Genomic DNA, 57,671 nt, shown 5'->3' with positions numbered 1-57,671 from the left:
GCTTGTATATTCTCTAAATTCCATTTAGCATTTTTACCACCCCTTAATAAATCACTTTGCATTCTTTTTAAGAATAAATCACTTGCATCATTTAAATCCGTACTTTGACTTCCCCATCCACCAAAACCACGCTCTATAGCTCCATTCCAAAAACCATGGGTTGTATCATATGTTTTACCTTGATTATTTGCTAAATCTAAAAACTGAGCGTCTGCTTTATATCTTGTATTGTTTTGTAAATTTGCATTGTTTTGACTATTGAAACCTTGACTATTACTAAGAACTCCATTTAATAAATCCTGCTCTTTTTGTTTTGCATTTATCTCATTTTGCAATTTTTGTAGTTCTAATAATCCTTTTTGATAATTTAAATCCTTGTAAGCCTTATTAGCATTTATTTCTTGCTGTCTTAAAGCATTTTGCATGGCATATTGTCTAGCTCTTTGATTGTAGTTCATTTGCCATTGCTGATCTGCTATATTTGCTCTTTCTTTTTGATAATCAAAGTTTCTCTCATTTTGCAAAAGCTGATTATTTTGCATAGCCTGATTAAATTCCATTTGTTGCTTTCTTAAATCTTGCTCTTGCTGAAACTCATTAGCTTTAACTTTATCATCAAAACTTTTGCTCATGATGTCATATAAGACACCACCGACTTTTCCTGCGTTTTGTATAACGCCTGTATCGGGGTTAAATACTACTCTTTGTGGGTTATAAAATGCCATTTTGTTTCCTTTATTCTTTCTTTTAAAATAAAGGATTTAAGGAAGTTTGTGTATAATTTTAAAAGGGTGCAACGCCAAAGGGTCGCCACCCTTTAGCGTTAATTTACCGCCCAGTTGGGAGGTGATTAAATTGCTAACCAAAATTATAGTTATAATTATACTACTTTGTATAATTATAGTCAAGGTTTATTAATACTTGATTTCCCCTTTTAAAGGGGAGCTATAATTTCCCTTTGGCTTCCTTAAATCCAAATTTATTTAATTACTCCAAACATTTTGAAGTTTATTTTCCATATTCTTTCTTCTATTTAATTCTTCATTAGCTAGATACTTATTGAAGTTATAAGCATCTTTTTGTAGCTCATAATTCTTTTGTGCCATCTTTTGCTGATTATAAGCACCATATAAAGCACCAGCACCGCCTAAAACATTTCCTAATCTATCAAAATTAGTTACTTTATTTGCATCAGAACTTTTAAATAACCAATCTCCAAAATTACTAAAAGAATTTTTTAATCCATTTAAAAAACCACTACTGCTACTTGCTAAATTTGGAGTGAAATTGCTTGTTTTCATCAAAGTATCTGCAAAGCTAGATCCTAATCCCGTACCACCTTTTAAAGCTGTTATAAAATCCATAATTTCTCCTTTATACTAAACTTAATAATTCTTTACCTAGATCTATCTCGCTAACTTCGCCTTTTTTTAACTTATCGTTAAAATCACTAGTTCTTACATTATTATTTGCACTTGATAAATCTTCAGCTTTTTTGGCATTATTTGATTTTCCGACCAAATTAAGCAAGGTTTTCCAGCTGTCAATATTCCCTTCGCCTAAACCATTTAATTTTGTTGCAAGTTCTGCCATAGCCTTTAAATCCGCATCAGGATAGGCTTTTCTTAACTCGCTTTCTACTTGTGCGTATTTAGCGATTAGTGCATCTTGCTCTTCTTTGTCTTTTTGCTTTTTATCAAGCTCTTCAAGCCTTTTTAATTTCTCATCAAGTCCATCAAGTCCTAATTCTTTTAAATACTGCTCTCTTTGTAATTCTTGTTCGCTTGGCTCTTTTTTTGGATTTTTTAAAGCTTCAAGCTCACTCATTAAAGCATTTAATTTGTTGTCATTTTCACTTTTATAAGCTTCAAACATCGCCTTATAATCAGGCTCGTTCTCATTAGCAACCTGCATAGGTTCATTATCTGCTACTTGCGTAGGTTCATCGCCATTATTAGCAACTTGTCCTTTATCATCATCTGTTATAACATTAATTAAATCTTTTAAAGTATCATTTTCCATCTTCTTCATCCTTTATTTTGTTAATTATTACATCTAAAAAAGCCATAGTATCTAAAGCTTTTAACCTTAACTCTTTCTCATCGTTATTTTTTGCTATATAAAAACATTCGCTATATTTTGCTTTGATAAAATCTATTAATTTCTTTCCTCCTTTGGTTTTAGATATATCACTTTTAATTTCAATATTAAGCATTAGTTTCTCCTTGCATTTGCGGATTAATATCTTCATTGTTTTCAAAAGCAAATAAACTATTTACATTCTTTACACCTAAAATTGGTAATAATTCTTTAATAAGTTCTTTGCTAGCATTTATAATCCCATAAGCAGAATTTGCATCGCCTATGCTCATATACATTTGATATAATTGTGAAAAAACTTGCATACTAGCTTGAATTCCTGCACGTCTAATTTCTTTATTCATGGCACCTGTGCCGGTTTGAATTTTAAATCTAAAACTAGGTATATCCTCTCTTTGAAAACCATTAAAAAAACTATCTTCTCCATACTTAAAAACAAGCATTGCAAATCTATCAAATAAAGGCTCTATAAAGGTTTCATTATACTGTCTTATATAATCAGCACTTCTTCTTCCACCTTCTTGTGCTTTTATGCTAATTTCTGTTGCTGTTTCATTTTGTGCAGTTTGAGCTCCATTGTTTTGTGGACTAACTCCTGTAACTTCTGTGAGTTCGCTTTCTAAAAGCTGTAAATTCATTCCCGCACTATTTACATTTGGTGGTGGTAATATTTGCACACCCTTTGGATCGTCTGTATATATTGGTTTTCCTAAGGTTTCTATATCTTCTCTGCTTACTCCCATTGATTTTGGCATCATTATTTTAGGCATGATATGAGTTCTTACTGCATCTATTAAAAGATTTCTAGTTATATTAATTTCATCTTGCAAAGGCATAGCAGAAGCCATTATAGGCTCGCCATAAGCACTTACATAGTTTTCGTTATCTATCTTTTTAAGTTGTGGTAGCATTGAACCCCAGACAAAAGGCTGTCCATCTTGCAAAGTAACTTCATTTCTAAGTAAATTATTTTCAAATAAGGTAGAAACCACCCACTCATCATCGTTTTTTCTTTCATAAATATCATAAAGCTTCACTTTTTTATACTCATCATCTTCGTCAAAAAGCTTTTGGATTTCTATGTTTTTATAAAATCCTAGCTTTTGTCTTTCATGGATTTGATTATAAGTTAGGTAAATTTCATTAACTATATAACCTACATCTTCACTATTTAATGCATTTGGATCAAAGAATATACTATCAATATCTACTCTTTCAATGCGTGGCATTCCTTTATGCCAAGTAACCTTAGCTATACTTGTTCCCACAAGTAAAACATCTAAGAAAAGCGGTTGAAAAATCTTAAACATATTGATTTTACCGCTATAAAAATCAATTGCATTCTGCCATAGCTCTATAATCGTATCATCGCTATTAATGTAAGTTTCAATATCTGCCATTCTCTCACTATTAAAATATACATCATTTAAGCTAGTGATTAAATACTTTACCTTAGCGTTTATTTTTGGTATGTAAATACTTGATTTATTTCTTTTTCTTAGTTTTTGCATTATATGAGGCTTGAAAAGTTTATAAAAATGTAAAAAAACAACACTAAACTTACAAAACACTCTTGCTTTTAAATTAAAAGCAGGAGTAATTATGCAAACTTTAACCCCAAAAACATTTTTTTAAATACAGAAGTTGCATATAACTACGCAGTGGATAACACTACAATAATGTCTTACAAAAATTTACACGCTGATGAACTCATAGAAAATATACACTATTTCTACGATTATGAGCAAACCAAAGGTAGAAGACAAAGAGTAATCAAATGGACTTTAGAAGGTGTTTATATGCTAGGCTTCTTTATTAAAAGCCCTAAAGCTAAAGAATACCGCAAAAAAGTAGCTAAGCTTTTAAGAGAACAAACACAAGCTAGAATTAAAACCCTAAGCGATGAAAATCTAAGGCTTAATTCTTTAAATCATCATTAAAAAATAGGCTACAAATCACAACTTAAACAACAAAAGGAGAAATATGAAAACAAAATTAAAGCCTTACAATACAACTTAGAACACAAGAATGAACTAAGTTTTAAAAGAAAACTTAGTCAAAAAGAATTACTAGAGCTTAGAAAATACTAGCCAAGGATTACAGAATTCTTTGTATAAAAGAATGGGAAATGAGTTTATTTGCCAAAAAAATAGGTAAAAATTTAGTGTTTGAAGCTGTTTTAAATAAATTAGAAAAAGAGCTTATTTATTGGCAAAATCATGAAGAATACGAAGAAAAATGGAAAAAAATATTAAGGAGATAAATTGGGAGTTTTAAAAAGATTAGATAAAACTATCATTATCGAAAATGATAGGAAAAGTGAAAAAGAATTAGTTGAGTATTGTATTTTAGAAGGGATTTCTTTAAATAATGCAAACTTGGAAAATATAAATTTAAGTGAATTAGATTTTAATAATGCATTTATAAATGGTGCTAGTTTTAAAAACGCTAATTTAAATGATATTTCAAGTAAGAATGCATCTTTTATAGATTGTGATTTCAGCGGAGCAAGTTTTCATTTTTGTAATTTTCTAAGAACAGAATTTGAAAATTGTATATTTGAAAATGTAGATCTTAGGGATTGTATAGGAGATATGAAAAATATCTTTAGTGTTGTTGTTGATACCTATGTTATGACTTTTACAAAAACCATGATGAATTTAGGGTGTGATACTAAAACAATAAAAGAATGGCGTAATTTAAGCGTTGATGATTTAGAAGATGAAGAACAGAAATGGCTTTGGAATTATTACAAGGATACTATTTTTGAAATTATAGATAAAAGATTAGGAGTTGAAAATGGTTAAAAAATATTTTAGAGAAAAAGAATTGAGCGAATATTTAGGAGTTAGTATAACATCATTATTTAAGTTAAGACAAGATGGCAAAATACCTTACATTCGCATAGGAAAATCCATAAGATATGAAATAAAAGAAATAGAAAAATGGCTTAAAGCTAAAAGACATTAAAAGCAAAACTCACAAAGAGAGTTTAAGTAATTTCCATACCATTGCATAAGTTTTACTCTTAAATCAATTGCCTTGGCTCTGTTGTAAGCCCTTTCTATTTCATTACCGCTTATATGATGTAATATCATTTCTGCTATATCTTTACTAATACCTTGCTGAATTAACTCATTGCTTTTATTAGTATAAACACTTCTAAAAGTAGAACGATATCCATGTATAGTGTGCTCTAAATTATAAAATTTAAAAAATCTTACAGCAAAATTCTCGCTAATAGTTCCATTATTATTAGCGAAAATATACTTTTTATCTCCATTTAAAATTCTTTGCATATCTAGTATCTTTAAAGCATATTTATTTAAAGGGATAATATTATCACCATTAGATCTTACTTTCATTTCATCTGCTTTTATAATCCAAAGATTGTTTTCAAAGTCAATATCACTCCATTTAGCAAATCGAATATTTTTACTTCTTTGTGCTGTTAAAAGCGTAAAATAAATTGCATTAATTATAGTTGTATTTGTCCGTGGATGATTTTTATATTCTTTCATACATTCTAACATATTTTTTATTTCTTGTTCTTCTACTATAGCTTTAAAATGTTTAACTTTATTGTGATTTGCTTCATTGTAAAATTTCTTTAAATCTTTCAATTGAAGTATTATATCTGTTTTTAAGTCACCTCTTTGTCTACTAATCTCAAATATCCTACATAGCAAAGATATATTTTTCTTTATTGTTTCGTATATTCCTTTTTTCTGCATTAAATCATAAATAGGTAGAAAATCATCTTTTTTCAATTCATTTATATCTTTTTGTCCCAAAGTGGGAATAATATATTTTTTAAAAATTGACTGTTCTTTTTTGATTGTAGCTGAATTTAATTTTTTAGATTTTATATCAACATAAAGAAAATTTGCTTTTTCAAGTGTCATAACCTTATCATTTTTGCCGATAAATTTTCCATCATACATTAATTTTAAAAGTTCTTTTGCCTTTTCTCTTGCATTTGTAACATTTAAAACACCTTTTTGGCATTCCCCTATTGTTATAAAATTTTTAAATTTTGAAGCTCTTAAATAAAAAACTTTTTTACCTGTTGGATTAACTCGGACATATAATTCTTTTGGTTCTCCTACGCTAATCATATACCTTTTATCTTTTATTTCTAAATTGTCTATATCTTTTTGAGTTAGCATTAAAAAAACCTTTTTTTAGTATTTTTGTAGCCAGAATTAGCTTTTTTACTTTGGCTACATAAATGGCTACAGAATTATAAGAAAAAATAGAAAAAATTTCAATCATAATGAAAAATTTTAATGTAGAAAAGTTGTTAAAATAGTGTATTTTGTATCTTAATATTACTTAATGAATTACTACTTGGTGTCCACGGCGAGATTCGAACTCACGGCCTCAAAATTAGGAATTTTGCGCTCTATCCTGCTGAGCTACGAGGACAGAAAGCGGGAAAAATCCCGCTAAAAATTTAACCGTTTCTTTTTTTGATGATTTCATCCGCAACATTTTTAGGAACTTCATCATAGTGATCAAATTCCATAGAATAAGTCGCACGACCTTGAGTTTGACTTCTAAGATCAGTTGAATAACCAAACATTTCAGCCAAAGGACAAAATGCTGTGATGATTTTATTTCCACCACGCTCATCCATGCTATTTACTTGACCACGACGTTTGTTAAGATCGCCAATAACATCACCCATGTAATCTTCAGGAGTTTCTACTTCGACTTTCATCATAGGCTCTAAGATCACAGCGCCTGCTTTTCTAGCACCTTCTTTAAAGCCCATAGAAGCAGCAAGTTTAAATGCCATTTCAGATGAATCCACTTCGTGATAACTTCCATCATAAACAGTTACTTTAACATCTTCTACAGGATAACCTGCTAAAACACCATTTTGTAATGCTTCTTGAACACCTTTATCAACCGCAGGAATGTATTCTTTTGGAATTACCCCACCTTTGATATCATTAACAAATTCATATCCACTACCTGGCTCAAGCGGTTCAAGGCGTAAGAATACATGTCCATACTGACCACGACCACCTGATTGTTTAGCATATTTGTATTCTTGTTCAACGGTTTTTCTAATAGTTTCGCGATAAGCAACTTGTGGTTGACCTACTTCAGCTTCAACTTTAAATTCACGTAGCATTCTATCAACGATAATTTCAAGGTGTAACTCACCCATACCCGAAATGATAGTTTGGCCACTTTCTTCATCTGTAGAAACTCTAAAACTTGGATCTTCTTGTGCTAATTTATTTAAAGCAATAGACATTTTCTCTTGATCAGCTTTAGTTTTTGGCTCAACTGCAACAGAAATAACTGGATCTGGAAAATCCATTCTTTCAAGGATTACCTTATCTTTTTCACTTGCAAGAGTATCCCCTGTTAAAGTATCTTTAAGTCCTACAACAGCACCAATTTCGCCTGCGTAAAGCACTTTAATCTCTTCTCTTTTGTTAGAGTGCATTTTTAACAAACGACCAATTCTTTCTTTTTTATCTTTAGTTGAGTTATAAGCATAAGAACCGCTTTCTAAACAACCGCGATAAACACGCACGAAAGTAAGTTGTCCTACAAATGGATCTGTCATGATTTTAAATGCAAGCCCTGCAAACTCGCCATCATCGGTTGATTTTACAGAAACTTCTGTGCCATCTTCATATTCACCCTTGATATTTGCCACTTCATCAGGAGCTGGTAAATAAGCCACAACAGCATCAAGTAAAGGTTGAACCCCTTTATTTTTAAACGCTGTACCGCAAAGCATAGGAACGATAGAAAGACTTAAACATCCTGCTTTAATCCCTGTTTTAATCTCTTCAAGGCTTAATTCTTCTCCGCCTAAATATTTTTCCATCAACTCATCTGAAGTTTCAGAAACTGCTTCTATCATTTTTGTACGATATTCTTCTGCCTTTTCTTTAAGTTCAGCTGGAATTTCTTTTTCTACATAATCAGTTGGCTTAGTATCATCTTCCCAAACTAAAGCTTTCATAGTTACAAGATCGATTACGCCTTTAAAATTATCCTCAGCACCAATTGGAATTTGAAGTGGAACTGGATTAGCTTTTAAACGGTTGCGAATTTGATCTTCTACATTGTAAAAATTTGCACCGATTCTATCCATTTTGTTTACAAATACTATTCTTGGAACACCGTATTTATTTGCTTGTCTCCAAACTGTTTCACTTTGAGGTTGCACCCCACCCACTGAACAAAATACCGCAACAGCACCATCAAGAACACGCATAGATCTTTCAACTTCAATTGTAAAATCAACGTGGCCTGGAGTGTCAATAAGGTTGATTTGATGGTCTTTCCAAAAACAAGTTGTAGCCGCAGAAGTGATAGTAATCCCACGCTCTTTCTCTTGTTCCATCCAGTCCATAGTTGCAGCACCATCATGAACTTCACCGATTTTATGACTCATGCCTGTAAAGAAAAGAATTCTTTCAGATGTAGTCGTTTTACCCGCATCGATGTGAGCAGCAATACCGATATTTCTAACTTTTTTTAAAGGAGTACTTCTTGACATACACACTCCTTCTTACCAACGATAGTGAGCAAATGCTTTATTTGCTTCAGCCATTTTATAAGTATCTTCTTTCTTCTTAAATGAAGCACCTTTGCTATTAGCAGCATCTAAAAGCTCAGCTGCAAGTTTATCAATCATAGTTCTTTCACTTCTTTTTCTTGCAAAAGAAATAATCCAACGAATCGCCAAAGCTTGTTGTCTAGCAGGGCGAACTTCTACTGGAACTTGATAGGTTGCACCACCTACACGACGAGATTTCACTTCTAATAAAGGCTTGATATTTTCAATCGCATCATTAAAAATATCAATACCTTTTTTCTCGCCACCTTTTTTATCAATAGCTTCTAAAGCACCATACATAATTGTTGTAGCTGTGCTTTTTTTACCATCATACATTAAAGAATTAATAAATTTTGTGATTACTTTATTACCATAAATCGGATCAGGCAAGACTTCTCTTACCGGAGCTTTTCTTCTTCTCATTATTTTTCCTTCAAATTTTAAATTTTACTCAAACAAAATCAAATCTAACGGATTTGTCTGTATGAATGATTATTTTGCAGCGCCTGCTTTAGGGCGTTTAGCACCATATTTAGAACGAGAAACTGTTCTTTTTGCAACACCTGCTGTATCAAGAGCACCACGAACGATGTGATATTTAACCCCTGGTAAGTCTTTTACCCTACCGCCACGCACTAAAACAATGCTGTGTTCTTGCAAGTTATGACCTTCACCGCCGATATAGCTGATCACTTCAAAGCCACTAGTAAGTCTTACTTTGGCAACTTTTCTTAACGCTGAGTTTGGTTTTTTAGGTGTTGTAGTATAAACCCTAGTGCAAACTCCCCTTCTTTGTGGACAATTTTTAAGCGCTGGAGATTTAGATTTTTCTAAAACTTTTTTGCGCTCTTTTCTAACCAATTGATTTATGGTAGGCACAATAATTCCTTTCTTTAAAAATGTAATAAACTTTGGATGATATCTAATTTTTGCTTATAATTTAGTTAAAAAATATTTAAATGAGGAAATATAGCCCTAAAAAAGGGCTATTGATAAAAAGTTATTCTTGTTCTTTAAGTTTTAAATTTTGTTCACCATAAAGCCCTGTTCCAACAGGTATCATTCTACCTAGAATAACATTTTCTTTTAAATCTTCTAAGTAGTCAAATTTACCCGCTATACTTGCTTCGGTTAGAACTTTAGTAGTTTCTTGGAATGAAGCTGCAGAAATCACACTATCACTTCCAATCGCTGCTCTTGTTACACCTAAAAGCACAGGCTCAGCAATAGCAGGTTCTCCACCCATTCTAATGATTCTTTCGTTTTCTTCACGGAATTTACGTCTTGAAATCAAATCACCCTCGATAAATTTCGTATGTCCACTATCTACAACTTTTACTTGTCTTAGCATTTGAGAAACGATAACTTCTATATGTTTATCAGAAATCACAACACCTTGTCCGCGATAAACTTGTTGAATTTCAGAAATCAAATAATAATGCAAGGCTTTTTCACCTAAAATTTTAAGCACATCATGACTTGAAACAACTCCATCTGTAAGTTTTTCACCTGCATGGATAAACTCGCCATCTCTTACTTGAATGTGTTTTGATTTATCTATTAAATACTCAGCACTTGTACCATCTTCTGCTTGGATAATAATTCTTTCTTTAGAACGCAAAGGTTTATCAAAACGAACAACACCATCAATTTCTGCAATCACAGCCGCATTTTTTGGTTTTCTTGCTTCAAAAAGTTCAGAAACTCTTGGAAGACCTCCTGTAATATCTTTTGATTTAGCTGCAGCTTTTGGAGTTTTTGCTAAAATATCTGCTTGAGCGATTTTATCACCATCATGAACAAAAATAACGGTTTTTGGTTCAAGCTGATAACGCACAGCCTTATCACCTTTTCCTGCAATTACCAAAGTTGGTCTAACTCCGCTTGGCAAATACTCATTAATCACTAAAGAACGCTTACCTGTAGCTTCATCAATTTGCTCATCAGCACTATAACCTGCTTCAATATCCTCAAAGCTTATAACACCATCAATTTCTGCAATGATAGTATTATTATAAGCATCCCATTCTGCAATCACTTTTCTTTCTTTTTTAGGAGCACTTGCAATGATGGTATTTGCATCATCGATTTTTTCACTATCATTAAATTCTATCTTAGATTCTCTTGGGATATAGTGTCTTTTTGCTTCTCTATCATTTTCATCAGCAATCACCACAAAGAATCCTTTTTCTTTAACAATATCGCCTTTTTTAACATTTTTTACTCTATCTAAACCATCGCCTTTAAGGATATAAAATTTAAGCGTTCCCTTTTCTCCTGCTTTGATATTTTGTACCACGGGCTCGCCATCTTCTACTAAAATTTCACTCGCAAAAGGAATACGATTAGGAACGTTCCAACCCTCTTTAATCACTTCCACGATACTTTCATTTTCTTCTACTTGCATACCACTTTGATATGGCAAATAAAGTTTTCCATCTATACTACCACTTACGCCTGCTAATTCATTTGGTTTAGCAAGATCGTATTTTCTTAGTATGTATTTTACTTCTTGTTTTTTATCTTTAATAGAAACAATCACATCTTCATGAATATTTTCTATATTAATCACACCTTTAAATGGAGTTTTGATTTTTGGCTCCACAAGTAAAATCGCCGCATTTCTACGATTTGCTACGATATTTTTACCTTCTTTATTTTTATAAGTTTTAAGATTATAAAATCTTATAAAACCTTCTTTTTGTGCGCTTACTTGTCTATCTTGTAAATCCGTACTTGCAGTCCCCCCGCTGTGGAAAGTTCTTAGAGTTAGCTGCGTCCCTGGCTCGCCGATAGATTGAGCGGAAATAATTCCTACTGCTTCACCTGGTTTTACTAATTTACCTTCGCCAAGATTGATACCATAACATTTTGCACAAATTCCTTTTTTAGCTTTGCAAGTAATAGGAGTGCGGATATTGACACTTTTTATACCGCTTTCTCCAAGAATTTTTGCTTTTTCCTCATCCATTAAAGTACCTTCTGCAAAAAGCACAGAATTTGTAATAGGATCGATCACATCTTCAGCTAAAACCCTGCCTAAAATTCTTTCTTCTAAAGTTTCTATAATAGAACTATCTGCGGTAATTTCATTGATTTCAACACCTTCATGCGTTCCACAATCTTCAATAGTAATTTTTACATTTTGTGCAACATCGATAAGTTTTCTTGTCAAATAACCCGCATTTGCTGTTTTAAGAGCGGTATCTGCAAGACCTTTTCTAGCACCGTGAGTTGAAATAAAGTATTCAAGAACATTTAGCCCTTCACGGAAATTCGAAATAATAGGAGTTTCGATAATAGAACCATCAGGTTTAGTCATAAGTCCTCTCATCGCAGCAAGCTGAGAAATTTGAGCCGCACTACCCCTAGCACCAGAATCTGCCATCATATAAATAGAGTTAAAACCTTCTTTATCTTTTTCTACAAGCTTCATCATCTCTTTTGAAAGGACATTATTTGTACTTTTCCAAATATCAATGATTTTATTGTATCTTTCCCCTGAAGTAATCAAACCAAGATTATAAGAATTTTGAATTTCTCTTACTTGTTTTTTTGCTTCATCGATAGCTTTTTGCTTGTCATTAGGAACAATAATATCTGCAATCGAAATTGAAATACCTGCTTTAGTTGCATACTCAAAACCTAAATTTTTAAGTCTATCCAAGAAACTTGCTGTAATCTCTAAACCGCCTTGTTTATAAACATAATCCACAAGTGCGGCAATGTCTTTTTTCTTTAAGACTTTATTCCAACTATTTTCAGGCACAAAATCAGGTAAAATGGATTTAATAATCAATCTTCCTGCTGTAGTGGTAATCTTTCTACCATCTACCATAGTTTGTATACTCGCATGAATATCCAAACACTTGCTTTCAAGCGCCATCATCACTTCATCAATACCTGTACAAATTTTATGCGAACCTTTAGCACCAGCTTTTTCTAGTGAAAGATAATAAATCCCTAAAACCATATCTTGAGATGGAACGGTTACAGACTTACCGCTTGCCGGCAAAAGAATATTCATTGATGAAAGCATAAGCACTTTGCATTCTGCAATGGCCTCTTGAGAAAGCGGTACATGCACTGCCATTTGATCCCCGTCAAAGTCCGCGTTAAATGCTGCACAAACCAAAGGATGAAGTTGTATAGCCTTACCTTCCACTAAAACAGGATGAAAAGCTTGGATAGAAAGTTTATGCAAAGTAGGCGCACGGTTTAACATAACAGGATGCCCTTTTACCACCTCTTCTAAACATTCCCAAACTTCATTAGTTTTGTTTTCTATCATTTTTTTAGCTTGTTTTACTGTGGTTGCATAACCTTTTTCTTCAAGCTTAGCTAAAAGATGTGGCTTAAAAAGCTCTAAAGCCATTTTTTTAGGTAAACCGCATTGATCCATTCTAAGTTTTGGACCTACAACAATAACGCTACGACCTGAAAAATCAACCCTCTTACCTAGTAGGTTTTGTCTAAAACGTCCTTGTTTGCCTTTAATAATTTCACTTAAAGATTTTAATGGGCGTTTATTTGCTCCTTTTACAGCATTAGCACGACGACCGTTGTCAAAAAGTGCATCAACAGCCTCTTGGAGCATTCTTTTTTCATTTCTTATAATGATTTCAGGTGCATCAAGTTCCATAAGTTTTTTAAGACGTGTATTTCTATTAATAACACGACGATATAAGTCATTCACATCAGAAACTGCAAATTTCCCACCATCTAAAGCCACTAAAGGACGCAAATCTGGCGGTAAAACTGGAAGATTTGTAATCATCATCCATTCAGGACGATTTGGTACGGCTTCATCGCTATCGGTATTGGCGTTTAAATTTGAATTTAAGAAATTTTCTACAACTTTTAAGCGTTTAATGATGGTTTTTTTCTTAGCCTCTGAATTTGTAGCCGCCATTTCTTCTTTAAGCTGATTTAAAAGCGCTACAAGATCTAAATTTGCAAGTAAATCACGAACAACTTCTCCACCCATTCTTGCTTTAAAGCCACTATTTTCATAGCGTTGCATTAAATTTTGATATTGCTCCTCGTTTAAAACATCGCAATATTCCACTTTTTTAGTACTTTCATTATCATAGAAAGCATCTCCTGGGTTTTCAACGATATAAGCTTCATAATAAAGCACGCGCTCAAGATCTTTCATCTTAACACCCAAAAGCGTCCCTATACGGCTTGGAAGAGAATTAACATACCAAATATGAGCCACAGGAGTTACAAGCTCAATATGCCCCATTCTAGAACGACGCACTTTTGAATTTGCTACTTCAACACCACATTTTTCACACTTAACGCCTTTAAAACGCATTTTTTTGTATTTACCACAAAGACACTCATAATCTCTTATAGGTCCAAAAATCTTTGCACAAAAAAGCCCATCTCTTTCAGGCTTTAAGGTTCTATAATTGATAGTTTCTGGTTTTTTTACTTCTCCATAAGACCATGATTTGATTTTTTCAGGACTTGCAAGTCTTAGTTGAAACGCTTCAAAATCTCTAGGTCTTGCATCTTCTTTGATTTCTATTACTTTAAATTTACTCATTATCTTCATCCTTATCAAAAATCTCAACATCTAAAGCAAGAGATTTAAGCTCATTGGTTAATACAAAAAATGTTTCAGGAATTCCTGTTGCTGGAACATTTTCACCTTTTGTCAATGCTTTATAAGCACTAAATCTACCTTCTACATCATCTGATTTTATGGTTAACATTTCTCTTAAAGTATGAGCCGCTCCATAAGCTTCAAGTGCCCAAACTTCCATTTCTCCAAATCTTTGTCCCCCAAAGAGTGCTTTACCACCCACAGGTTGTTGGGTAACTAAGCTGTAAGGTCCTGTACTTCTTGCGTGAACTTTCTCATCAACCAAGTGGTGGAGTTTTAGCATATACATACATCCTACATGAACACGCTCTGCGATTTTCTCACCCGTGCGTCCATCATAAAGTTCTGTTTTGCCGTCCATATCTATCTTGGCCATTTCAAAAAGCTTGCTAAATTCTTCTATATTTACACCTTCAAAAACAGGAGTAGCAAATTTAACTCCTTTACTCCAGTCTCTAGCATAGTTTAAAAGCTCTTCATTGCTTAAGCTTTTAATAAATTCTTTTTCGCTTGCAAGTCTTGGAATAGAACAAATTTCAAGCATTTTTGCTCTTAATTCTTTAAGAAAATCTTTTTGCTTTCTGTCAAAAATTTCTTGAATCTGATCTCCGAGTCTAAGTCCAATTAAACCCAAATGGCTTTCTAAAATTTGGCCTATATTCATACGACTTGGAACGCCAAGTGGATTAAGCGCAATATCCACGCTTTTGCCATTTGGTAAATAAGGCATATCCACTTCAGGAACTATAGTTGAAACTATACCTTTGTTTCCGTGGCGTCCTGCCATTTTATCACCGACTTTAAGCTTTCTCTTTGTAGCAATATAAACTTTAACAAGCTTAATTACCCCACTTGGTAAAATATCATCTTTTTCTAAAATTTCAAGCTTTTCATCGTGTTCTGCTTTTAATTTTTTCTTCTCATTTTGGAAATGATTTTTTAAATCATCGTATTCTTTTTGAATCTCTTTAGAATAAGCTTTAATCAAAGTTGTTAAAGTAAAACGATTGATTTTTTCAAGTTCGCTAATATCTGCAGTTTGTCCTTTTTTATAATTTTTATCTCCAATTTTTTGATCACTATTTAAAGGGGCTTTGGAAAGAAGAGCACAAACACGAAGCATTTCTTCTCTATCCATCATCAAAAGTCTATCATGATGTTCTTTTTCTAAAGCCATTTTTTCTTTATCATAAGATTTTATTGCGCGATCATCTTTTTCATAGCCTTTTTTAGTGAAAATTTTAACATCCACAACAACACCCTCTAAAGAAGCGGTTGCATAAAGTGATTTATTCACAACATGTCCTGCTTTTTCCCCAAAAATAGCTCTTAAAAGTCTTTCTTCAGGAGTTGGTTTAACCTCACCTTTTGGAGAAACCTTACCCACCAAAATCATACCTGGTTTGATATGGGTACCAATTTTTGCAATACCGCTCTCATCAAGATGTGCAACATCTTCTTCTTTTACATTTGGGATATCTTTGGTAATTTCTTCTATGCCGTCTTTTAGTTCTCTTGCTTCAATTTCTTTTTCATAAATGTGCACGCTTGTAAAGGTATCTTCACGAATAATTCTCTCACTTACAACTATAGCATCCTCATAGTTATAACCATTCCAAGGCATAAAAGCGATTAAAGCATTTTTACCTATAGCAAGTTCGCCTTGATCCATAGAAGGACCATCTGCGATAATTTGTCCTGCTTTTACTATATCACCTTTTTTAACAATAGGATGTTGAATATAATTTGTATTTTGATTGGTTCTTAAATTTTTCTCCATAGTATAATGGTCAATAAATGGACCTTTATCATCTTCACCTAAAATGAAAATACTTTTATTATCCACTTTCTCAACCACACCGCCACGCTTTGCTTTAACAGCTTCCCAAGCATCACGCGCAATAATTTGTTCCATACCTGTTCCTACTATCGGAGCTGAAGCAGTAAGAAGTGGCACAGCTTGACGTTGCATGTTTGAACCCATTAGTGCTCTGTTTGCATCATCGTGCTCTAAAAACGGAATCAAAGAAGCCGCAACCCCAACAACCATACCTGAGCAAAGATCGATTAATTGCACTTCTTCGCGTCTTGCAAGTATAGTTTCACCATCTTGTCTAGCCTCAACAAATTCTTCTACTATATTGCCTTTAGCATCAACCTTAGTTGAAGCTGGTGCGATAAATAAGCCTTCTTCTTGTGTTGCTGTAAGATAAACAACTTCATTAGTCACTTTACCATTTACAACTTTTCTATATGGTGCTTCAACAAAGCCAAGTTCATTTACTTTTGCATAAGTAGAAAGAGTGTTAATCAAACCAATATTTTGACCTTCAGGTGTTTCAACTGGACAAATTCTACCATAATGTGTCGCGTGAACATCACGCACTTCAAAACCTGCTCTTTCTTTTACAAGCCCACCTTCACCAAGCGCTGACAAACGACGCTTATGAGTAACCTCACTTAAAGGGTTGGTTTGATCCATAAATTGCGAAAGCTGACCTCCTGTAAAAAATTCAATGATAGTTGTAGTAATCATTTTAGGATTGATTAAATCATAAGGCATTACTTTATCAAGATCCGCATTTAAAGAAGTAAATTTATCTCTGATCGCCTTTTGCATTTTTGCAAGACCTAAATGAAGCTCATTGGCTAAAAGTTCACCTATAGAACGGATACGACGATTTCCTAAATGATCTCTATCATCAATATGTCCTTTACCATTTTTTACTTTAATTAAATATTTTGCAGTTTTAATAATATCTTCATTAGTCAAAACAGTAACATACTCAGGCACTTCAAGACCTAACTTATGGTTCATTTTCATACGACCCACCTTGGTAAGATCGTATCTTTCAGGATTGAAGAATAAATCATTTACAAAAGCCTTCGCTGCATCTTTTACCACAGGTTCACCTGGGCGCATAACTTTGTAAATTCTAATCGCAGCTAAATCATTTTCATCATCGATATTTTCACTTTGTTTAAGAAGTTTTAGAGTTTCTCCATCTTGAGCAAAGGAGTTAATAATCGCTGCATCAACGCCATTAGCCAAGTCATTTGCTATATCAAAACTTTTTTGCTCTTTAATCTTAGCAAGCCTACTTTCATCTAACAAAGTTAAAGAATCAAATAAAACCTCTCCACTTTCTTTATCAATAATAGGATTTGCTAAATAACGATTAAGTAAAATTTCTACAGGATATTCTATCCATTTTAAACCGTCTTTAATAAGCTGTTCTGCTTTTTTCTTTGTAAGTCTTTTTCCAGCTTGATGAACGATTTTTCCTTTTTCATCTTTAATATCATATTCTATTCTATCCATAAAATCATTTGGATTAAATTCTGTTAAAAATTTATCTTTTTTCACATGTATAGTCTGAATAGGATAAAACAACTTAATAATATCTTGTTTTTTATACCCTAAAGCTCTAAAAAGCATAGTTACAGGAACTTTTCTACGCTTGTTGATTCTTACATACAAAACATCTTTGGCATCGTATTCAAAATAAAGCCACGAACCACGATCAGGAATAATTTGTGCTGTATAAACAAGCTTATTTGCAACCGTTGAGCTTTCTTCTTCTTTAAAAATAACACCAGGGCTTCTATGTAATTGATTTACAACCACCCTCTCAACCCCATTAATGATAAAAGATACACGATCTGTCATTAAAGGAATTTCGCGGATATAAATTTCTTGTTCTTTAATATCTTTTACGCCAACTTTTTCCCCTGTTTTTTCATCTTTTTCATGCAAAGTAAGACGGATTTTCATTTTTAAATTTACAGAATAAGTCAAACCTCTTTCCATGCATTCGCGAATGGTATATTTTGGCTTGCCTATTTCACTACTAACATATTCAAGACTCAATCTATTTTGCGGATCATGAATAGGAAAAATTGATTTAAAAACTTTTTCTATACCACTTTCACCATTATCAAGATTTAAAAAATAATCAAAACTCTTTTTTTGTAATTGTAGAAGATTTGGGATTTCTATTTGTTTTGAAATGTTTGAGAAGTCTACTCTTAAACGATTTCCTAATTTATTATCTAACATATCACACATACCTCATGGTAAATTTTTGTAAATTTAAAAAAGAAGACCTAAAAATTAGGTAAAAATAAAAAAAGAAGACCTGCCTTAGCAAATCTTCTTCTAACTTCAAAACTTAAAATTACTTAAGTTCTACTTTAGCACCAGCTTCCTCAAGTTGTTTTTTAGCTTCTTCAGCCTCAGCTTTAGCTACACCCTCTTTTAGAGTTGAAGGAGTTTGCTCAACTGCATCTTTTGCTTCTTTAAGACCAAGACCTGTAAGAGCACGAACGATTTTAATAACTTCGATCTTTTTAGCACCGCCATCAGTTAAAACGATATCAAATTCAGTTTTTTCTTCAGCAGCCGCTGCACCACCGCCAGCTACCGCACCGCCAGCTACCATCACAGGAGCAGCAGACACACCAAATTTTTCTTCAAATTCTTTTACAAGTTCTGATAACTCAAGAACACTTAAATTTGAAATATATTCTAATACATCTTCTTTAGAAATTGCCATTTTTTATCCTTTATTTTATTTTATTCAGATTCTTTTTTATTTTTAAGCGCATTTAAACCTATTGTGAAATTGGTAATTGGCGCATTCCAAACTTGCAAAAGCATAGCAAGCAACTCGTTGCGTGAAGGCATTTTAGCCAGAGCTTTAACCTTAGCAACATCTGCAACTTCGCCTTCAATATGAGCTGTTTTGATTTCAAATTTATCATTATTTTCTTCAAATTTGACAGCTACTTTTGAAACGCTTAGTTGATCTTCGCCCCAAAGATAAATATTTGTATCTTTAAGAACTAGACCTGTTTTACCGGAATTATTAAGAGCAATGTTAGCCAAAGTATTTTTAATAATTTGAACTTTTACATTATTTTCTCTTGCATTATTTCTAAGCTCTTCTAGTTTTTTTGTGCTAAGACCCCTGTAATTACAAACCACAACAGCTTCGCTAGCTTTAAAACCTTCTTCAAGTTTAGCAATAATCTCAACTTTTTCGCTTCTAGTCACATTTTCTCCTTTCCGATTGAGATTTCAAGTAGAGTGGAAATCCAATTAAGCATATGCCTCGACTATCTTCAATCTAAAATAAACATCTCAAAAAATTAAAAATTTTTTCAAATGTTTATTTTAAAACAAAAGAGTTGCAAAAAAGCAACTCTTATTTCATATCAAGCAATTCTTGCGTTTCAAGCTTTACAGAAGGGCTCATTGTTAAAGATAAAGCCGCATTTTTAATATATCTACCTTTAGCTGCAGCAGGTTTGTGTTTGTTGATTGCTTTTACAAAAGTGCTAACATTATCCCATAATTGTTCTTTAGAAAAACTTACTTTACCAAGACCTGCATGGATATTTCCTTGCTTATCAACACGGAAATTTACCTGACCACTTTTTGCATTATTAACCGCTTGAGCAACATCCATAGTAACCGTTCCAGTTTTAGGATTTGGCATTAAACCTTTAGGCCCTAAAATTCTACCAACTTTACCAACAAGTCCCATTAAATTTGGAGTAGCAATTAATACATCAAAATTCATATTACCTTTTTGGATTTCTTCTACTAAATCATCGCTACCCACAATATCTGCACCAGCATTTTTCGCCTCATCAGCTTTTGCGTCTTTTGCAATTACAGCAACGCGAACTTTTTTACCCGTTCCAGCAGGTAAAACAACAGATCCTCTTACCATTTGATCTGCATGTCTTGGATCAACATTAAGTTTTAAAGCAATTTCTACAGTCTCATCAAATTTAGCAGACTTTAAAGTCTTTATTGTATCAATTGCATCGCTTAAAGCATACTCTTTATTTGAATCAATTTTTTGTGATAATTCTTTTAATCTTTTTGCTATCTTAGCCATTTATTTTCTCCGCATTTTAAAGTGCTACCGCCTTTTACCTTGGCGGTGAAAGGATTAATCTACGATTTCAACACCCATAGAACGAGCTGAACCTGCAATAATTTTAGCAGCTTGATCTCTATCTTTAGTATTTAAATCTGCAATTTTCTTATCTACTATTTCTAAAACTTGAGCACGAGTTAACTTGCCTACCTTATTTTTAAGTGGATTATCCGTACCTTTAGAAATTCCAGCTGCTTTTTTGATCAAATCCGTAGCTGGCGGTTGTTTTGTAATAAAAGTAAAACTTTTATCTGCATAAACAGTGATAACAACAGGGATATTAAAACCTGCCATATCTTTTGTTCTTTCATTAAAAGCCTTACAAAACTCCATAATATTAACACCTTGCTGACCCAAAGCAGGACCAACAGGTGGTGATGGGTTTGCTTTTGTGGCAGCAATTTGCAATTTAATTTCGCCTACGACTTTTTTAGCCATAACAAATCTCCTTACTTGATATAAATTAAATTATTTTCTCAACTTGAGAATATAAGATCTCCACTGGAGTTGAGCGTCCAAAAATAGAAACATTTAATTTTAATAAACCACGAACCATATCATACTCTTCTACAATTGCAGTAAAGTTTGCAAATGGCCCTTCTGTGATTCTCACATTTTCCCCTTCTTCAAAAGAAATCTTTGGTTTAGGCGCTGCACGATTGTGAACTTTTTCCAAAATCAAATTAATATCTTTTTCTGTTAAAGGGGTTGGCTTTTTGGATTCTCCAATAAAACGACCAACCTTTGGAAGAGATTGAATGCGATGCCAAAGCTCTGTATTTAAATCAAGAAGTGCAAAAACGTATCCTGAATACAAACTTCTTTCGCTAATCTTCTCCTTTCCATTCTTAAATTCAATAACATCTTCAGTTGGAACAACAATTTCTTTAAGTTGTTCTTCAATTCCGTTATCTTTTACTAAATTTTCAATGGCTCTTTTAACTGCCATTTCACTGCCAGCATAAGTTTGAATTGCATACCATTTATGAGTACTCATTTACTCTCCTTATACGATCGCAGAAACAATAGAGGACATAAGCCAATCCACTAACGCCAAAAACAAAGAAATCACCGCAACAACCACAAAAACTGTAATGTAGGCATTTCTTACCTGTTCTTTTAAAGGAAAAATTACTTTCCTTAATTCGGCTTTTGATAATTTAAAATAAGTTATTAATTTTTCCATTTATTTAAACCTTAATTATGGCAGGGCAAGAGGGATTCGAACCCCCAACCATCGGATTTGGAATCCGGCGCTCTACCGTTGGAGCTATTGCCCTAAGGCGCAAGCTTAACTTTTTAGCTTAACTTCTTTGTGAAGTGTATGTTTTTTTAATCTTGGGCAATATTTTTTTAATTCTAATTTTTCAGTAGTATTTTTACTATTTTTATAGGTACTATAATTAATATCACCACATTCTTCACACTTTAAACCAACTTTAATTCTCATTTTAATTTTCCTTAAAAAATTAAAGCCAAGCTTTTAACTTGGCTTTATTAAATTATTTAATAATTTTAGAAACAACACCTGAACCAACAGTTTTACCACCTTCACGAATAGCAAAACGAGTTCCTTCTTCAAGTGCTACTGGAGCGATCAAGCTTACAGTAATTCTCACATTTTCACCTGGCATAACCATTTCAACACCATCAGCTAATTTAATCGAACCTGTAACATCAGTTGTTCTTACATAAAACTGTGGTCTATAGTTGTTAAAGAATGGAGTATGTCTACCACCTTCATCTTTATTTAAGATATAAACTTCAGCTTCGAAGTCAGTGTGTGGAGTAATTGATTTTGGTTTAGCAAGAACCATACCACGGATAACTTCTTCCTTTTTAGTACCACGAAGAAGAACACCTACGTTATCTCCTGCTTCGCCTTGATCCATTTCTTTTCTGAACATTTCAACACCTGTTACAGTTGTTGTTTGAGTATCTTTAATACCAACGATTTCGATAGTATCACCTACTTTTACAACACCTTTTTCAATTCTACCTGTAACAACAGTACCACGACCTGAAATTGAGAAAACGTCTTCAATTGGCATCAAGAAGTCTTTTTCAGTATCACGAGTTGGAGTTGGAATATAGCTATCAACTGCAGCCATAAGATCCATAATTTTTGCTGACCATTCACCATCTTGTCCAGCTTTAGCTTCTTCAAGAGCTTTTAAAGCAGAACCAGAAATAATAGGTGTATTATCGCCTGGGAAATCATAAGAGCTTAATAATTCTCTAATTTCCATTTCGACTAACTCTAAAAGTTCAGCATCATCAACCATATCTGCTTTATTCATAAAAACAACAATATATGGAACGCCTACTTGACGAGAAAGAAGAATGTGCTCTCTAGTTTGTGGCATAGGGCCATCTGCAGCAGAAACAACCAAGATCGCTCCATCCATTTGTGCAGCACCTGTAATCATGTTTTTAACATAATCTGCGTGACCTGGGCAGTCAACGTGTGCATAGTGACGATTGTCTGTTTCATATTCAATATGAGAAGTAGCAATAGTAATACCACGCTCTTTTTCTTCTGGAGCATTATCGATATTATCATAATCTTTAAGCTCTGCTAAACCTCTTCTAGAAAGAACAGCAGAAATAGCAGCTGTTAAAGTAGTTTTACCATGGTCAACGTGACCAATAGTACCAATATTTACGTGTGGCTTATTACGTGAAAATTTTTCTTTAGCCATTTTTTTCCTCCGTATAAAAATAAATTGAGCAAAGCAAGTCTTATATCTATATAATTTTTTCAATTCATGGAGCTCATAGCGGGAATTGAACCCGCGACCTCTCCCTTACCAAGGGAGTGCTCTACCTCTGAGCCATACGAGCGCTCAGAAAAATTATACATAATAATAGACAACAAAAACTCTTAAATGGGATATATACTGTAAGTTAAAGGTTTTAAAATACAGCTCCCAGTTCTTTTAAATTGTTGGAGCGGGAAACGGGACTCGAACCCGCGACCCTCAGCTTGGAAGGCTGATGCTCTAGCCAACTGAGCTACTCCCGCAAAGCATGGTGGTGAGTCGTGGATTCGAACCACGGAAGGCGAAAGCCAGCAGATTTACAGTCTGCCCTCGTTGGCCACTTGAGTAACTCACCATAAAAATATTGCTTTTTCAATATTCTGGTCAAACACTGCTAAAATAAATGGAGCTGGTTAAGGGACTTGAACCCCCGACCTGCTGCTTACAAGGCAGCTGCTCTACCAACTGAGCTAAACCAGCAAAAATAAAAGTGAGATTATAACTCAAAAAAAAATTTTTGTCAAGACTTTTTTAGTTTTTCTATAAAATTTTAGTCTTGTAAAGTTTATTATCATAAACCAATATTATTTTTATCTATTTATGATAATCAAACAAATTTAAAAATTTCTTTGCTCTTTCGCTTTTTGGATTTTCAAAAAAACTTTTAGGATCATTTTCTTCGATGATTTTTCCTTCATCCATAAAAATAATTTTATCTGCTACAGCTTTAGCAAAACCCATTTCATGAGTAACAATAAGCATAGTCATACCCTCTTTTGCAAGATTTAACATCACTTCTAAAACTTCTCTAACAATCTCAGGATCCAACGCTGCTGTAACCTCATCAAAAAGCATTAACTCAGGATTCATACATAAACTTCTTACTATGGCAATTCTTTGCTTTTGTCCTCCGCTAAGTTCTCTTGGATAAGCATGAATTTTATGCAAAAGCCCCACCTTTTCAAGCCAAATTTTAGCCTCTTTTAAAACCTCATCTTTCTTTCTTTTTTGCACTTTCATAGGCCCTAAAAGTATATTTTCTTCAACACTTAAATGCTCAAAAAGCTCATAAGATTGAAAAACCATACCAACTTTTTGACGCATTCTTGGCCATTCTTTAAAATCTTTATCTATTTTCTCATTATCAATATAAATATTACCACTTGCAATCTCTTCAAGCCCATTAATACAACGCAAAAGCGTAGATTTTCCACATCCGCTAGGACCTAAAATCACCACAACTTCTTTAGCCTTAACTTCTAAATTAATATCTTTTAAGGCGTGATGCGAACCATAATACTTTTGTAAATTTTCTATTTTTAGTATGCTCATTTTAGCTCCATTTTTTCTCTAATTTTCTTGAATATAAAGTGATGGGATAACAAAGTATAAAAAAGATAAAAAAAATCAAACCATAAATAATAAAAGGTGCAAAATCATTTCTATTATGAAATTCTATAATTTGTTGCCCTACTTTTACAAGCTCTACCGCACCGATTAAATAAGCAAAGGTTGTACTTTTAATCATGCGAGTAAGTAAATTCATGCTCACAGGAGTTAAACGACGCATAGCTTGTGGAATAATAATATAAACAAAACTTTGCACCGTATTTAAACCTAAAGATGATGCACTTTCATACTGATGTTTTGGAATACTCTGCAAGGAAACACGCACTAAATCCATCATCTCAAAACAACCCCAAATGCTAAAGACAATAATAGCTGCACTTACAGAACTCAAATCCCACTCAAACCATCTAGGAAAACCAAAATACACCACAAAAAGCCATACCAAAAGTGGCATAACACGCACAAATTCTAAACCTAAACGACAAAAAGCATAGATATAGGTATTTTTAAAACTCATTAAAATTCCCAAAAACAACCCACCTATCGAAGTAATAATAATGCTGATAAATGAAATTTCAAGAGTGACAAAAAGCCCTTGCCAGAGTCTTAAAAGCGTATCGGTATTTAAAAGTTCAAGCATGAATCAACCTTTTTTCAAACTTTAGCAAAATAAAAGACAAAGGCAAAATAATGCACAAATATCCCATAAACAACAAAAACAATAGCTCATCTGTCTTATAGGTTAAGGAATTTAAACTCTTCATTAAATTCACCAAATCTGGCAAGGCAATAATACTAACCACTGAAGTTTCTTTGATTAAAAATATAATATTAGCACTAATACTTGGCATAGAAATAGCTAAAGCTTGCGGCAAAATCACATAACGCAAATTTCCAAATTTTGAAAAACCCAAAGAAAGTCCGGCTTCAAACTGCTGTTTTCTTATGGCTTCAAATCCCGCCCTTAAACTCTCAGCCATATAAGAACCCCCTAAAAAACTAAGTCCTACTATAGCACAAGCAAAAGAAGGTCTTAAAGTTTCTTCTACGCTTAAACAAATCACACTAAGCGGTGGAATTTGTTCTAAATGTATATTAAATTTAGGTAAAGCATAATATAAGAAAAAAAGTTGAATTAATAAAGGCGTATTTCTTGAAAACTCTATATAAAGCTTGCAAATATTTTCTAAAATTTTTATTTTAAAATAACTCATTAAAATACAAAACAAGCCTATTATCAAAGAAAAAATAATTCCAAAAAAGCTTAGTTTTATCGTAAGCCAAGCAGCCGTTAAAAAAGCAGGAGCTTGAGCTAATATAAAATCAAAATCCATTCTCTACCTTAAATTTTACCAAAGTTCTTTCATGATCATATCTTTATTTAAAATTTCAATTCTACCTTTTTTTGTATCAATAAGTTCTGAAATTTTAAGTTCTTTTAACACTCGAGATAAAGATTGTGCTCTAACATTTAAATCAATTGCAATTTGTTTTTGTGAAATTGTATCTAATTTTTTTTCATTTTCCAAAAGATACTTTAATAATCTCGTCCTTAAATCTAATGCATTTTGAGATAATTTCTTTTCTAAAATTTTAATTTTATCAAAAAGTGAACTGATAAGTAAAAAATTGAATTCTTTATTTTCACTGCATAAATTTTGAAAATTAATAAAATCAATTTCCAAAATTTCTCCATCTTCCTCAAATATAGCATTAGCAGGATAATTTAATTTTTTAAAAGCAGGCATTTCTGCTATAAAATTTGGAGGATTAAAATAATGCAAAGTAATTTCTTTATCACTTGCTGTACTTTTATAAATGCGTATTTTTCCCTTGAGTAAAATAAAAAATTTTTTAGCCTCTTCGCCTTCATAAAATAAAATACTATTTTTTTGAAATTTTTTTAATTTTCCTACACTAGATAAAAGTTCTAAATAATCTTTCATTATATACATTTTCCATTCTTAACTTATGTTAAATTTAATTTATCTTATTTTTGCTATATTAACGCCATAAAATTAACATTTAAGAAAGGCTTATATGAAATTTGAAACAATTAATCAAGAAAGCATAGCAAAACTCATGGAAATATTTTATGAAAAAGTTAGAAAAGATAAAGATTTAGGTCCTATTTTTAACAATGCTATTGGAACAAGCGATGAAGAATGGAAAGAACATAAAGCAAAAATAGGAAATTTTTGGGCAGGTATGCTTTTAGGCGAAGGTGATTATAATGGGCAACCCTTAAAAAAACACTTAGATCTACCTCCTTTTCCTCAAGAGTTTTTTGAAATTTGGCTAAAACTTTTTGAAGAAAGTTTAAATATAGTTTATAATGAGGAAATGAAAAATGTCATTTTACAGCGTGCACAAATGATAGCCTCACATTTTCAAAATATGCTTTATAAGTACGGTGGACATTAATTTGGCAATTTTTTTGCCAAATCTTTTTTCACCTTTTCTAAAATCTCCTCATCCTTAGAAAAATCAAAAAATTTAAACTCATTTCCATGCTGCATAAAACCATCGAGCAAATCTCCACTCAAACGATTTTTAAGATCAAGCTCTGCTATTTTAAACCCATCTAAAGTGCTAGCAAATTCTTTTAAACGACTTGGAATTTCTTTAAGTTTAGTATAAAGATAACAAGTGCTTTTAAGCCCTACACGACCTACACGACCACGAAGTTGATGTAAAGTAGCAAGTCCTAAACGTTCCGCCCCCACAATCACTATCATACTCAATCTTGGCAAAGAAATACCTACTTCCACCACTGTAGTGCTTAGTAAAATATTTCCCTCATCTCTAAAACGCTCTAAAATTTCATCTTTTTGTTTATCTTTTCCATGAGTTACAAAAACTTTTTCATAATGACTCTGCCAATATTCTTTAGCCTGTTCTAAAGAAAGATAAGGAATCTTATCACTAGCACTCACTAAGGGATAAATAATGACAATTTGATGATTTTTAGAAATTTCCTCCTTGATCTTCTCGCTAAGCTTAGAAAAACCTTCATTTTGTATGCAATAAGTTGTAATATCTTTTTTAAAAGGCATTTGTTTAATAAAGCTAAAATTTAAAAGTTCAGATTGTATCATGCTTAAAGTTCTTGGAATAGGCGTAGCTGAAAACTGTATAAAATGAGGGGCAAATTCTTGCTTATTTAAAGAATGAATTTTCTCACGCTGAGCTGATCCAAAACGATGTTGTTCGTCTATCATTACAAGTACGGCATTATGACTTTCTAAATGAATTAAAGCGTGAGTGCCTATGATAAGATTTGCTTTTTGAATATTTTGTTCTAAATCTTTTTCTTTTTTACCCCCTTTAATAAACAAAATATTCATAAAATCAGGTAAAAATTTCTTAGCCTCTTCATAAAGCTGATACGCTAAAATACTAGTAGGTGCCATTAAAATAGCTTGCTTAGGATAAACCATCAAAGCCGCACCAAGTAAAACCAAGGTTTTACCACACCCTACATCACCCATAATCACACGCCTTTTAGCTTCTTTTGAATGCAAATCTTTTTCTATATCTTTTAAGGCGTTAAGCTGATCTTTAGTAAGAGAAAAAGGCAAATCTTTAAGCCAATTGGCTATATTAAAAACATTGATTTGATGAGCTTTAAAATGTGTTTGTTTAGCTTTTAAACGCTTTAAAAAATTATATATTTCTATGTATTTTAAATCTTTGCTAAAATTTTGCAAATTTTCAAACATAAAAAAACTTTTTTCATCATAGGCATGTAAATTTAAAAGAAAATGTATATATTTATCCTCTATGCCACTTTCTTTTAAATTTTCATAGTTAAGATATTTATGTATAAAAGCAGCAATTTTTGTATCTTTTAAGCCTAAAATTTGATACTTTGGACTAAAACCCTCAAAAGAAGTTAAAATTTTAGGATTGTTAAATTGCCAAGTGTGATTAAAACGTGAGAGTTTAGCATTAAAAATAAGCTCTTTTCCTACCTTACAAATCCCAAAATGCCAAGCTCTAGGATGAAAAAACACAAAAGAGATATTTTCTTGCCATTCTTCACAAAAACCCAAACCAAAAAGTTGATTTTTTCTTGAACTAACACTTTTTATAGTGATTTTTTGAGTGCAAATTTCATTTTCTTTAGGATTTTTACTTGGATTTAAATTTTCAATTTTTTTAGGTAAAAGAAGTGCTAAATCAATAGCGCTTCTAATTTTTAATTTTTTAAAAAATTCAAAATCACTTTCTTTAATTTTCATTTTGTATGCTTGCAAAACTTATATTTAAAAGCTCTTGATGTTTTTTAATATAAGCATTGATGGTTTCAAGTTTAACCTTTTCCATAAGTTTTAACTCTTCTTTATAATATCCCAAATTTAAACCTTGATAAAATTCATTAAAGGCCATAGATAAACGCTTGCTTAAGCTTTCATAACGCAAAGGAGTTGATCCTATGAGAAAATTTTTAGCTTGATCAAGTTCGTTTTGAGTCATGCCATTTTTTATAAAATCTTCAAAAAGCTCTTTTACAATTTTTTTAGCTTCTTTAGCGCTTTCATTTTTAGTTTGTAAATATCCAAAAACTCTAGAAAAAGACATATTCATATCAAGCATAGCATAAGCTGAGTATGCAAGACCTCTTTTAACACGAATTTCTTCCATAATCCTTGAACCAAATCCCCCTTGTCCTAGCACAAATAAAGCAATTTTTGCAAGATATAAATCCTTATCTTTAAAATCGGCAAAAAAAGGCGTAGCAAAATAAATATAAGCTTGTTCACTTTCTGGGCGTAGCAAAATTTTATCTTTGATGTTTTTGCTTAACTCATATTTTTTTGGAGTATTTTTCTTACCTATTTGAAGTTTTGATAAGAGTTTTAAAAGATCTTCCTTGGCTTGTTTTTCTTCTAAATCTCCTCCTAAAATCACAACCAAATCACTAAGATGGATAAAATTTTTATAAAAATTTTGTAAATCTTTTAAAGACAAAGTTTCTATACTTTTTTCATCTCCATCATTTGGACTTTGAAATTCTTTACATTTAAAAATTTGAGTATTGAGTAAATTTTTTGCTAAATAATCAAAATCACTATTTTTACTCGCGAGCTCACCTAAGGCATTGATTTTTAATTTTTGCAAAGTTTTTTCTTCTATTCTTGGTTTTAAAAGCAATTTTTCTAAACTCTTTAAAGCAAAATCAAAATTTTCTTTCAAGCAAGAAAGATTGATTTCCAAGCTTTCAAAACCACTACTTGCCTCTAAATTTATCGCTCTAAATTCTAAATCCTTAAAAAATTTATCATCCACGCCTTCATTTAAAATACGTGAAAACATCTTAGCTAAGCCTGCTATTTCATCATAACTTCTAGCACAATTTCTAAAGACAAGCTTTAAAACAACAATAGGAAAATCAGAATTTTTTTCAAAAATAAAAGGGATTTTAACACCCCTACTCTCTAAATACTGCATTAAAACCTTTCTAAAATTTCATAAGCGGTATTGCGTTTAGCTGGATTTTCGCCTAAACTTCTAATCAGCCTTATCATCTCATCTTGATTCATTCTATAACTTGCTCCTGCGGCACTTACTACATTTTCTTCCATCATGGTTGAGCCTAAATCATTAGCCCCAAATTTTAAAGCAAGTTGACCTATAAGCGAGCCTTGAGTTACCCAAGAACTTTGCAAATTCTTAAAATTATCTAAATAAAGTCTTGCTAAAGCTAAAAGTCTTAAATACTTATTAGAACTTTGTTTCATAATCTCTGGATGTTTTTGGATTAAAGCAGTATTATCACTTTGAAAGCTCCATAAAATAAAAGCTCTAAAACCACCTGTTTCATCTTGTAATTTTCTTAAATGCTCAAAATGATCGATGATTTCTTCATCATTTTCAACCGTTCCAAACATCATGGTAGCTGTACTTTTCATACCGATTTTATGAGCTTGGCGATGTACTTCTAACCAAGTAGATGTATCGCATTTATTGGGTGCAATGATATCACGCACTCTATCGCTTAGCACCTCAGCTCCCGCTCCTGGTATAGAAAATAAACCTTTAGCTTGCAGTCTTTGCAGCACTTCAGTGATGGAAATTTTAGATGCCTTTGCAATATAAGCGATTTCAACTGCTGAAAAACCGTGTACAGTGACATTTGGATAATGTTCTTTTATCCAAGAAACTAATTCTTCATACCATTCTATTTTTAATTTTGGGTGCACCCCACCTTGAAAAAGAATTTGTGTACCCCCAATAGCTTCAAGCTCCTCTATCTTCTTGCCTATCTCCTCAAAGCTTAAAATATAAGCATCATCTTCTTTATGATGGCGATAAAAAGCACAAAAAGAACAATCAATACAACAAACATTGGTATAATTAATATTTCTATCCACAACAAAAGTGGTAATTTTTTCAGGATGAAATTCTAATTTTCTTTTATAAGCCATTTCTCCAAGTTCTGTTAAACTCGCATGATGTAATAAATCTAAAGCTTCTTTTTTATCCAGTCTTTTCAAAATTTTTCCTTGTTTTTTACATAATTAAAATAATTATAGCATTTAAAATATAAATTATGCTATAGTTTCGCTTATGAATTACATTGAACTATTAAAAAATAATAAAAATATCAGAATATTAGCTTCGGTTCAGTTTATAGTATATTTTGGAGCATGGTTTTCTCAAACTGGAGTTTTTACCCTTTTAGTCGAGCTTAATGCTCCTACTTGGGCAACAGCTACAAGTGCTATGCTTGCTTTTTTACCTGGAGTTTTACTTGCTCCTATTAATGGCGTCATAGTAGAGAAAAATAAACCTAAAAAACTTTTACTCAGTATGATTAGCATAGAATTAATTTCTATTTTTTGTCTTATTTTTGTCACAAGTCTTAGCATGCTTTGGCTTTTGTTTATTTTAATCTTCATAAGACTTTGCGTTGCTTCGATTTATTTTCAAGCTGAAATGAGTTTATTGGCGAAAATTTTAACCCCTCAAGAACTTAAACTCGCTAATGAAATGCACAGTGTCATTTGGGCGATTTCTTATACAGCAGGTATGGCAAGTGCGGGAATTTTTATTTATTTTCTAGGAGTTAAAACCGCTTTTTTATTTGACTGTGTACTTATACTCATAGGCATTTCTTTTTTAGTAAGATTAAGCATTCCTGATTTTCATCAAAAAACACAAAGTCGCTTTTTTACCATGATAAAAGAAGGATTTTTCTATGTTTTAAACAATAAGATAATTTTTCATCTTATCTTGCTTCACGCTTTTATAGGTTTAACTGCTTATGAAACCTTGGTTACGCTTTTAGCACAACATCAATATAAAGAAGTTTTATCTGCTGCTTTAGTAATAGGGTTTTTAAATGCAGTACGTGCTTGTTCTTTAGCTATAGGACCTATGATTTTAAGCAAATTTATTAATGATAAAAATTTATTTTACATGTATCTTGGTCAAGGTTTTGGTATTATACTTTGGGCTTTAACTCAATTTAATTTTTATATTTCTTTTTTAGGTTTAATTGGTGCAGGTTTTTTTACCTCAGCACTTTGGGCTTATACCTACACTATGATACAAAAAAATGCCGACAAAGAATATCATGGTAGAGTAATTGCTTATACAGATATGATTTATCTTAGTTTTAGCGCTATTATTTCAATGCTTATGGGCTTTTTATTTGAAATAGGCTTGAGTTTAGAACTGATTACAGGTTTATTGGGTATGATTTTTATCTTTGCGGCATTTTATTGGAAGTGGTTTTATAAAAAATATTTGTGAAAATTCACAAATATTTTAAATTTTAAACAAATCTTGAAGATTTTTCATTGCTTCTTCATTGCTGATGGCATTATTTAGCTGCGACGAGCTTAATTCATTGAGCTCTATTTCATAACCACTTAACATAGAAGCAAGACGAATATTAATACCATTTTTTCCTATAGCTTTACTTTTTTGTTCGCTATTTAAACTTACAATAGCTTTTTTATCTTCAATTTTTACAGAATTTACAATAGCAGGAGCCAAGGTACGAGAAATTAAAATTTCACTCTCATTTGTAAATTCTATACAATCAATATTTTCATTATGAAGCTCTTTGCTTACTGCATTAATTCTTACACCTTTAACACCTACTGTAGCACCTACAGGATCGATATTTGCTCCATTGGCTTGAAGAATGATTTTTGCTCTTTCACCTGGAATTCTAGCACATCCTATAATATTGACATAACCATCTTTGATTTCTGGAACCTCAGCTTCAAGTAAACATTCTAAAAATTTAGGACTTGTACGACTAAGCTCGATTTTAATACCCTTATCTGTATAAACACGGCGTATCACCGATTTTACCACATCACCTATTTTAAACTTTTCCCCTTTAATGCGATTTTTTCTTGGCAAAAAAGCTCTTAATTCATCTATTTCAATAAAAGTATTTTCTTCATTATCCACTCTAACAACTGTACCAAAAACCATTTGCCCTACTTTGTTTTTATATTTTTCAAAAATAGTTTGTTCTAATAATTTTTGTATATGATATTCAAGTTCTTTATGCAAGGTATTTACCGCAGTTCTTCCTAAATTTTCCAAAGAACATTCATAAGTTAATTCATCTCCTATTTCAACATCTGGAGCTTCTGATTTTGCCTTACTTAACGCGATAAAACTCTCACTTTTATTTTGTAATCTCTCGTCATTATCTGCTACTATGGTAATTTTTTGATAAAGATTTAAATTTTTAGGATCTACAAAAAACTCATATTCTTGTCCATAAATTCTTTTTGCAGTATTGATTAAAGCGGTAGCTACTTTTTCTTTTACATTCTCTAAGTTTAAATTTTTTTCATTAGCAATAGATTCGATAATATCTGCTATCTTTTCCATATTTTATAAAACCTTTTTTTGTGGGAAATTTAAAAATGTAGATAAAAATTATATCCTTAATAAGTTTAATTAAAAGTAAAATTTGCTAAAATTATAGATTAAAATGAAAATTCTTAAGGATTTAGCTATGGAATTAAAATTGGCAAGAACTTTGATTAATGAAAAACCTAAAAATATTAGCCTAGAAAAAATCGAAGAGGCTATAGAAAAAGAAGGACAAAAGTTTTTTTATTTTGATAAAGATAATACACACAAACAACTCATTGCCCTTGTAAATCATTTTGAAAAAAAAGGAGTAAGCATTTATCATAGAACCGTAAAATACGGACTTGATGATAATGATTTTATGTATGAGGTACATATTCTTTGAGTGCTAAAAAACTTTTTATCCAAACTTTAGGTTGTGCGATGAATGTCAGAGATTCTGAGCATATGATCGCAGAATTAACACAAAAAGAAAATTACGCACTAACAGAAGATATCAAAGAAGCAGATCTTATTCTCATCAACACTTGTTCAGTGCGTGAAAAACCTGTGCATAAACTTTTCTCAGAAGTAGGTGGTTTTGAAAAAGTTAAAAAAGAAGGTGCTAAAATAGGAGTTTGTGGATGTACTGCATCGCATTTGGGAAATGAAATTTTCAAACGTGCTCCTTATGTGGATTTTGTTCTAGGGGCAAGAAATATTTCCAAAATCACTCAAGCTATAAAAACTCCAAAATTTATGGGCGTGGACATAGACTATGATGAAAGTGAATTTGCTTTTGCAGATTTTAGAAATAGTATTTATAAATCCTATATTAATATCTCCATAGGTTGTGATAAACACTGCACTTATTGTATAGTGCCACATACTAGAGGAGATGAAATTTCCATACCTTTTAACATCATCTACAAAGAGGCTCAAAAAGCTATTGAAAAAGGTGCTAAAGAGATTTTCTTGCTAGGACAAAATGTCAATAACTACGGCAAAAGATTTAGAAACGAACATAAAAAAATGGACTTTTCAGATCTTTTAGAAGAACTTAGCACTATAGAAGGTTTGGAACGCATTCGCTTTACAAGTCCACATCCTTTGCATATGGATGATAAATTTTTAGAAGTTTTTGCCAATAATCCAAAAGTTTGCAAATCCATGCACATGCCTTTACAAAGCGGCTCAAGTGAAATTTTAAAAGCTATGAAGCGTGGCTATACTAAAGAATGGTATTTAAATAGAGCTTTAAAACTTAGAGAACTTTGTCCAAATGTTAGCATTTCTACAGACATTATTGTAGCTTTTCCAGGGGAAAGTGAAAAAGATTTTGAAGAAACTATGGATGTTTTGGAAAAAGTGCGTTTTGAACAAATTTTTTCTTTTAAATACTCCAAACGCCCTTTAACAAAAGCCGCAACCATGCCTAATCAAATCGATGAAGAAACAGCTTCAAGAAGACTTAGCACCTTACAAAATCATCATAGTGAAATTTTAGATGAAATTGTAAAAAAACAAGAAAATAAAACTTTTAAAGTTTTATTTGAAGAATTAAGAGCAGGCAATAGCATTGCTGGAAGAACAGATAATAATTTTTTAGTTCAAGTTGAAGGTAGCGAAGAACTTTTAGGGCAATTTAAAGAAGTAAAAATCACTAATGCAAAGCGTATGGTTTTATATGGGGAAATCGTTTAAAATCCATTGCTTAACATATATAATTTTCATCTTGCAATGGCTTATTTTTTTAAGCTGTAAAAAGCACTATAAAGGTGAAAAAGTTGACCGTAAAGCTAGTGTGATACTTTTTTGGCATGGAAAATTAGCACTCATGCCTTTTGCGTTTAGACATTATAGACAAAAAAATAAAAAAGCCTATGTCATGATCTCCCACCATAAAGATGGAGAACAAATTGCAAAAATCATCAAGCTTTTCGGTCTTGATACTGTAAGAGGAAGCACTTCAAGGGGTGCTAGCAGTGCACTTAGAGCTGCATTTAAAGTTTTAGAACAAAATGACGATATAGTTATCACGCCTGATGGTCCACGTGGGCCTTATCATAGTATTTCAGATGGTTCTATCATTTTGGCTCAAAAAAAAGAACTAAAGATAAGAATTTTAAACTATGAAGCAAATCGTTTTTGGAAATTTAAAAGTTGGGATAAGATGATCTTGCCAAAACCTTTTAGTAAGATTACTTATAGTCTAAGTGAACCTTTGGATATTTTATCTTTAGATAAAGAAAAAGCTAAAGAATTTCTAATGGAACAATTTGATAAAATTAGCTTAGCTGATCAATTTAAGGAATGAAATGTTATTTTTACTTAAAAAAATATTTCCACAACTTTTTATTAGTATTATTTTAGAAGATAAAAAAAATATTGTAAAAGCTTCTATTTACAGAGGAAATAAACTAATCAGTAGTAATGAAAAAACTTTTGATAAAAGTGAAAATTTATTAGAATACATAAAAAATTTAAGTAAGCATTTCTTATTTTACCACACTGCTTTATTTTTAGATGCCAAAGAACAAGGATTAATACCTAGTACAAATATTCAAGATTGTGAGCACTTTAATATAGGAAAAATCAGCTTACAGCATATTTTGTTTAATAATGCCCTTGTTTATACGGCTACCGAACATGTGGAATATTATAGCGAGCTTTTTGAAGAATATAGAGGTTTAGATTTTTTATATTCCCCTTTTGCCCTTCTTTACTACAATATACAAAAAGAAAAACAGCCTGATGATCAAATTTTACTTTATGGATTTAAACAAGGACATCTTTTGGCAATTATTGTTGCTAAAGGCAATACTATTTTATACGGTGATTTTAAAATATTTGAGCAAGAATTAGGTTTAGAGCTTGAACTTCCATCAGAAGATAATCAAGAAATTCAAAACAACAACGATGATACTGAAGTTACCTTAGATAACTTCAATGAAGCCTTAAATAATAAATTTGACCTACTTGATCAAGAAAATAATCTTGAAACTTTAGATAATAATGATAATTTTAATCTTGATGAATTAAATCAATTTAGCAATGATATGGAACTTTGCCGTTATATTATTACGAGCATTGAAAAATTTTATAATGATGATAAATATGCTGGGGTATTTATCAATGGTATTTTATTATATAGCGAATCAGATATTAACATAAGCGCTATTGATTTTTTAGAAAGTGAAACTTTTTTAGAGATAAAAACAAAACAAATCAACACCTTAGATCTTATGATAGAGTTGATGCGAAAGGAGCTTAAATGACTTATAGCTTCATACAGCCAAGAAAAAAACCTATTTTCACACTCTTTGATAAAATTTGGCTAGGACTTTTTGGTTTTAGTATATTATTTATCTTGCTAGTATATTTTACATATACAATAAAAATTGCATTAATCAATAGCTCTATCGATGATGAAAAACAACAAGTTATAGTGCTTCAAAATCAAACTAAGCAAAATGAAATGCTTTATGAAATTTTATTTGATCAAAGCCAAATAGCGAAAAATTTTAACACTCAAAATCAAATTGTTAAAGAAAGCTTAAGAAATCTATTTGATATTATTGTAAAAACTGATAACATTACTCTTGAAAGTGTTGAACAAGACGAATATTCCTTAAAACTTATCGGAGTCACTCCTACAAGAGAAATGTTTACTCTACTTTTAGAAACCCCTTTAAAAAGCATCTTTGATCAAAGCTATACAACCTATTACCGCTTAGATAATGGGTGGTATCGTTTTGTTAGTATTAGTAAACAAATTCCAGGAGTTGCAGATGAAAGATAAAAGTCTAGAAGAAATTGATTTATTAAAGCTTATCATTTGCGTGTTAAGTTTTATAAGCGTTTGCACAGCCTTGATCTTATTTTTACTTTTACCGACATTAAAAAATTACAAACAAGCAAATCTTAGAGAAAACTCACAACTTGCTATCTTAAAAGCCGCTAAATCAAAATTTGACTTTAGTAAAGATAAAATATCAACTCTAAGAAGCGAAAACAGCAAAAGTTTAGAGCAATTTGAGCAAAATTTTAATATAGGAAATTTTGATACTTTTTTACAAAAATATTTTCAAAATGTAAAAATTCAAGAAACTAAGTCCGAAAAACAAGAAAAATATCTAAAAAACCGCTTAGCCATTAAAGCGACAATGAACAATCCTAGAAGGCTTTATGATTTTATTGATGCTCTAAAAAACTATAATAACTTAATCAAGCTTGATTATCCACTTAATCTTAAAGCAGGAGAGCAAGGCATCTCTATAGATCTTACTCTCAAAGTTTATTCAAGCTAAACTCACATCTTCACCTTTTAAAATTTGATTCATAGTATTCATTGCGCACATTTTTCCACACATAGAACATGAGTTTAAATCATCAGGGCGACGCTCATTAAACATTTTTTTGGCCCTTTCTCCATCAATAGCGAGTTTAAACATTTTTTCCCAATCTATCTCTTGCCTAGCCTTACTCATCTCATCATCTCTTGCTCTTTCTTTTGGAAGTTTAGCTATATCTCCCACATGAGCTGCAATTTTAGTCGCAACTATACCCTCTCTAACATCTTCTAAATTTGGAAGTCTTAAGTGTTCAGCAGGTGTTACATAACACAGCATATCAGCACCATTAGCTGCAGCCACAGCTCCTCCAATAGCACCACTAATATGATCATACCCTGCGCCAATATCTGTTACCAAAGGTCCTAAGACATAAAAAGGCGCTCCTTTGCATAAACGCTTTTCTAATTGCATATTTGCCTCTATTTCATTAATAGCCATATGCCCTGGACCTTCTATCATTACTTGAACCCCAACATCCCAAGCCCTTTGAGTAAGGAGTGATAATTCTATAAGCTCTGAAATTTGTGCCCCATCACTTGCATCGTGGGTAGAGCCAGGACGCAAAGCATCACCCAAAGATAAAGTTACATCGTATTTTAAACAAATGTCAAGCAAATCATCATAATACTCAAAAAAAGGATTTTCAGCATCTTTCATCATCATCCAAGCATAAAGCACAGAGCCTCCTCTTGAAACTATATTTGTAAGTCTTTTACTTTGTTTAAAAATATGCGCTGCGCGAGAGTTAATACCTGCATGAATTGTCATAAAATCAACCCCGCTTTTAGCATGATGATATACAACATCTAAAAAGTCTTTGGCATTAATTTGTTTTAAATCTTTTTCTAAAAATCCTACTGCATCATATACAGGAACTGTTCCTATCATAGCTTTTGAAACATTAACAAGCTCATCTCTAAAACGACTTGTTTTGCCATAATTGCTTAAGTCCATAATCGCTTCTATGCCAAATTTATGAGCAAGCTCTACTTTTTTCATTTCCTCGCTATAATCAACGCAATCATTTGAAACTCCTAAATTTACATTAACCTTAGTGCGCAATCCAAAACCTATACCATTTGGATCAAGACTTTTATGATTAATATTTGCAGGGATAATAATTTTACCGCAAGCAATATTTTCAAGCAAAAAATCTTTACTTAAATTTTCTTTTTGTGCAACAATCTGCATTTCTTTAGTAAAAACACCTTCTTTGGCATAATTCATTTGAGTTTTCATAAATTTATCCTTTAAAAAATTTGGATAAATGAAGGGTGAGTATAAATTTTTAAAGTATTGAAATTTATAAATCTTCCCGACGCTGGCATTATCCAGATCCGGTTCGGTCTAAGCTTTTAGCTTACTCTCAGCCTGTTACACAAGCTCCCGTCATTTATGTTTTAATTATACACTTTAAATATTTATTTTTGCTTTATGCGTGCAGTTTTTGTAAAATTTATAAGTTCTTCTGTAGTTTTTATATGATAAGGAAGTTTTCCAAGGCAATATTTAAAAATTTCAGCAGCTGCCAAAGCATCATCTAAGGCCCTATGATGCGTATTTTCCACGCCCAGAAATTCTTTCAAAACCTCTAGTTTATATTTTGGACTTTCTATACAACATTGTGCAAATTCTATAGTGCAAATACGACGATTAAGCAAAATGCCAAAACCACACTCATTTAAAGCCTTAGAAATAAAACTATAATCAAAACGCACATTATGCGCTACAAAAATACTGTCTTTTAAAAAAAGCCTAAAATCACTTAAAACCTTTGCTAAACTTGGAGCATTTTCCACCATCTCATAAATAATACCCGTAAGTTCGGTTATATTTTCTGGAATTTCTTTTACTTTAATAAAACTTTGAAAGCGTCCAATTTCTTTAGAGTTTTGAATTTTAACCGCTCCAATTTCTAAAATTTCTCCCTTACTTACCCCACCAGTACTTTCTATATCTACTATACAAAAAATTTCATCTTTAATTTTTGTTGTGCGTGTTTTAAGGGCAAAAATATTATCTTTATTCAAAGTTAAGCCCAAACCCAAAAGCTCAAAAGTTTCTAAATCTAAATCAAAATTTTTTAATTCTTCAACTTTGGCAAACTCTTGCATCACCCAATCATAAGGTTTGCTTTGCTTATTTAATATAGAAATAATCTGATCAATTTGCTGTAAACTCAAAATTCAAGCTTTAAAGATGAAATTGCAGTTTTATAATCATTAGAAGAAAAAATATAACTTCCAGCCACCAAAATATCAGCTCCGGATTCTTCTAAATCGCTAGCATTTAAACCATTAACACCACCATCAACCTCTATAAAAACTTTAGCATTTTTTTTATCAATCATTTGGCGTAATTCTTTGATTTTTTCATGCACTAAAGGTAAAAATTTTTGTCCACCAAATCCAGGATTAACACTCATTAAAAGCACCATATCTACAAATTCTAGCATGTGTTTAATAGAATCAATAGGAGTGTGTGGATTTAAAACAATAGCAGGATGGATTCCTTGACTTCTTATATATTCACAAAGCCTTATAGGATGAACTTCGCTTTCCATATGAAAAGAAATGAATTTTGGTTTCAAAGGGATAAAAAGATCTATAAATTTACTTACATCTTTAACCATCAAATGCACATCTAATGGCAACTTACTAATAGTTGAAATTTTTTCGATCACGCAAGGTCCGAAAGTCAAATTTGGAACAAAGTGTCCATCCATTACATCAATATGTAAAAGATCCGCACCTGCAGCTTCAATAGCTTTAACTTCTTCTTCTAATTTCAAAAAATTTGCAGACAATAAACTTGGAGCTACATACATGATCAAAACCTTAAACTATATATAAATGTGATAAATAATATTTTATCGACTTATATATTAAAAAAACTATAAATTATGGAATATTTTAAGCTTAATTTTGATAAAATCTCCATTTAAAAATTTTCATAAGGACAAGAAAATGGCAAGAGTATGTCAAATCACAGGCAAGGGTCCAATGGTGGGTAATAATGTCAGCCATGCTAACAATAAAACAAAAAGACGCTTTTTACCTAATCTCAGAACAGTTCGTGTAACTTTAGAAGATGGCACCACGAGAAAAATGAGAATCGCAGCTTCTACTCTAAGAACTCTAAAAAAACAAAATTCTAAATAATTTTGAGGATTTATTCCTCAATTTTAATATTTCAAATTTAAAAATAAACTTTAATAAATCACTTATATAACACACATTTAAAAATTATTATTAAGTTTATTATTTTTTAAGCCAAAAATATCTTTTAATAGTGTAAAATACCTTATTAAATGAATTTTAAATTTCACTAATACAAGGAGAGTTTATGCTACATGAATATAGAGAATTAATGTCAGAGCTAAAAGGTAAAGATGCTCATTTTGATAAACTATTTGATCGTCATAATGAACTTGATGACATGATTAAAGATGCAGAAGAAGGTAGAACTTCTCTTAGCAGCATGGAAATTTCAACCTTAAAAAAAGAAAAGCTTCATGTAAAAGATGAACTTAGCCAATATCTAGCAAATTATAAAAAATAAGGCAAAACAATGTTTGGAAGTAAAATAAACCATTCTGATCTTCAAAAACTTGAAGAAGAAAATAAAAATCTTACACATAAAATTGAAAAATTTCAATCGGAAAATTTAGAATTAAAAAATAAAATTACATCATTAGAACAAGCAGCTTTGGAGTCTAAACTTAAAACAGATCTTTTAAATGTTTTGTTAACTGGGGTTTTAAAAAATATTACTATTATTCAAAGCGATATGTTAGAAAATGTAAATAAGGCAGAAGTTATCTCCAGCTATTCTAAAACTTCTCTTGCTGAAATGGATGAACTTAACCATATTGCTAATTCTATCAATGCTTCCTTAGGGGATATTACAGAATCAGCCAATAAGACAAGAGATGTTGCAGGAACATTGCATAGAAGTGTTGATGAAATTACTAATGTAATCAATTTAATTAAAGATGTTTCCGATCAAACCAATCTTTTAGCTCTTAACGCTGCTATAGAAGCTGCACGCGCAGGTGAACATGGGCGTGGTTTTGCTGTTGTTGCTGATGAAGTAAGAAAACTAGCTGAAAAAACACAAAAAGCAACCACAGAAGTTGAAATGAATATCAACCTTTTAAAGCAAAATGCAAATGAAATGTATACTCAAAGTGAACAAGTTGAAAAAATTTCTATAGATTCTAATGCTCATATTATGAGTTTTTCCGAAAAATTTACTCACTTAGTAAATGAAGCGCATTCTACCAATTCAAATGCAGTTGGTATCGCTTCAGAAGCTTTCGTATCTTTAGCAAAACTAGATCATATAGCTTTTAAATTAAATGGTTATAAAGAAATTTTTTCCAAATCAGGAAAGCAATTAGCCGATCATACATCTTGTCGCTTAGGAAAATGGCTTGCTAGCACAGGAAAAGAAAGATTTGGGCAAAATAAAAGCTTCTTAAAAATTAACGAGCCACATGAAAAAGTTCATGAAAATATGAATAATGCTATAACAATAGCAAATACAGAAGATATTAGCAAAGATATTACTCAACACAGCATAATTAATAAATGTGAAGTTGCTGAAAATGCATCGCTTGATCTTTTCAATGTATTTAAAGAAATGCTTGATGAGTCAGATCATTAAAATCCTAGGTTGAACCTTTTTAAGGTTTAACCTAAATAATCTTTAATTTTCCCCACTTTTCCTTTAAAAACCACATATAAGCAAAATCAAGCAAAGGCGTTCTTATCATATTTTTACATTTTTTTTCAAAATCCTGCACCTTAACATAAACAGCTTCAATCTCTTCATCATCAACTCCACCTCCAGAAGAAATTTTATCTTTTTCATCAACTTCTGCGAAATAAAAGCTTTGCTTGCTTACACCTGAACCAAACCCTGTATAAAAATCTCCTATTTTTTCTAAATTTTTAGGAGCATATCCTAGTTCTTCTATACATTCTTCTTTTGCTATTTCCTCTAAAGATAATTTTTTATCTACAAGTCCTGAACAAAGCTCTATAGTATAGCCCATATTATCATCTTTTACATAATCTTTATCATGCATTTGATGATACCAAAGTGGTATACGAAATTGGCGTACAAAAATAAAACTTTCTAATTCTTTATGATACAAAAGCACTGAAACACTATCTTTAGATTCTATAAAATCCCAAGTACAAAGCCTACCATTGCTTTCATAAGCAAATCTCTTAGGCTTAATATAATTTGATTTTTCAAAAGAAAGTTCTTTTAAATTTTTAAACGCCATAATAAAACCTTTTATTTATTTTTCACATTGTACTTTATTTTTGCTTTTTTGAAAATATAAAGGTGATTAAAGCCTTAAAAAATTAAAAATCATATTTATAACTCAACCAAAAACTCCTTCCTTCTGTATAGTCTTGATAACGATTTGCATATCCAGCAGGATTGGCTCCAGCCCATTTAGTAACTTGCGGATCAAAGAAATTTTTATCAAAAAGATTTTGTACTACAAAACTTAAGCTAGATTGCTTATTGATTTTATAATTTATCCCTAAATCTACTATATAAAAAGGCTTATATTTTTGCCATGGCAAACTACCATTACCGCCACCTTTTGCTTTAGCTATAGTATCGAGTCTTGCTCGTGTTTTTATATAGGAACTAAATTTACCTCGCTCATAGTTTAATTTTAACATTGCTATATGTTTTGGTAAATTTTCTATTCTATCACCACCAAACCAATTTTTTTGACCATCTTTGTAGCGATTATCCATAAAAGTATAACTTGAATTTAGGCTAAAGCTATTGTAAGTTTTAGTATTAAATGCAAATTCTATACCTTTAGTCTGTGTTTTTCCAAGATTAATAGGACGCGTACAAACAGTGTCAATGCTACAATTAATACCATTTTGCGTACCTGTTAAATCTTCACTACTGATTTGATTTGTAAAATCAGTAATAAATCCTGTGATAGAATAATGTGCAAAATCAAATATCCTAAAATCAACACCCAATTCATAATTTATACTTTCTTCAGGTTTTAAGTCAGGGTTTCCAAAATTAGCATTGTCATTGCTATAATTATAATATCCATTTGTCAACTCCTTAGCAGCAGGAGTTTTATAGCCTTTTGAAACACCTCCTTTAAAGGCTATATTATCATTTAAGTGATAAACCAAATAAACCCTAGGCGTAAATTCAGAATCAAACAAATCGCTATAAATATAACGCAAACCTGTAGTAAAAATCAAATCATCTGTTATAAAATACTCATTTTCCCCATAAAGCGCAACCGTGGTTTGATCAAGATTTTTACCTCTTATTTGACTACCTGCGCTTGCTTGATCATTTTTTAACATCTCATAATCAATCCTTGCACCAAAGGTATTTACTAAATTACCGTATTGACCTAAATTCCAAGGTAAAACAACCTTGCCTTCTCCTACCCAAATTTGGCTATGCAGCTCCTTATCCTTAGTGCTGCCATATTGTAAATATGAGTTAGTTGAACCAAAATCATAATTACCATCATGATTTAAAACAACATTATCTTTAAACAGTTGCCTTTCGCTTTTAATAGCCCTACTACTTGTAGAATTCACCGAAATTTCATTAATATATCGCTCTATATCAAAATATATATTATTTTTATCATCTACTGTCCAATTAAGCCTAGAACCAAAACCTAAGCTGGTAAAAGCACCTGGACTATGACTAGCAATTTGAAAATTTTCAGGTCTTTGAGTACCACCATTCCAAACCGGCGTAGGCCATTTTAAATCAGAAGCTACCTTATCATAATACTTCAACCTTGCAGAAATTGATAATGTATCTTCAATCAAAGGAGTTGCTATATAAGCGTTAAATCCCCCAGCATTGCCATAGTGATTAGAGTGCTGTTGCAAAAGAGTATTAAATTCTATATTTGCTTCGGTTTTATCAGGATTTTTCTTAGTGATAATATTTATCACACCGCCTACAGCATCACTGCCATAAAGCGTAGAAGCTGGACCACGTATAACCTCAATACGCTCTATCATAGACAAAGGTGGTAGATATCCTGACTCACTGCCACCAAAACCATTATTATAAAACCCATTTGCAACACTTTGACGTTTTCCATCAATTAAAACTAGAGTATAAGAACTACCAAAACCTCGTATGCTAAAATCATAAGTGCCTGTTTTATTCATAGTCACATCTACACCTGGAATATCTCCTATAGCCTCCCCTATATCCTTAATTGGCTTTTTTTCAAGCTCTTCTTTTGTAATGATAGAAATACTAGCAGGTGCATCAACCAAATCTTGTTCAAAACCACTAGCACTAACCACAACATCATCAAGTTGATATTTTTCCTCTGCTTTCAATAAAGCTCCAGATAAAATTAAAAAACACAGTAAACTTTTTTTAAATTTTATATTTTTGATTTGAGTCAAATTAATTCCTTTAAAAAAATTTATTTTGATATTTAAAATCATTTTTGAAGTATAAAAAAAGAATACTTTTAATTAACTTAATTTTGATAACAATTATAAATAATAAAATTATTTAAAAAAGCGAAGTAAAAGCCTAAGCCTCTTGATAGGCTCCAAGCTTTAAAATTTTCTGCATACGATTTGCAGAAAGTTCTCGTACGTCAATATTTTCAAGTTCATTTAGAGATTTTTTTACATAATCAGCAATAGCTACTGCTGCAGCTTCTTTATTGCGATGTGCACCATTTGTAGGCTCATCTATAACATCATCAATTAAACCTTGAGATTTTAAATCATCAGCCGTTACCTTCATAGCCTTGGTTGCAGCTTCACTTTTTGCAGGATCATTCCAAAGTATTGCAGCACAACCTTCAGGAGAAATTACTGAAAAAACAGAATTTTTCATCATTGCAAGTCTATCTGCAACCCCTATAGCTAACGCCCCGCCACTACCGCCTTCTCCAATAACTATAGCAATGGTCGGTATTTTCAAATCACTTAATTCATATAAATTTCTAGCGATAGCTTCACTTTGCCCTCTTTCTTCAGCACCTATTCCAGGATAAGCACCTGGAGTATCTATCAAAAATAAAAGAGGAATTTGAAATTTCTCTGCAAGTCTTGCTACTCTTAAGGCTTTACGATATCCTTCAGGATGTGGCATCCCAAAATTTCTAGCGATTTTATCTTTTGTTCCACGTCCTTTTTGCTCACCAATTACAATTATTTTTTTCTCTCCTAAATAACCCATAAAACAAACAATAGCAGGATCATCTCTAAAGGCACGATCACCATGTATTTCGTGAGCGTCATTTAAAATAAGTTCAATATAGTCAAGAGCATAAGGGCGATCTGGATGACGCGCTAATTGCAAACGTTGAAAATCACTTAAATTCTTATAAGTTTTAGAAATTTCTTTTTCAAGATTTTTCTTTAAAATCGATACAGCTTCAGTATCTCCTTTAATCTGAGCATTGATAATGTCCTCGTCAATTTGCTGAATATTTTTTTCAAAATCTAAATAAGAAGCCATATTAATCTACTTTTTTAAATACAACACAGCCATTTGTGCCACCAAAACCAAAAGAATTGCTCATCACCACTTTTAAATCTACTTTTCTTGATATATTTGGAACATAATCAAGATTACATTCATCATCTTTTACAAGCTGATTGATTGTAGGCGGAACTACCCCGTCTCTTAAAGCCATAACACTAATAACTGCTTCAATTGCACCTGCAGCACCCAAGCAATGGCCTGTTTGTCCTTTGGTGGAACTTATAAGCGGGATATTATTGCCAAAAAGCTCTTTAATTGCTGCGGTTTCATTTTTGTCATTTACAGGAGTTGAAGTTCCATGTGCATTGATATAATCTACCTTTGGATTCCCTGCCATATTTAAAGCTTTTTTCATAGCTCTTAAAGGCCCATCTAAAGTTGGTGAAGTAATATGATGCGCATCTGCACTTTCTCCAAATCCAATTAATTCAGCATAAATTGTAGCACCGCGTTTTTTAGCCTCTTCATATTCCTCAAAAACCAAAGCTCCAGCACCTTCTCCCATGACAAAACCATCTCTTTCTTTGTCAAATGGTCTTGAAGCATGCTGTGGATCTTCATTTCTAGTTGATAAAGCTTTCATTGAAGCAAAACCACCTATACCCACAGGACAAATCGCAGCTTCTGCGCCTATGACTAACATCTTTTTAGCATTTCCCAAAGCTATACTTTTATAAGCTTCTCCTATAGCATGAGTTCCTGCTGCACAAGCTGTAACACAAGAAATATTTGGCCCTTTAAGTCCATGCTCTATAGAAATCAAACCTCCTAACATATTTACAAGTGCTGAAGGTATGAAAAAAGGGGAAATTTTACGCGGACCTCGCTCGGAACAAATAACGGAATTTTTTTCTATGTTAGGCAAACCTCCAATACCAGCAGCCGAAACAATGCCAAATTCTTCTTTGTCTAATTCTTCGCTAAATCCAGCATCCTGCATTGCTTCTCTTGCTGCTTTAATTCCAAGTTGTATGAAACGGTCAATTTTTTTTACTTCTTTACCATCAACAACCTCTAATGGATCAAAATTTTTAACTTCAGCTGCAATTTGAACAGGAAAGTCTGTGGCATCAAAAAGAGTAATTTTATTTACTCCGCTTTCTCCATTGCAAATTGCTTTAAATGAACTTTCTTTATCTAAACCAAGGGCATTGATCATACCAATACCTATAACTACAACTCTTTTCAAGAATAAGCTCCTTGCAAGAAAAAAATTATTTTTTTAGATTGTCAATATAATTTACAACATCTTCAATTTTAATTAATTTTTCAGCATCACTATCTGGAATTTCTACTTCAAATTTTTCTTCTAAAGCCATAATAAGCTCTACAACATCTAAAGAATCAGCACCTAAATCTTCAATAATTTTTGATTCCATTTTAACTGCATCTGCATCAATACTTAATTGCTCTATTACTACTGCTTTTACATCATCAAATGTTGCCATTTGTTCTCCTTCAAAAAATTAAAATAAAGCGTATTTTACTATAAAAAGCTTAAAATATTTATAGTTTTTCATTATACTTGAAAATAAAATATTAAAACATAAAGGAAAAATGATGCTTTTCTCTAATTTAATCAAAGAAAATCAAAAAATTTGGGATGCTTATCTACATCATGATTTTGTTAAAAAATTAGAAGATAAAAGCTTAAAGCAAGAAAATTTTCTTTTTTATCTCAAGCAAGATTATATTTATTTGCTTAATTACGCAAAATGTTATGCAAGATTAGCACTTAACTCAAATACTGCAAAAGAACTTCGTTTTGCTATGAAATTTCAAAATTATATAGTTGAAAGAGAAATGGAACTTCATCGTGCAATTTTATCTCTTGGCATTAATGCAGATGAACTCGATACAAAAGATGAAAGTTTAGTCAATATAGCCTATTCGCGTTATATGTTAAGCGTAGGTGAAAATGGAGATTTTTTAGATATGTTAGTTGCTCTTAGTGCTTGCGCTATAGGCTATGCAAAAATAGGTGCTGAAATTATAAATCGTTTAAAAAATGAAAATTTAAAAGATCATCCTTACAAAGAATGGATTTTGACCTATGGAAGTGAAAATTTTCAAAATGAAGCTAAAGAATTTGAAGATTTTGTTAATTCTTATACTTCAAGTGTTAGTATACAAAAATTCCAAAAACTCAGCGAAATTTTTCATACTGTAACACGCTTGGAAGTGGCTTTTTGGGAGCATTCTTTAAGAATGGAATTAAATCTTTAAACATGGGCTTTTTGCCCATGTTTTTATGCAATTTTACTTGCATTAATAATATTATAATCTAAACCAACCATTTCTTTAGAAAGTCCTAATGCAAGTCCTACTAATTGTGATAAATGAATAATAGGCAATCTTGCTTTAGAATTAGTATAATCTTGAAATCTTTCTTGATAGATATCAAGCTGCATTTGACAAAGTGGACAAGGTGTTACAACACAATCGGCTTGATTTTCACTTGCATTATTGACAATTTGACTAGACATTTTTTTCACAGATTTTTCTGCAGGATAAGAAGCATGAAAACCACAACAATCAAGGCGTTTTTCAAAAGGAACTATTTTAGCCCCTAAAACTTCTACTACACTTTCAAAACTTTTTGGATTGGTTGAACTTTCTTTTTTACCGAAAGCATCTTCAGGTCTTAAACTATGGCAACCATAAAATAAAGCTACTTTTAAATTTGAAAGCGGCTTTTTCACCTTGCTTTTTAAATTATCCAAATCCTCATAAAGCTCCCACAAAAGACTTGTAATAGGCGTTGAACCTTGATATTTCATTCCACCTTGTGCTAAAAAAGTATTGATGTGTTCTTTTGCACCCTTATCAAGAGTATTTTTTGCTTTAGTTAAAGTTAGCATACAAGTACTACAAGTTGTAAGCATTGGCATTTTCATCTCTTCTGCTAAAGCAATATTTCTTGCATTAGCTACCAAAGTCGCAATAGGATCAACACACTGCGCTTGAGAAGCCCCACAACAACTCCATCCCTTAATTTCATTTAATTTCCAACCCAAAATAGGTGCAATAGCTTCAAGTGAAATTTTAGATTCTTTTGCAGCTTGAGATAAAACACAACCTGGAAAAAAAGCGTATTCTTTTTGCATATTTTACTCCTTAACAGCAGCTTCTTGTGCCGCCTTTATCATTTTAACCAAATCTTTATGCCCTTCTATTTCATCCTCGCCAAAAACATGCATAGGATTCATTTTTCCTGCGCGCATAAGTTTAAAAGCTATATCTGTTTTGCCCATAGAACCTATAACACCCTCAGAACGCAAAGCAAGATAAATTTCATTCAAGCGTCCTGAACCTTCAACTAAATCTTTATAAAAAGCTTCAGCATGATCAGGCCCTAAGCCTTCATTTAAACCTTTTTTAATCGCCATCACTCTTAAATTTGCTATATCACTTACTGAACTTATACCCTTTGGACAACGATCAGCGCACTCTTGACAATGAACACAAAGCCAAAGTCCATTCATTACACTAGGTTTTACATGCAACATAGGATCCTTACCTCGAGAGTCTGCCGCTGCACGCCAAGCATGAGTAAAAACAAAAGGTTGCATATAATCGCTACTATCTGCTTCTAATTTATTACACTCTGAGGCACAGCTACCACATAAAATACAATCCCATTGCTTGCTAATACGATCAAATTCTTCTTGACTTTGTTTACAGCCCTTTTCCGCTGAAAATTCATTTTTTGCCACCATGGCAGGACGAATTTTTCTTAAATTTTCTATAGAAGGCTCCCAATCCACAATTAAATCAGAAATTACTCTAAAATTTCCAAGCGGAGAAATGCGTATACTTGAAGGATTATTATATTCTTTTAACAAATCTTGCATTTTAGTATCACAAGCAAGATAAGAATGCCCATTCACACGCACTGCACAAGCCCCACAAATTGCAGATTGACAAGAGGCGGTAAAATTTAAAGTAATATCTTTTGTTTTTTTGATAAAAAGCAAAAGAGAGAGCAGAGTTTTTCCCTGTATATCCTTATCATCAATATCATAACTTTGTTCATATTTTTCCTTGCCATTAAAACGATCTATGATGATTTTCATTGTACTCTCCTTCCATCAAGTGAAAACTCAGTTACCACGACATCTTTATAACTAAGTTTTAATTCATCATTTTCTAAATTTACAATGCTATGTTTTAAGAAATTTTTATCATCTCGCTTTGGATAATCTTCTCTAGTATGAGCCCCACGACTTTCAAGTCTATTTCTAGCTGCTAAACAAGCACAACGAGAAAGTAAAATCAAATTGCCAAGCTCCACATAATCTGTAAAAGCAGTATTCATCACTTCATTAGGATTTGGAATACGAATTTTTTCATATCTTGCTTGTATATCTTCTAAATTTTTTGCTAGAAGATCGAGTTTTTCTTGAGTTCTAAAAATCCCCATATTATCCCAATTTTGACTTCCTAGCTCTTCTCGCAATTCATACATTTCTTGACCATTTCCGCCATTATTTGTAATTTCTTTAAATCTAGCCTGCCATTTTTGAGCAAGTTCATGAGTTTTTACCCCTTTTCCAAAACTTGCATCTTTAGCATAATTTGTCGCACCAATGCCTGCTAAATGCCCCGTTACAACGGCATCGGCTAAAGAATTTCCCCCTAGTCTATTAGCTCCATGTATAGAAATACAAGAAGCTTCTCCACCTACATAAATTCCAGCAATTTTAGTACTCATATCTTCAAATTTAGCCACTTCAATTCCACCCATAGAATAATGCGCCGTTGGACGGATAGGTACAGGAGTATCTACTAAATCAATATTTTCAAAAAGCATTGCAGTGTGACGAATTTTTGGTAAATCTTTTAAAATTTTTTCTTTTCCTAAGTGGCGTACATCGCACAAAACATAAGCTCCAAGTCCCTCGCCATAACCTCTACCTTCACGAATTTCTGTTTCTATAGCACGCGCAACCACATCTCGCGGTGCAAGCTCCATTTTTTCATGGTAATTTTTCATAAAACGCTCACCACGATTATTTAAAAGATATCCTCCTTCACCGCGCGCCGCTTCTGTAATAAGAGTTCCACCATTTGCAACTCCTGTTGGGTGAAATTGTATCATCTCAGGATCTTCAAAACCAAGTCCTGCTCTAAGAGCAGCTGCCACACCATCTCCTGTGGCAATAAAAGGAGTTGAAGTTCTATTATAAAATATCCTTGTATATCCCCCTGTAGCAATTACCAAAGCTTTGCATAGCACAGGATAAATTCCACCGCTTTGTATATCTCTTAAAACGACACCCTCGCATTTTCCATCCGCAACACCTATATCCAAAAGTTCATGATCCATTAAAAATTTCACACCACTACTAATAGCATCATCTAAACAAGAATGCATTAAAATATGACCTGTTTTATCTGCAGAATAGTTACAGCGTTTCTTAGAAGCTCCTCCCATTAAACGCTGAGCTACTCCACCTTGCTCATTTCTTGAAAACAAGGTTCCTATAAAATCCATATTAAAAATAGCCTTTCCAGCTAATTCACAAAATTTTAAAGCCGCATCTTGATCTACCAAGTAAGCTCCGCCTTTGATAGTATCGTAAGCATGTAATTTATAGGAATCTCCATTAGAAAAATCAGTAACTCCATTAATTCCACCCTCTGCCATACAAGTTGCATTACGCGATGGCATCATCTTTGTAGCTACTACAACGCTTAATTTTGGATTTTCTTTTCTCACTGCGGCTGCAGCACGCAAACCTGCTCCACCTGATCCAATTACCAAAACATCGCAAGAAGGTAAATTTGTATCTTTATCCATCTTAGATGAATCATCTAAGGCATAAACTCCACTTGAACTTGCAGCTAAAGCTCCTACACTAATACAGGCTGTTTTTATAAAATCTCTTCTAGAAAATTCACCCATATCATTCTCCTTATTTAAAAAAATTAATAATAATTTTTTAATGTAAGTCAATCTTACACAACCGCATGCCAAAAATCCAAAAACAAACTCTCCTTTCAATATAAAATGGATTAAAAACAAATTTATAATTTAGTAAATATAAAAAAGCATAAGATAAGTAATCAAAGAAGATAAATGAATATAATAAAATAAATATTAAAAAATTTTTGCAATATATCATAATCTATTCCTTGCAAATTAAACGGAATGATTATACCTTAAAAAAATAACAAAAAGTTAATATTAATTAAGATAATATTTATCTTAATTAATATATAGTTAATAAAATTATCAAATCATTAAGCCTTAAAAAGCTTAAATTCTCCATTTGCAAATTGCATTCTAGCGCTTAGATGATCAAGATAAAAAACTTCAAATTTTGGATTTTGTGGAGTTTCATAAAGATTTACAAGATAAGGGTATTTTTCGAACATCATTTTTTTAACTTCTAAATTTGGTTCAAAAACCGCATTAGCTCTAAGTCTTAAAAAAGTCCCATCTTTTGAACAAGAACAAAATTCAATACCACTATAATTTTTTATATGTTTAAAAAGTCCTTTTGTGTTTGCTGTGCAAAAATAAATTTTATCTCCCACAAGCAATGGACTTTGTATAGGACGCACTCTAGGATTTCCACAAGTTCCTAAAGTGGCTAAAAATGCCGGTGCATTATCATCTAAAAATTGTGCTATTTCTTTTAAATCCATCATTTTTCCTTACATATATAAACCACCATTGATCTTAAGCACATCGCCTGTCACATAAGAGGCATAATCACTAAGTAAAAACGCTACACAATTAGCCACTTCTTCAGGTTCTGCAAAGCGTTTTAAAGGGATATTATCTTGATAAGCTTGTTTGATTTCATCGCTTAAAACTTCAGTCATATCGCTTTTTATGAAACCTGGAGTTACACAGTTAAAGCGTAAATTTCTACTTGCTCCTTCTTTAGCAAAAGATTTAGTCATAGCTATCATTCCACCTTTACTAGCAGAATAATTTACTTGTCCAGCATTACCCATTTCTCCGACAATAGAAGCGATATTTACAACAGCACCAAAGCGTTTTTTACTCATGGTTTTTAAAGCTTCTCTACAACCTAAAAAAGCTGAGCTTAAATTTGTATCCACAACGCCACTAAAGTCCTCTAATTTCATTCTTAAAGCAAGTTTATCATTTGTAATGCCTGCGTTATTTACAAGATAACTTAATTCTCCATCGCTCTCCACTATGGTTTTTACACCATTTTCAAACTCATCTTCTTTGCTTGCATCAAATTTAATCACAGCAGCAACGCCACCACTTGCAATAATTTCATCTTTTAAAGCATCTGCAAGTTCAGGTTTTGAACGATAATTGATCCAAACTTTAAGCCCAAAACCTGCCAAAGTTTTTGCGATAGAAGCACCTATTCCCTTACTTGCTCCAGTAATTAAAACATTTTTTCCACTAAATTTCATTATCTATCCTTAATAAGTTTAATTTTAAAAATTGCAATCTTAACAAATTTCTTATAAAAAAGGCAAACAAACTAAAATAAAGCCTCATTCATTTCTTTTGGAATTTCTAAGTCTAAAATTTTAAGCACGCTTGCAGCTATATTACTCAGCCCCATATTATCTTTAATCTTTGAAACTCCCTTTGCTTGCACAAAAACAAAAACATCAAAAGTGGTATGATTGGTAAGCAAATTTCCTTTTTTATCTTGCATAGCCTCGCAATTTCCATGATCACTTGTAATGATAAAAGCATAATCATGCTTTTTTGCACATTCTACAATCTCGCCCAAACAAGTATCCACCGCTTCAACAGCCTTTATAGCAGCATTAAAATCGCCTGTATGTCCAACCATATCTCCATTTGCAAAATTTACCACTATAAAGTCTTCGCCCTTTTCTATACCTTTTTTCACTGCATCACACACTTCAAAAGCGCTCATTTGAGGTTTTTCATCATAAGTTTTTACCTTAGGACTTGGGATTAAAACCCTTGTTTCATTTTCTAAAAGCTCTTCTTTTCCGCCATTAAAAAAGAAAGTTACATGGGCATATTTTTCGGTTTCTGCGGTATGAAGCTGACTAAGCCCTGCTTTAGAAATCACTTGCGCTAAAGTATTTTCAATTTTTTCTTTTTCAAAAAGCACAGGGAGTTTAAATTTATCATCATAAACACTCATAGTAAGTAAATTTTCAAAGATTTTTTCGCGTTCAAACTCTTTAAAACCCTTAGAATTTAACACTTCAACGAGTTGTTTCATTCTATCATTTCTAAAATTGATAAAGATAATGCCATCTTCTTCTCTCATACCCTTGTAATTCTCATTTTGCACCGCTTTAATAAACTCATCAGTAATATTTTCATCATAAGATTTTTGTAGGTATTCTAATAAATTTGGCACCTTATAAGCCTTACCTAACAAACACTCATAATATTCTTTTACTCTATCCCAACGTTTATCTCTATCCATAGCATAAAAACGCCCACAAAGTGTAGCAAAATGCACGCCTAAGTTTTCACAAAATTCTTTTAAGTCTTTTATGAAATTTAAGCCACTTTTTGGGCTTACATCACGTCCATCAGTGATTGCGTGAACAAAAACTTCATTGCCATTTTTCGCACAAATTTCAAGCATGGCTTTAAAATGCGTATCCATAGAATGCACCCCGCCATCACTATAAAGCCCTATAATATGCACTCTTTTACATTTTGCTAAAAGTTTTTGTAAATTCTCATTTTTTTCAAGCTCTTTGTTTTCAATGGCTTTATTAATACGCACTAAATTTTGATAAATAACACGCCCACTTCCTATACACATATGCCCTACTTCGCTATTTCCCATTTGCCCTTCTGGCAAACCTACAGCCAAACCACTCGTTTTTAGTAAAGAATTTGGGACCTCCTTAAAAAGCTTTTCATAACTTGGTTTTTTAGCTGCTTCAAAAGCATTAAACTTACTATTTTTATTATACCCTATTCCATCTGTAATAATTAAAACGCATTTTTGCTTCATTTTTCTCTCTTTTATAAGAATTTTTTTGGTTAGATTTTACTAAAATTAAACTTTTAAAAACCAAAAAGAAGGCTAGGTTTTGTATTATCTTTCAGATTTAAGTCATTATGCTTTTTTTACTTATATTAGTGTGCGTGCAGGATTTGCTTTTTTTATCGCTTTATGTTTGTCTTTATTTTTAATGCCTAAATTTATTACTTGGGCAAAAGCTAAAAATGCTAGTCAACCTATTTACGAATACGCCCCAGAAACTCATAAAACCAAATGCCATACTCCAACCATGGGTGGGCTTATTTTCATCAGTTCTGCAGTAATCGCAAGTTTATTTTGTATCAAATTTGATAATATTTTTGCTATAAGTGCTTTGCTTTGTTTGATACTTTTTTGTTTGATAGGACTCGTAGATGATTTAGGCAAAGTTCTAAAAAAAGATAATCATTCAGGACTTAGTCCAAGAATGAAGCTTTTAGCGCAAATCACCACAGGACTTATTTGTATCTTGCCTTTATATTTTAGTTCAGAACTTAGCACAGAACTTTTTATACCTTTTTACAAACATCCTCTTTTTGATATGGAAATTTTTGCCATTGCTTTTTGGATTTTGGTTTTAATTTCTAGCTCTAATGCTGTAAATTTAACCGATGGACTTGATGGCTTAGCTACAGTTCCAAGTATTTTTTCTTTATCTACTTTAGGGATATTCTTATATTTGAGCGGAAATTTAAATTATAGTGAATATTTACTTTTGCCAAAAATTCAAGGACTTGGTGAAGTGGTGATTATTTGTGCTGCATTAATCGGTGCTTTAATGGGATTTTTATGGTACAACTGCTATCCTGCGCAGGTTTTTATGGGGGATAGTGGAAGTTTAGCTTTAGGTGGATTCATAGGATTTTTAGCTATCATTAGCAAAAATGAAATTTTACTTTTACTCATAGGTTTTGTTTTTGTTCTTGAAACTGTTTCTGTAATTTTACAAGTTGGAAGTTTTAAAATTTTTAATAAAAGAGTATTTAAAATGGCACCTATTCATCATCATTTTGAAAAAGTTGGCTGGGTAGAAAATAAAATTATAGTGCGTTTTTGGATGATAGCCTTACTTTCAAATTTACTTGCACTTGCATCAATAAAGCTAAGATAATGAAAATTTCACTTTTTGGATACGGAAAAACCACGCGCGCTATTGCTGAAAATTTGGTAGATAAATTTGGGCCTTTTGATATCTATGATGATCATTTTACAGAAACAAAAAAAGATACACTAGGAAATTTACTTTTAAATCCTAATGATTTTGATGATAATTTAAGCGATATTGAAATTCCTAGTCCAGGTTTTCCACCAAAGCACAAACTCATTCAAAAAGCAAAAAATTTACAAAGCGAATATGACTTTTTTTACGATGTCATGCCAAAATCCGTTTGGATAAGCGGAACCAATGGCAAAACCACTACCACTCAAATGGCTACACATTTATTATCACACATTGGTGCTGTTATGGGTGGAAATGTTGGAACTCCTTTAGCAGAGCTTGATCCTTATGCAAAACTTTGGATACTTGAAACTTCATCTTTCACCCTATACTACACTCATAAAGCTAAACCTGAAATTTATGCACTTTTACCTATAAGTCCTGATCATCTTTCTTGGCATGGAAGTTTTGATAATTATGTTCAAGATAAGCTAAGCGTTTTAAAAAGAATGAATGAATGTGATATAGCAATACTGCCTAAAATTTATGCAAATACTCCAACAAAAGCTCATATAATAAGCTATAAAGATGAAAAAGATCTAGCTGTTAAATTTGGCATTGATACGGAAAAAATTTCCTTTAAAAGTCCTTTTTTACTCGATGCTATCATGGCTTTAGCTATAGAAAAAATTCTACTTGATACTTTAAGCTATGAGCTTTTAAATAGCTTTGTAATGGAAAAAAATAAACTCGAAGAGCTTAAAGACAGTCAAAATAGGCTTTGGGTAAATGACACTAAAGCTACAAATGAAAGTGCTGTAATGGCTGCACTTAGTCGCTATAAAGATAAAAAAATCCATCTTATCATAGGGGGAGATGATAAGGGTGTAGATCTTAGCAATTTATTTGATTTTATGAAAGGATTTGATATAGAACTCTATGCTATAGGTATTAGTACTGAAAAAATGCTTGATTATGCAAAAAAAGCGAATTTGAAAGCCTATAAATGTGAAGTTTTATCTAAGGCTGTAAATGAAATTTCAAATCACTTAAGAGTCAATGAAGTGGCTCTTTTAAGTCCTGCTTGTGCAAGTTTAGATCAGTTCAACTCTTACGCAGAGCGTGGAAAAGTCTTTAAAGAATGTGTGAATAAAATTTAATTTATTATACAATATTTATACAATCCATACAAATATACTAAACCTTCCAAACTCCTAAAAACACCCTATTCTCTTAAAAACCCTAAACAGCAACAAACTCTTTTTTAAACACAATTCTAAGCATCATCTAAAACAACAATAAAAATAAACATAGGATTTATATATAAAGTAAGTAATGAAGATATTTAACAAGTCCGCAATGAGCTACTTTCCCCCTGCCAGTAAGGCGTAGTATCATCACCCACGATGTGCTTAGCTTCTT

The 57,671-nt window shown here is 32.0% G+C and carries 57 protein-coding genes, 6 tRNA genes, 3 pseudogenes and 1 riboswitch (1 of these 67 running past the window's edge); of the genes and pseudogenes, 18 read left to right on the top strand and 48 right to left on the bottom strand.

Annotated features, from left to right (window positions below; translation table 11 throughout):
- The 5 genes and pseudogenes from ELQ11_RS04590 to ELQ11_RS04570 form a co-directional block, all read right to left on the bottom strand.
- Positions 1 to 725: the 5' portion of a hypothetical protein gene (locus ELQ11_RS04590; protein WP_134225170.1), read on the bottom strand. 490 nt of this gene lie to the left of the window's left edge; 725 of the gene's 1,215 nt are visible here — the first part of the coding sequence; the start codon lies at positions 723 to 725; its stop codon lies off the left edge, out of view.
- 258 nt (positions 726 to 983) lie between these two features.
- Positions 984 to 1,364: a hypothetical protein gene (locus tag ELQ11_RS04585; protein WP_002861666.1), complete on the bottom strand. Its 381-nt coding sequence runs from the start codon at positions 1,362 to 1,364 to the stop codon at positions 984 to 986.
- A 10-nt stretch (positions 1,365 to 1,374) separates the two neighbouring features.
- Positions 1,375 to 2,022, bottom strand: a complete 648-nt coding sequence (locus ELQ11_RS04580; RefSeq protein WP_126264436.1) for a hypothetical protein — start codon at positions 2,020 to 2,022, stop codon at positions 1,375 to 1,377.
- Positions 2,012 to 2,215: a hypothetical protein gene (locus tag ELQ11_RS04575; protein ID WP_052858026.1), complete on the bottom strand. Its 204-nt coding sequence runs from the start codon at positions 2,213 to 2,215 to the stop codon at positions 2,012 to 2,014. The genes ELQ11_RS04580 and ELQ11_RS04575 overlap by 11 nt, the downstream gene beginning before the upstream one ends.
- A pseudogene (locus ELQ11_RS04570) lies at positions 2,208 to 3,614 on the bottom strand (hypothetical protein); the annotation flags it as partial. The pseudogene ELQ11_RS04570 and the gene ELQ11_RS04575, both read right to left, overlap by 8 nt.
- 165 nt (positions 3,615 to 3,779) lie before the next feature.
- On the opposite strand from ELQ11_RS04570, the gene ELQ11_RS10270 reads away from it, so the two are divergent.
- From ELQ11_RS10270 to ELQ11_RS04555, 4 genes and pseudogenes are all read left to right on the top strand, one after another.
- The gene (locus ELQ11_RS10270; protein ID WP_243833535.1) at positions 3,780 to 4,040 is read left to right on the top strand and encodes a hypothetical protein; all 261 of its coding nucleotides are present in this window, start codon (positions 3,780 to 3,782) and stop codon (positions 4,038 to 4,040) included.
- Between the two features lie 3 nt (positions 4,041 to 4,043).
- Positions 4,044 to 4,363 (top strand): annotated as a pseudogene (locus ELQ11_RS10265) (phage antirepressor Ant); the annotation flags it as partial.
- A gap of 1 nt (position 4,364) precedes the next feature.
- Positions 4,365 to 4,907, top strand: a complete 543-nt coding sequence (locus ELQ11_RS04560) for a pentapeptide repeat-containing protein (RefSeq protein WP_134225169.1) — start codon at positions 4,365 to 4,367, stop codon at positions 4,905 to 4,907.
- Positions 4,900 to 5,070 (top strand): helix-turn-helix domain-containing protein, encoded by a 171-nt coding sequence (locus ELQ11_RS04555; RefSeq protein WP_002864902.1) that lies wholly within the window; start codon positions 4,900 to 4,902, stop codon positions 5,068 to 5,070. Before ELQ11_RS04560 ends, ELQ11_RS04555 begins: the two co-directional genes overlap by 8 nt.
- On the opposite strand, the gene ELQ11_RS04550 is transcribed toward ELQ11_RS04555, so the two are convergent.
- From ELQ11_RS04550 to nssR, 24 genes and pseudogenes are all read right to left on the bottom strand, one after another.
- Entirely contained in the window at positions 5,067 to 6,269 is a 1,203-nt protein-coding gene (locus tag ELQ11_RS04550; protein ID WP_134225168.1) for a site-specific integrase, read from the bottom strand. The genes ELQ11_RS04555 and ELQ11_RS04550 overlap by 4 nt on opposite strands.
- A gap of 182 nt (positions 6,270 to 6,451) precedes the next feature.
- A tRNA-Arg gene (locus ELQ11_RS04545) sits at positions 6,452 to 6,528 on the bottom strand.
- Between the two features lie 28 nt (positions 6,529 to 6,556).
- Positions 6,557 to 8,632 carry an elongation factor G gene (gene fusA, locus ELQ11_RS04540; RefSeq protein WP_002779472.1) on the bottom strand — a complete coding sequence of 692 codons (2,076 nt, stop codon included), beginning with the start codon at positions 8,630 to 8,632 and terminating at the stop codon, positions 6,557 to 6,559.
- A 12-nt stretch (positions 8,633 to 8,644) separates the two neighbouring features.
- The gene (gene rpsG / locus ELQ11_RS04535) at positions 8,645 to 9,115 is read right to left on the bottom strand and encodes a 30S ribosomal protein S7 (protein WP_002779471.1); all 471 of its coding nucleotides are present in this window, start codon (positions 9,113 to 9,115) and stop codon (positions 8,645 to 8,647) included.
- A gap of 69 nt (positions 9,116 to 9,184) precedes the next feature.
- Positions 9,185 to 9,571: a 30S ribosomal protein S12 gene (gene rpsL, locus ELQ11_RS04530; protein ID WP_002782934.1), complete on the bottom strand. Its 387-nt coding sequence runs from the start codon at positions 9,569 to 9,571 to the stop codon at positions 9,185 to 9,187.
- Positions 9,572 to 9,692: 121 nt separating this feature from the next.
- Entirely contained in the window at positions 9,693 to 14,246 is a 4,554-nt protein-coding gene (gene rpoC / locus ELQ11_RS04525) for a DNA-directed RNA polymerase subunit beta' (RefSeq protein WP_126264439.1), read from the bottom strand.
- Positions 14,239 to 18,375, bottom strand: a complete 4,137-nt coding sequence (rpoB, locus tag ELQ11_RS04520) for a DNA-directed RNA polymerase subunit beta (protein WP_134225167.1) — start codon at positions 18,373 to 18,375, stop codon at positions 14,239 to 14,241. Before rpoB ends, rpoC begins: the two co-directional genes overlap by 8 nt.
- A gap of 109 nt (positions 18,376 to 18,484) precedes the next feature.
- Complete coding sequence (rplL, locus tag ELQ11_RS04515) at positions 18,485 to 18,862, bottom strand: 50S ribosomal protein L7/L12 (protein WP_002871196.1); 378 nt, start codon at positions 18,860 to 18,862, stop codon at positions 18,485 to 18,487.
- A 20-nt stretch (positions 18,863 to 18,882) separates the two neighbouring features.
- Complete coding sequence (rplJ, locus tag ELQ11_RS04510; RefSeq protein ID WP_002871195.1) at positions 18,883 to 19,362, bottom strand: 50S ribosomal protein L10; 480 nt, start codon at positions 19,360 to 19,362, stop codon at positions 18,883 to 18,885.
- A 151-nt stretch (positions 19,363 to 19,513) separates the two neighbouring features.
- The gene (rplA, locus tag ELQ11_RS04505) at positions 19,514 to 20,215 is read right to left on the bottom strand and encodes a 50S ribosomal protein L1 (RefSeq protein WP_002854928.1); all 702 of its coding nucleotides are present in this window, start codon (positions 20,213 to 20,215) and stop codon (positions 19,514 to 19,516) included.
- A gap of 54 nt (positions 20,216 to 20,269) precedes the next feature.
- Positions 20,270 to 20,695, bottom strand: a complete 426-nt coding sequence (gene rplK / locus ELQ11_RS04500) for a 50S ribosomal protein L11 (protein ID WP_002779452.1) — start codon at positions 20,693 to 20,695, stop codon at positions 20,270 to 20,272.
- A 25-nt stretch (positions 20,696 to 20,720) separates the two neighbouring features.
- The gene (gene nusG, locus ELQ11_RS04495) at positions 20,721 to 21,254 is read right to left on the bottom strand and encodes a transcription termination/antitermination protein NusG (RefSeq protein ID WP_002851098.1); all 534 of its coding nucleotides are present in this window, start codon (positions 21,252 to 21,254) and stop codon (positions 20,721 to 20,723) included.
- A gap of 9 nt (positions 21,255 to 21,263) precedes the next feature.
- Complete coding sequence (gene secE, locus ELQ11_RS04490) at positions 21,264 to 21,443, bottom strand: preprotein translocase subunit SecE (RefSeq protein WP_002854985.1); 180 nt, start codon at positions 21,441 to 21,443, stop codon at positions 21,264 to 21,266.
- Between the two features lie 18 nt (positions 21,444 to 21,461).
- Positions 21,462 to 21,537, bottom strand: a tRNA-Trp gene (locus ELQ11_RS04485).
- An 11-nt stretch (positions 21,538 to 21,548) separates the two neighbouring features.
- The gene (gene rpmG / locus ELQ11_RS04480) at positions 21,549 to 21,707 is read right to left on the bottom strand and encodes a 50S ribosomal protein L33 (RefSeq protein ID WP_002793551.1); all 159 of its coding nucleotides are present in this window, start codon (positions 21,705 to 21,707) and stop codon (positions 21,549 to 21,551) included.
- A gap of 52 nt (positions 21,708 to 21,759) precedes the next feature.
- Positions 21,760 to 22,959, bottom strand: coding sequence for an elongation factor Tu (gene tuf, locus ELQ11_RS04475; RefSeq protein ID WP_134225166.1), 1,200 nt, complete (start codon positions 22,957 to 22,959; stop codon positions 21,760 to 21,762).
- Between the two features lie 67 nt (positions 22,960 to 23,026).
- A tRNA-Thr gene (locus ELQ11_RS04470) sits at positions 23,027 to 23,101 on the bottom strand.
- A 104-nt stretch (positions 23,102 to 23,205) separates the two neighbouring features.
- Positions 23,206 to 23,282 (bottom strand) — tRNA-Gly (locus tag ELQ11_RS04465).
- Positions 23,283 to 23,288: 6 nt separating this feature from the next.
- Positions 23,289 to 23,374, bottom strand: a tRNA-Tyr gene (locus ELQ11_RS04460).
- Between the two features lie 49 nt (positions 23,375 to 23,423).
- Positions 23,424 to 23,499 (bottom strand) — tRNA-Thr (locus ELQ11_RS04455).
- A gap of 91 nt (positions 23,500 to 23,590) precedes the next feature.
- Positions 23,591 to 24,351 (bottom strand): annotated as a pseudogene (locus tag ELQ11_RS04450) (amino acid ABC transporter ATP-binding protein).
- Between the two features lies 1 nt (position 24,352).
- Positions 24,353 to 25,009 (bottom strand): amino acid ABC transporter permease, encoded by a 657-nt coding sequence (locus tag ELQ11_RS04445; RefSeq protein ID WP_126264442.1) that lies wholly within the window; start codon positions 25,007 to 25,009, stop codon positions 24,353 to 24,355.
- Positions 25,002 to 25,703, bottom strand: coding sequence for an amino acid ABC transporter permease (locus tag ELQ11_RS04440; protein ID WP_002871192.1), 702 nt, complete (start codon positions 25,701 to 25,703; stop codon positions 25,002 to 25,004). Before ELQ11_RS04440 ends, ELQ11_RS04445 begins: the two co-directional genes overlap by 8 nt.
- 15 nt (positions 25,704 to 25,718) lie before the next feature.
- Positions 25,719 to 26,315, bottom strand: a complete 597-nt coding sequence (nssR, locus tag ELQ11_RS04435; RefSeq protein WP_002855067.1) for a nitrosative stress-sensitive transcriptional regulator NssR — start codon at positions 26,313 to 26,315, stop codon at positions 25,719 to 25,721.
- Positions 26,316 to 26,409: 94 nt separating this feature from the next.
- Between nssR and ctb the strand changes: the two genes are divergently transcribed.
- The gene (gene ctb, locus ELQ11_RS04430; protein WP_002858471.1) at positions 26,410 to 26,793 is read left to right on the top strand and encodes a truncated hemoglobin Ctb; all 384 of its coding nucleotides are present in this window, start codon (positions 26,410 to 26,412) and stop codon (positions 26,791 to 26,793) included.
- On the opposite strand, the gene recG is transcribed toward ctb, so the two are convergent.
- From recG to ELQ11_RS04415, 3 genes are read right to left on the bottom strand one after another with little or no spacing between them, the layout of a single operon-like run.
- Positions 26,790 to 28,613 (bottom strand): ATP-dependent DNA helicase RecG, encoded by a 1,824-nt coding sequence (gene recG / locus ELQ11_RS04425; protein ID WP_126264443.1) that lies wholly within the window; start codon positions 28,611 to 28,613, stop codon positions 26,790 to 26,792. The genes ctb and recG overlap by 4 nt on opposite strands.
- The gene (locus ELQ11_RS04420) at positions 28,603 to 29,823 is read right to left on the bottom strand and encodes a pitrilysin family protein (protein ID WP_126264444.1); all 1,221 of its coding nucleotides are present in this window, start codon (positions 29,821 to 29,823) and stop codon (positions 28,603 to 28,605) included. The genes recG and ELQ11_RS04420 overlap by 11 nt, the downstream gene beginning before the upstream one ends.
- On the bottom strand, positions 29,823 to 30,869 hold the full coding sequence (locus ELQ11_RS04415) for a dehypoxanthine futalosine cyclase (protein ID WP_126219592.1): 1,047 nt from the start codon (positions 30,867 to 30,869) through the stop codon (positions 29,823 to 29,825). The genes ELQ11_RS04420 and ELQ11_RS04415 overlap by 1 nt, the downstream gene beginning before the upstream one ends.
- 73 nt (positions 30,870 to 30,942) lie before the next feature.
- On the opposite strand from ELQ11_RS04415, the gene ELQ11_RS04410 reads away from it, so the two are divergent.
- The gene (locus tag ELQ11_RS04410) at positions 30,943 to 32,130 is read left to right on the top strand and encodes an MFS transporter (protein ID WP_070252278.1); all 1,188 of its coding nucleotides are present in this window, start codon (positions 30,943 to 30,945) and stop codon (positions 32,128 to 32,130) included.
- Positions 32,131 to 32,145: 15 nt separating this feature from the next.
- Here ELQ11_RS04410 and nusA read toward each other — a convergent pair whose 3' ends face one another.
- Complete coding sequence (gene nusA, locus ELQ11_RS04405; protein ID WP_134225165.1) at positions 32,146 to 33,234, bottom strand: transcription termination factor NusA; 1,089 nt, start codon at positions 33,232 to 33,234, stop codon at positions 32,146 to 32,148.
- 127 nt (positions 33,235 to 33,361) lie between these two features.
- Here nusA and ELQ11_RS04400 point away from each other — a divergent pair, with 127 nt between their 5' ends.
- From ELQ11_RS04400 to ELQ11_RS04375, 6 genes are read left to right on the top strand one after another with little or no spacing between them, the layout of a single operon-like run.
- The gene (locus ELQ11_RS04400; RefSeq protein ID WP_002851103.1) at positions 33,362 to 33,604 is read left to right on the top strand and encodes an HP0268 family nuclease; all 243 of its coding nucleotides are present in this window, start codon (positions 33,362 to 33,364) and stop codon (positions 33,602 to 33,604) included.
- A complete protein-coding gene (gene miaB / locus ELQ11_RS04395; RefSeq protein WP_134225164.1) occupies positions 33,601 to 34,902 on the top strand; it encodes a tRNA (N6-isopentenyl adenosine(37)-C2)-methylthiotransferase MiaB in 1,302 nt (433 codons plus the stop codon). Before ELQ11_RS04400 ends, miaB begins: the two co-directional genes overlap by 4 nt.
- Positions 34,886 to 35,515: a lysophospholipid acyltransferase family protein gene (locus tag ELQ11_RS04390; RefSeq protein ID WP_002938027.1), complete on the top strand. Its 630-nt coding sequence runs from the start codon at positions 34,886 to 34,888 to the stop codon at positions 35,513 to 35,515. Before miaB ends, ELQ11_RS04390 begins: the two co-directional genes overlap by 17 nt.
- A 1-nt stretch (position 35,516) precedes the next feature.
- Positions 35,517 to 36,476 (top strand): hypothetical protein, encoded by a 960-nt coding sequence (locus ELQ11_RS04385; protein ID WP_002871182.1) that lies wholly within the window; start codon positions 35,517 to 35,519, stop codon positions 36,474 to 36,476.
- A complete protein-coding gene (locus ELQ11_RS04380; protein WP_002858498.1) occupies positions 36,473 to 37,000 on the top strand; it encodes a hypothetical protein in 528 nt (175 codons plus the stop codon). Before ELQ11_RS04385 ends, ELQ11_RS04380 begins: the two co-directional genes overlap by 4 nt.
- A complete protein-coding gene (locus ELQ11_RS04375; RefSeq protein WP_044794411.1) occupies positions 36,990 to 37,508 on the top strand; it encodes a hypothetical protein in 519 nt (172 codons plus the stop codon). The genes ELQ11_RS04380 and ELQ11_RS04375 overlap by 11 nt, the downstream gene beginning before the upstream one ends.
- Here ELQ11_RS04375 and thiC read toward each other — a convergent pair.
- The 3 genes from thiC to rpe all read right to left on the bottom strand — a co-directional run bounded on the left by thiC (position 37,500) and on the right by rpe (position 40,380).
- Positions 37,500 to 38,792, bottom strand: a complete 1,293-nt coding sequence (gene thiC / locus ELQ11_RS04370; RefSeq protein ID WP_072223739.1) for a phosphomethylpyrimidine synthase ThiC — start codon at positions 38,790 to 38,792, stop codon at positions 37,500 to 37,502. The two genes, ELQ11_RS04375 and thiC, sit on opposite strands and share 9 nt — an antisense overlap.
- 56 nt (positions 38,793 to 38,848) lie before the next feature.
- A riboswitch (TPP riboswitch) is annotated at positions 38,849 to 38,953 on the bottom strand.
- Between the two features lie 21 nt (positions 38,954 to 38,974).
- Positions 38,975 to 39,736: a 3'-5' exonuclease gene (locus ELQ11_RS04365; protein ID WP_134225163.1), complete on the bottom strand. Its 762-nt coding sequence runs from the start codon at positions 39,734 to 39,736 to the stop codon at positions 38,975 to 38,977.
- Positions 39,733 to 40,380 carry a ribulose-phosphate 3-epimerase gene (gene rpe / locus ELQ11_RS04360; protein WP_002859889.1) on the bottom strand — a complete coding sequence of 216 codons (648 nt, stop codon included), beginning with the start codon at positions 40,378 to 40,380 and terminating at the stop codon, positions 39,733 to 39,735. The genes ELQ11_RS04365 and rpe overlap by 4 nt, the downstream gene beginning before the upstream one ends.
- Before the next feature lie 139 nt (positions 40,381 to 40,519).
- On the opposite strand from rpe, the gene rpmB reads away from it, so the two are divergent.
- The 3 genes from rpmB (at position 40,520) to ELQ11_RS04345 (ending at position 42,221) form a co-directional block, all read left to right on the top strand.
- Positions 40,520 to 40,714 (top strand): 50S ribosomal protein L28, encoded by a 195-nt coding sequence (rpmB, locus tag ELQ11_RS04355; RefSeq protein WP_002854974.1) that lies wholly within the window; start codon positions 40,520 to 40,522, stop codon positions 40,712 to 40,714.
- Between the two features lie 184 nt (positions 40,715 to 40,898).
- On the top strand, positions 40,899 to 41,114 hold the full coding sequence (locus ELQ11_RS04350) for a YdcH family protein (protein WP_002855201.1): 216 nt from the start codon (positions 40,899 to 40,901) through the stop codon (positions 41,112 to 41,114).
- Positions 41,115 to 41,123: 9 nt separating this feature from the next.
- Positions 41,124 to 42,221, top strand: a complete 1,098-nt coding sequence (locus ELQ11_RS04345; RefSeq protein ID WP_072223738.1) for a methyl-accepting chemotaxis protein — start codon at positions 41,124 to 41,126, stop codon at positions 42,219 to 42,221.
- 31 nt (positions 42,222 to 42,252) lie between these two features.
- Here the strand turns inward: ELQ11_RS04345 and ELQ11_RS04340 are convergent, their stop codons facing one another.
- The 5 genes from ELQ11_RS04340 to acpP form a co-directional block, all read right to left on the bottom strand.
- Positions 42,253 to 42,849, bottom strand: a complete 597-nt coding sequence (locus ELQ11_RS04340; RefSeq protein ID WP_002871176.1) for an NUDIX domain-containing protein — start codon at positions 42,847 to 42,849, stop codon at positions 42,253 to 42,255.
- Between the two features lie 82 nt (positions 42,850 to 42,931).
- The gene (locus tag ELQ11_RS04335; RefSeq protein ID WP_134225162.1) at positions 42,932 to 45,004 is read right to left on the bottom strand and encodes a TonB-dependent receptor; all 2,073 of its coding nucleotides are present in this window, start codon (positions 45,002 to 45,004) and stop codon (positions 42,932 to 42,934) included.
- Between the two features lie 133 nt (positions 45,005 to 45,137).
- A complete protein-coding gene (locus tag ELQ11_RS04330; protein ID WP_126254356.1) occupies positions 45,138 to 46,076 on the bottom strand; it encodes an acetyl-CoA carboxylase carboxyltransferase subunit alpha in 939 nt (312 codons plus the stop codon).
- A 1-nt stretch (position 46,077) separates the two neighbouring features.
- Positions 46,078 to 47,292, bottom strand: coding sequence for a beta-ketoacyl-ACP synthase II (locus tag ELQ11_RS04325; protein WP_134225161.1), 1,215 nt, complete (start codon positions 47,290 to 47,292; stop codon positions 46,078 to 46,080).
- Between the two features lie 25 nt (positions 47,293 to 47,317).
- On the bottom strand, positions 47,318 to 47,551 hold the full coding sequence (gene acpP / locus ELQ11_RS04320) for an acyl carrier protein (RefSeq protein WP_002871173.1): 234 nt from the start codon (positions 47,549 to 47,551) through the stop codon (positions 47,318 to 47,320).
- 109 nt (positions 47,552 to 47,660) lie between these two features.
- Between acpP and tenA the strand changes: the two genes are divergently transcribed.
- Positions 47,661 to 48,329: a thiaminase II gene (gene tenA / locus ELQ11_RS04315; protein WP_134225160.1), complete on the top strand. Its 669-nt coding sequence runs from the start codon at positions 47,661 to 47,663 to the stop codon at positions 48,327 to 48,329.
- A gap of 23 nt (positions 48,330 to 48,352) precedes the next feature.
- Here the strand turns inward: tenA and sdhE are convergent, their stop codons facing one another.
- The 7 genes from sdhE to gpmI all read right to left on the bottom strand — a co-directional run bounded on the left by sdhE (position 48,353) and on the right by gpmI (position 55,060).
- Positions 48,353 to 49,210 (bottom strand): 8-methylmenaquinol:fumarate reductase membrane anchor subunit, encoded by an 858-nt coding sequence (gene sdhE / locus ELQ11_RS04310; RefSeq protein WP_070252286.1) that lies wholly within the window; start codon positions 49,208 to 49,210, stop codon positions 48,353 to 48,355.
- Positions 49,211 to 49,213: 3 nt separating this feature from the next.
- The gene (sdhB, locus tag ELQ11_RS04305; RefSeq protein ID WP_002871170.1) at positions 49,214 to 50,179 is read right to left on the bottom strand and encodes an 8-methylmenaquinol:fumarate reductase iron-sulfur subunit; all 966 of its coding nucleotides are present in this window, start codon (positions 50,177 to 50,179) and stop codon (positions 49,214 to 49,216) included.
- Positions 50,176 to 52,011 (bottom strand): 8-methylmenaquinol:fumarate reductase flavoprotein subunit, encoded by a 1,836-nt coding sequence (gene sdhA / locus ELQ11_RS04300; protein ID WP_072223733.1) that lies wholly within the window; start codon positions 52,009 to 52,011, stop codon positions 50,176 to 50,178. Before sdhA ends, sdhB begins: the two co-directional genes overlap by 4 nt.
- A gap of 338 nt (positions 52,012 to 52,349) precedes the next feature.
- Positions 52,350 to 52,760 (bottom strand): pyridoxamine 5'-phosphate oxidase family protein, encoded by a 411-nt coding sequence (locus ELQ11_RS04295; RefSeq protein ID WP_072223732.1) that lies wholly within the window; start codon positions 52,758 to 52,760, stop codon positions 52,350 to 52,352.
- A 6-nt stretch (positions 52,761 to 52,766) separates the two neighbouring features.
- The gene (gene fabG / locus ELQ11_RS04290; protein ID WP_002861187.1) at positions 52,767 to 53,510 is read right to left on the bottom strand and encodes a 3-oxoacyl-ACP reductase FabG; all 744 of its coding nucleotides are present in this window, start codon (positions 53,508 to 53,510) and stop codon (positions 52,767 to 52,769) included.
- Positions 53,500 to 53,598 (bottom strand): hypothetical protein, encoded by a 99-nt coding sequence (locus ELQ11_RS10475; protein WP_002869268.1) that lies wholly within the window; start codon positions 53,596 to 53,598, stop codon positions 53,500 to 53,502. Before ELQ11_RS10475 ends, fabG begins: the two co-directional genes overlap by 11 nt.
- The gene (gene gpmI, locus ELQ11_RS04280; RefSeq protein ID WP_052858178.1) at positions 53,582 to 55,060 is read right to left on the bottom strand and encodes a 2,3-bisphosphoglycerate-independent phosphoglycerate mutase; all 1,479 of its coding nucleotides are present in this window, start codon (positions 55,058 to 55,060) and stop codon (positions 53,582 to 53,584) included. The genes ELQ11_RS10475 and gpmI overlap by 17 nt, the downstream gene beginning before the upstream one ends.
- A 79-nt stretch (positions 55,061 to 55,139) precedes the next feature.
- Here gpmI and mraY point away from each other — a divergent pair, with 79 nt between their 5' ends.
- A complete protein-coding gene (gene mraY / locus ELQ11_RS04275; protein WP_044778831.1) occupies positions 55,140 to 56,201 on the top strand; it encodes a phospho-N-acetylmuramoyl-pentapeptide-transferase in 1,062 nt (353 codons plus the stop codon).
- Positions 56,201 to 57,409 (top strand): UDP-N-acetylmuramoyl-L-alanine--D-glutamate ligase, encoded by a 1,209-nt coding sequence (gene murD / locus ELQ11_RS04270; RefSeq protein WP_070240615.1) that lies wholly within the window; start codon positions 56,201 to 56,203, stop codon positions 57,407 to 57,409. Before mraY ends, murD begins: the two co-directional genes overlap by 1 nt.
- The last annotated feature ends 262 nt before the right edge of the window (positions 57,410 to 57,671 follow it).

This window comes from Campylobacter sp. US50a (assembly GCF_004379015.1).
GTDB classification, from domain to species: Bacteria; Campylobacterota; Campylobacteria; order Campylobacterales; family Campylobacteraceae; genus Campylobacter_D; species Campylobacter_D jejuni.
The sequence above is the reverse complement of the archived record's forward strand: the minus strand, read 5'-3'. Positions and strand labels throughout refer to the sequence as shown.

Excerpts from the sequence above, each read along its gene's own strand:
- thiC (WP_072223739.1), bottom strand. The coding sequence starts at position 38,792 with ATGAAAACTCAAATGAATTATGCCAAAGAAGGTGTTTTTACTAAAGAA.
- ELQ11_RS04550 (WP_134225168.1), bottom strand. The coding sequence starts at position 6,269 with ATGCTAACTCAAAAAGATATAGACAATTTAGAAATAAAAGATAAAAGG.
- tuf (WP_134225166.1), bottom strand. The coding sequence starts at position 22,959 with ATGGCTAAAGAAAAATTTTCACGTAATAAGCCACACGTAAATATTGGT.
- ELQ11_RS04375 (WP_044794411.1), top strand. The coding sequence starts at position 36,990 with ATGAAAGATAAAAGTCTAGAAGAAATTGATTTATTAAAGCTTATCATT.
- nusA (WP_134225165.1), bottom strand. The coding sequence starts at position 33,234 with ATGGAAAAGATAGCAGATATTATCGAATCTATTGCTAATGAAAAAAAT.
- rplA (WP_002854928.1), bottom strand. The coding sequence starts at position 20,215 with ATGGCTAAGATAGCAAAAAGATTAAAAGAATTATCACAAAAAATTGAT.
- rpoC (WP_126264439.1), bottom strand. The coding sequence starts at position 14,246 with ATGAGTAAATTTAAAGTAATAGAAATCAAAGAAGATGCAAGACCTAGA.
- ELQ11_RS04340 (WP_002871176.1), bottom strand. The coding sequence starts at position 42,849 with ATGGCGTTTAAAAATTTAAAAGAACTTTCTTTTGAAAAATCAAATTAT.
- ELQ11_RS04400 (WP_002851103.1), top strand. The coding sequence starts at position 33,362 with ATGGAATTAAAATTGGCAAGAACTTTGATTAATGAAAAACCTAAAAAT.
- ELQ11_RS04385 (WP_002871182.1), top strand. The coding sequence starts at position 35,517 with ATGTTATTTTTACTTAAAAAAATATTTCCACAACTTTTTATTAGTATT.
- sdhB (WP_002871170.1), bottom strand. The coding sequence starts at position 50,179 with ATGAAAATCATCATAGATCGTTTTAATGGCAAGGAAAAATATGAACAA.
- ELQ11_RS04420 (WP_126264444.1), bottom strand. The coding sequence starts at position 29,823 with ATGCAGTATTTAGAGAGTAGGGGTGTTAAAATCCCTTTTATTTTTGAA.
- tenA (WP_134225160.1), top strand. The coding sequence starts at position 47,661 with ATGATGCTTTTCTCTAATTTAATCAAAGAAAATCAAAAAATTTGGGAT.
- ELQ11_RS04410 (WP_070252278.1), top strand. The coding sequence starts at position 30,943 with ATGAATTACATTGAACTATTAAAAAATAATAAAAATATCAGAATATTA.
- sdhE (WP_070252286.1), bottom strand. The coding sequence starts at position 49,210 with ATGCAAAAAGAATACGCTTTTTTTCCAGGTTGTGTTTTATCTCAAGCT.
- ELQ11_RS10270 (WP_243833535.1), top strand. The coding sequence starts at position 3,780 with ATGTCTTACAAAAATTTACACGCTGATGAACTCATAGAAAATATACAC.
- ELQ11_RS04380 (WP_002858498.1), top strand. The coding sequence starts at position 36,473 with ATGACTTATAGCTTCATACAGCCAAGAAAAAAACCTATTTTCACACTC.
- ELQ11_RS04390 (WP_002938027.1), top strand. The coding sequence starts at position 34,886 with ATGGGGAAATCGTTTAAAATCCATTGCTTAACATATATAATTTTCATC.
- ELQ11_RS04585 (WP_002861666.1), bottom strand. The coding sequence starts at position 1,364 with ATGGATTTTATAACAGCTTTAAAAGGTGGTACGGGATTAGGATCTAGC.
- secE (WP_002854985.1), bottom strand. The coding sequence starts at position 21,443 with ATGGAAAAATTAATAACTTATTTTAAATTATCAAAAGCCGAATTAAGG.
- ELQ11_RS04350 (WP_002855201.1), top strand. The coding sequence starts at position 40,899 with ATGCTACATGAATATAGAGAATTAATGTCAGAGCTAAAAGGTAAAGAT.
- ELQ11_RS04580 (WP_126264436.1), bottom strand. The coding sequence starts at position 2,022 with ATGGAAAATGATACTTTAAAAGATTTAATTAATGTTATAACAGATGAT.
- recG (WP_126264443.1), bottom strand. The coding sequence starts at position 28,613 with ATGAAAATTAAAGAAAGTGATTTTGAATTTTTTAAAAAATTAAAAATT.
- gpmI (WP_052858178.1), bottom strand. The coding sequence starts at position 55,060 with ATGAAGCAAAAATGCGTTTTAATTATTACAGATGGAATAGGGTATAAT.
- ELQ11_RS04555 (WP_002864902.1), top strand. The coding sequence starts at position 4,900 with ATGGTTAAAAAATATTTTAGAGAAAAAGAATTGAGCGAATATTTAGGA.
- rpe (WP_002859889.1), bottom strand. The coding sequence starts at position 40,380 with ATGTATGTAGCTCCAAGTTTATTGTCTGCAAATTTTTTGAAATTAGAA.
- fabG (WP_002861187.1), bottom strand. The coding sequence starts at position 53,510 with ATGAAATTTAGTGGAAAAAATGTTTTAATTACTGGAGCAAGTAAGGGA.
- ELQ11_RS04345 (WP_072223738.1), top strand. The coding sequence starts at position 41,124 with ATGTTTGGAAGTAAAATAAACCATTCTGATCTTCAAAAACTTGAAGAA.
- acpP (WP_002871173.1), bottom strand. The coding sequence starts at position 47,551 with ATGGCAACATTTGATGATGTAAAAGCAGTAGTAATAGAGCAATTAAGT.
- rpsG (WP_002779471.1), bottom strand. The coding sequence starts at position 9,115 with ATGAGAAGAAGAAAAGCTCCGGTAAGAGAAGTCTTGCCTGATCCGATT.
- ELQ11_RS04445 (WP_126264442.1), bottom strand. The coding sequence starts at position 25,009 with ATGCTTGAACTTTTAAATACCGATACGCTTTTAAGACTCTGGCAAGGG.
- ELQ11_RS10475 (WP_002869268.1), bottom strand. The coding sequence starts at position 53,598 with ATGAGGCTTTATTTTAGTTTGTTTGCCTTTTTTATAAGAAATTTGTTA.
- nssR (WP_002855067.1), bottom strand. The coding sequence starts at position 26,315 with ATGAAAGATTATTTAGAACTTTTATCTAGTGTAGGAAAATTAAAAAAA.
- sdhA (WP_072223733.1), bottom strand. The coding sequence starts at position 52,011 with ATGGGTGAATTTTCTAGAAGAGATTTTATAAAAACAGCCTGTATTAGT.
- ELQ11_RS04440 (WP_002871192.1), bottom strand. The coding sequence starts at position 25,703 with ATGGATTTTGATTTTATATTAGCTCAAGCTCCTGCTTTTTTAACGGCT.
- murD (WP_070240615.1), top strand. The coding sequence starts at position 56,201 with ATGAAAATTTCACTTTTTGGATACGGAAAAACCACGCGCGCTATTGCT.
- rpoB (WP_134225167.1), bottom strand. The coding sequence starts at position 18,375 with ATGTGTGATATGTTAGATAATAAATTAGGAAATCGTTTAAGAGTAGAC.
- fusA (WP_002779472.1), bottom strand. The coding sequence starts at position 8,632 with ATGTCAAGAAGTACTCCTTTAAAAAAAGTTAGAAATATCGGTATTGCT.
- ctb (WP_002858471.1), top strand. The coding sequence starts at position 26,410 with ATGAAATTTGAAACAATTAATCAAGAAAGCATAGCAAAACTCATGGAA.
- ELQ11_RS04330 (WP_126254356.1), bottom strand. The coding sequence starts at position 46,076 with ATGGCTTCTTATTTAGATTTTGAAAAAAATATTCAGCAAATTGACGAG.
- ELQ11_RS04295 (WP_072223732.1), bottom strand. The coding sequence starts at position 52,760 with ATGATGGATTTAAAAGAAATAGCACAATTTTTAGATGATAATGCACCG.
- nusG (WP_002851098.1), bottom strand. The coding sequence starts at position 21,254 with ATGAGTACTCATAAATGGTATGCAATTCAAACTTATGCTGGCAGTGAA.
- ELQ11_RS04575 (WP_052858026.1), bottom strand. The coding sequence starts at position 2,215 with ATGCTTAATATTGAAATTAAAAGTGATATATCTAAAACCAAAGGAGGA.
- rplK (WP_002779452.1), bottom strand. The coding sequence starts at position 20,695 with ATGGCTAAAAAAGTCGTAGGCGAAATTAAATTGCAAATTGCTGCCACA.
- rplL (WP_002871196.1), bottom strand. The coding sequence starts at position 18,862 with ATGGCAATTTCTAAAGAAGATGTATTAGAATATATTTCAAATTTAAGT.
- rpmB (WP_002854974.1), top strand. The coding sequence starts at position 40,520 with ATGGCAAGAGTATGTCAAATCACAGGCAAGGGTCCAATGGTGGGTAAT.
- rpmG (WP_002793551.1), bottom strand. The coding sequence starts at position 21,707 with ATGAGAATTAAAGTTGGTTTAAAGTGTGAAGAATGTGGTGATATTAAT.